The organism is Achromobacter dolens (genome assembly GCF_902859745.1).
Lineage (GTDB): Bacteria > Pseudomonadota > Gammaproteobacteria > Burkholderiales > Burkholderiaceae_B > Achromobacter > Achromobacter dolens.
This window is the reverse complement of the sequence record NZ_CADIJW010000027.1, coordinates 1-55,850: the sequence shown is the minus strand read 5'-3', so window position 1 is coordinate 55,850 and position 55,850 is coordinate 1. Positions and strand designations below refer to the sequence as shown.

At 68.4% G+C, this 55,850-nt stretch carries 54 protein-coding genes (1 of these 54 running past the window's edge); 22 read left to right on the top strand and 32 right to left on the bottom strand.

Translation table 11 applies throughout. The features are described from left to right. From HV783_RS18425 to HV783_RS18410, 4 genes are all read left to right on the top strand, one after another. A protein-coding gene (locus HV783_RS18425) for an HPP family protein (protein WP_437341323.1) crosses the window boundary here: on the top strand, positions 1-1,000 show its 3' portion. The gene continues 161 nt to the left of window position 1, outside the view; only the last 1,000 of its 1,161 coding nucleotides appear in the window; its start codon lies off the left edge, out of view; it ends in the stop codon at positions 998-1,000. Positions 1,001-1,063: 63 nt separating this feature from the next. Beyond that, positions 1,064-2,503: a sensor histidine kinase gene (locus HV783_RS18420; RefSeq protein ID WP_175189629.1), complete on the top strand. Its 1,440-nt coding sequence runs from the start codon at positions 1,064-1,066 to the stop codon at positions 2,501-2,503. Further along, complete coding sequence (locus HV783_RS18415; RefSeq protein ID WP_054504204.1) at positions 2,500-3,114, top strand: response regulator transcription factor; 615 nt, start codon at positions 2,500-2,502, stop codon at positions 3,112-3,114. The genes HV783_RS18420 and HV783_RS18415 overlap by 4 nt, the downstream gene beginning before the upstream one ends. 137 nt (positions 3,115-3,251) lie before the next feature. Beyond that, entirely contained in the window at positions 3,252-3,740 is a 489-nt protein-coding gene (locus HV783_RS18410) for a GlcG/HbpS family heme-binding protein (protein ID WP_064525291.1), read from the top strand. 81 nt (positions 3,741-3,821) lie between these two features. On the opposite strand, the gene HV783_RS18405 is transcribed toward HV783_RS18410, so the two are convergent. Together HV783_RS18405 and HV783_RS18400 are read right to left on the bottom strand one after the other, a co-directional pair. Further along, positions 3,822-5,327 (bottom strand): hypothetical protein, encoded by a 1,506-nt coding sequence (locus HV783_RS18405; RefSeq protein WP_175189628.1) that lies wholly within the window; start codon positions 5,325-5,327, stop codon positions 3,822-3,824. Positions 5,328-5,350: 23 nt separating this feature from the next. Next, entirely contained in the window at positions 5,351-6,547 is a 1,197-nt protein-coding gene (locus HV783_RS18400) for a TolB-like translocation protein (protein ID WP_254603947.1), read from the bottom strand. Positions 6,548-6,806: 259 nt separating this feature from the next. Between HV783_RS18400 and HV783_RS18395 the strand changes: the two genes are divergently transcribed. From HV783_RS18395 to HV783_RS18375, 5 genes are all read left to right on the top strand, one after another. After that, positions 6,807-7,322: a sigma-70 family RNA polymerase sigma factor gene (locus HV783_RS18395; RefSeq protein WP_049073943.1), complete on the top strand. Its 516-nt coding sequence runs from the start codon at positions 6,807-6,809 to the stop codon at positions 7,320-7,322. Then, positions 7,292-8,281: a FecR domain-containing protein gene (locus tag HV783_RS18390; protein ID WP_175189627.1), complete on the top strand. Its 990-nt coding sequence runs from the start codon at positions 7,292-7,294 to the stop codon at positions 8,279-8,281. The genes HV783_RS18395 and HV783_RS18390 overlap by 31 nt, the downstream gene beginning before the upstream one ends. A gap of 128 nt (positions 8,282-8,409) precedes the next feature. Continuing rightward, positions 8,410-10,815: a TonB-dependent siderophore receptor gene (locus HV783_RS18385; RefSeq protein WP_175189626.1), complete on the top strand. Its 2,406-nt coding sequence runs from the start codon at positions 8,410-8,412 to the stop codon at positions 10,813-10,815. A gap of 2 nt (positions 10,816-10,817) precedes the next feature. Beyond that, the gene (locus tag HV783_RS18380; RefSeq protein WP_054504210.1) at positions 10,818-11,210 is read left to right on the top strand and encodes a hypothetical protein; all 393 of its coding nucleotides are present in this window, start codon (positions 10,818-10,820) and stop codon (positions 11,208-11,210) included. Continuing rightward, a complete protein-coding gene (locus tag HV783_RS18375) occupies positions 11,207-11,878 on the top strand; it encodes a PepSY-associated TM helix domain-containing protein (protein WP_054504211.1) in 672 nt (223 codons plus the stop codon). Before HV783_RS18380 ends, HV783_RS18375 begins: the two co-directional genes overlap by 4 nt. Before the next feature lie 33 nt (positions 11,879-11,911). Here HV783_RS18375 and HV783_RS18370 read toward each other — a convergent pair whose 3' ends face one another. From HV783_RS18370 to pcp, 18 genes are all read right to left on the bottom strand, one after another. Further along, entirely contained in the window at positions 11,912-13,180 is a 1,269-nt protein-coding gene (locus tag HV783_RS18370; RefSeq protein ID WP_175189625.1) for a hypothetical protein, read from the bottom strand. Positions 13,181-13,317: 137 nt separating this feature from the next. After that, positions 13,318-14,520 (bottom strand): hypothetical protein, encoded by a 1,203-nt coding sequence (locus HV783_RS18365; protein WP_175143851.1) that lies wholly within the window; start codon positions 14,518-14,520, stop codon positions 13,318-13,320. Between the two features lie 274 nt (positions 14,521-14,794). Continuing rightward, entirely contained in the window at positions 14,795-16,018 is a 1,224-nt protein-coding gene (locus HV783_RS18360) for a YeeE/YedE family protein (RefSeq protein WP_175189641.1), read from the bottom strand. Between the two features lie 102 nt (positions 16,019-16,120). Beyond that, complete coding sequence (locus HV783_RS18355) at positions 16,121-17,050, bottom strand: sulfurtransferase (RefSeq protein ID WP_196767534.1); 930 nt, start codon at positions 17,048-17,050, stop codon at positions 16,121-16,123. A 244-nt stretch (positions 17,051-17,294) separates the two neighbouring features. After that, on the bottom strand, positions 17,295-19,502 hold the full coding sequence (locus HV783_RS18350) for a rhodanese-like domain-containing protein (protein WP_175189624.1): 2,208 nt from the start codon (positions 19,500-19,502) through the stop codon (positions 17,295-17,297). A gap of 178 nt (positions 19,503-19,680) precedes the next feature. Continuing rightward, on the bottom strand, positions 19,681-20,610 hold the full coding sequence (locus HV783_RS18345; RefSeq protein ID WP_054504216.1) for a CysB family HTH-type transcriptional regulator: 930 nt from the start codon (positions 20,608-20,610) through the stop codon (positions 19,681-19,683). 40 nt (positions 20,611-20,650) lie between these two features. Beyond that, positions 20,651-20,998, bottom strand: a complete 348-nt coding sequence (locus HV783_RS18340; protein WP_054417062.1) for a VOC family protein — start codon at positions 20,996-20,998, stop codon at positions 20,651-20,653. A gap of 122 nt (positions 20,999-21,120) precedes the next feature. After that, the gene (gene metC, locus HV783_RS18335; RefSeq protein WP_175189623.1) at positions 21,121-22,326 is read right to left on the bottom strand and encodes a cystathionine beta-lyase; all 1,206 of its coding nucleotides are present in this window, start codon (positions 22,324-22,326) and stop codon (positions 21,121-21,123) included. Then, a complete protein-coding gene (locus tag HV783_RS18330; protein WP_047990843.1) occupies positions 22,323-22,949 on the bottom strand; it encodes a cysteine dioxygenase family protein in 627 nt (208 codons plus the stop codon). Before HV783_RS18330 ends, metC begins: the two co-directional genes overlap by 4 nt. Before the next feature lie 25 nt (positions 22,950-22,974). Then, complete coding sequence (locus tag HV783_RS18325; protein WP_175189622.1) at positions 22,975-23,826, bottom strand: amino acid ABC transporter ATP-binding protein; 852 nt, start codon at positions 23,824-23,826, stop codon at positions 22,975-22,977. Beyond that, positions 23,813-24,631 carry an amino acid ABC transporter permease gene (locus HV783_RS18320; RefSeq protein WP_054504219.1) on the bottom strand — a complete coding sequence of 273 codons (819 nt, stop codon included), beginning with the start codon at positions 24,629-24,631 and terminating at the stop codon, positions 23,813-23,815. The genes HV783_RS18325 and HV783_RS18320 overlap by 14 nt, the downstream gene beginning before the upstream one ends. Beyond that, on the bottom strand, positions 24,621-25,358 hold the full coding sequence (locus HV783_RS18315; RefSeq protein ID WP_054416961.1) for an amino acid ABC transporter permease: 738 nt from the start codon (positions 25,356-25,358) through the stop codon (positions 24,621-24,623). Before HV783_RS18315 ends, HV783_RS18320 begins: the two co-directional genes overlap by 11 nt. Continuing rightward, positions 25,355-26,599: an aminotransferase class I/II-fold pyridoxal phosphate-dependent enzyme gene (locus tag HV783_RS18310; RefSeq protein ID WP_175189621.1), complete on the bottom strand. Its 1,245-nt coding sequence runs from the start codon at positions 26,597-26,599 to the stop codon at positions 25,355-25,357. Before HV783_RS18310 ends, HV783_RS18315 begins: the two co-directional genes overlap by 4 nt. 61 nt (positions 26,600-26,660) lie before the next feature. Next, positions 26,661-27,521 (bottom strand): transporter substrate-binding domain-containing protein, encoded by an 861-nt coding sequence (locus HV783_RS18305; RefSeq protein ID WP_054504221.1) that lies wholly within the window; start codon positions 27,519-27,521, stop codon positions 26,661-26,663. Between the two features lie 31 nt (positions 27,522-27,552). Then, entirely contained in the window at positions 27,553-28,392 is an 840-nt protein-coding gene (locus HV783_RS18300) for a transporter substrate-binding domain-containing protein (protein WP_054416957.1), read from the bottom strand. A gap of 105 nt (positions 28,393-28,497) precedes the next feature. Continuing rightward, positions 28,498-29,523: a Bug family tripartite tricarboxylate transporter substrate binding protein gene (locus tag HV783_RS18295; protein ID WP_081004540.1), complete on the bottom strand. Its 1,026-nt coding sequence runs from the start codon at positions 29,521-29,523 to the stop codon at positions 28,498-28,500. A gap of 149 nt (positions 29,524-29,672) precedes the next feature. After that, the gene (locus tag HV783_RS18290) at positions 29,673-30,560 is read right to left on the bottom strand and encodes an alpha/beta fold hydrolase (protein WP_175167969.1); all 888 of its coding nucleotides are present in this window, start codon (positions 30,558-30,560) and stop codon (positions 29,673-29,675) included. A 13-nt stretch (positions 30,561-30,573) separates the two neighbouring features. Further along, entirely contained in the window at positions 30,574-31,221 is a 648-nt protein-coding gene (pcp, locus tag HV783_RS18285) for a pyroglutamyl-peptidase I (protein WP_054430555.1), read from the bottom strand. Between the two features lie 93 nt (positions 31,222-31,314). Between pcp and HV783_RS18280 the strand changes: the two genes are divergently transcribed. Beyond that, positions 31,315-32,241, top strand: coding sequence for a LysR family transcriptional regulator (locus tag HV783_RS18280; RefSeq protein ID WP_054504223.1), 927 nt, complete (start codon positions 31,315-31,317; stop codon positions 32,239-32,241). Positions 32,242-32,324: 83 nt separating this feature from the next. Here HV783_RS18280 and HV783_RS18275 read toward each other — a convergent pair whose 3' ends face one another. Continuing rightward, the gene (locus HV783_RS18275; protein WP_064525336.1) at positions 32,325-33,158 is read right to left on the bottom strand and encodes a DUF4189 domain-containing protein; all 834 of its coding nucleotides are present in this window, start codon (positions 33,156-33,158) and stop codon (positions 32,325-32,327) included. A 305-nt stretch (positions 33,159-33,463) separates the two neighbouring features. Between HV783_RS18275 and HV783_RS18270 the strand changes: the two genes are divergently transcribed. Both HV783_RS18270 and HV783_RS18265 read left to right on the top strand, forming a co-directional pair. Beyond that, positions 33,464-34,030 carry a hypothetical protein gene (locus HV783_RS18270; RefSeq protein ID WP_054504225.1) on the top strand — a complete coding sequence of 189 codons (567 nt, stop codon included), beginning with the start codon at positions 33,464-33,466 and terminating at the stop codon, positions 34,028-34,030. Between the two features lie 248 nt (positions 34,031-34,278). Continuing rightward, positions 34,279-35,820: a hypothetical protein gene (locus tag HV783_RS18265; protein ID WP_175189620.1), complete on the top strand. Its 1,542-nt coding sequence runs from the start codon at positions 34,279-34,281 to the stop codon at positions 35,818-35,820. Positions 35,821-35,904: 84 nt separating this feature from the next. Here HV783_RS18265 and HV783_RS18260 read toward each other — a convergent pair whose 3' ends face one another. Further along, positions 35,905-36,303 carry a RidA family protein gene (locus HV783_RS18260; RefSeq protein WP_100504811.1) on the bottom strand — a complete coding sequence of 133 codons (399 nt, stop codon included), beginning with the start codon at positions 36,301-36,303 and terminating at the stop codon, positions 35,905-35,907. Positions 36,304-36,443: 140 nt separating this feature from the next. Between HV783_RS18260 and HV783_RS18255 the strand changes: the two genes are divergently transcribed. Both HV783_RS18255 and HV783_RS18250 read left to right on the top strand, forming a co-directional pair. Beyond that, positions 36,444-37,409: a LysR family transcriptional regulator gene (locus tag HV783_RS18255; protein WP_064525344.1), complete on the top strand. Its 966-nt coding sequence runs from the start codon at positions 36,444-36,446 to the stop codon at positions 37,407-37,409. Continuing rightward, positions 37,406-37,981 carry a hypothetical protein gene (locus tag HV783_RS18250; protein WP_064525347.1) on the top strand — a complete coding sequence of 192 codons (576 nt, stop codon included), beginning with the start codon at positions 37,406-37,408 and terminating at the stop codon, positions 37,979-37,981. Before HV783_RS18255 ends, HV783_RS18250 begins: the two co-directional genes overlap by 4 nt. 26 nt (positions 37,982-38,007) lie before the next feature. Here the strand turns inward: HV783_RS18250 and HV783_RS18245 are convergent, their stop codons facing one another. Then, entirely contained in the window at positions 38,008-38,616 is a 609-nt protein-coding gene (locus tag HV783_RS18245; RefSeq protein WP_054504229.1) for a class I SAM-dependent DNA methyltransferase, read from the bottom strand. A gap of 295 nt (positions 38,617-38,911) precedes the next feature. On the opposite strand from HV783_RS18245, the gene HV783_RS18240 reads away from it, so the two are divergent. Both HV783_RS18240 and HV783_RS18235 read left to right on the top strand, forming a co-directional pair. Next, on the top strand, positions 38,912-40,069 hold the full coding sequence (locus HV783_RS18240) for a TGL-type protein-glutamine gamma-glutamyltransferase (protein ID WP_175189619.1): 1,158 nt from the start codon (positions 38,912-38,914) through the stop codon (positions 40,067-40,069). Positions 40,070-40,239: 170 nt separating this feature from the next. After that, on the top strand, positions 40,240-40,908 hold the full coding sequence (locus HV783_RS18235; RefSeq protein ID WP_064525354.1) for a class I SAM-dependent methyltransferase: 669 nt from the start codon (positions 40,240-40,242) through the stop codon (positions 40,906-40,908). A 7-nt stretch (positions 40,909-40,915) separates the two neighbouring features. Here HV783_RS18235 and HV783_RS18230 read toward each other — a convergent pair whose 3' ends face one another. Both HV783_RS18230 and HV783_RS18225 read right to left on the bottom strand, forming a co-directional pair. After that, the gene (locus HV783_RS18230) at positions 40,916-41,413 is read right to left on the bottom strand and encodes a hypothetical protein (RefSeq protein WP_064525357.1); all 498 of its coding nucleotides are present in this window, start codon (positions 41,411-41,413) and stop codon (positions 40,916-40,918) included. A gap of 99 nt (positions 41,414-41,512) precedes the next feature. Further along, complete coding sequence (locus tag HV783_RS18225) at positions 41,513-42,397, bottom strand: LysR family transcriptional regulator (protein WP_175189618.1); 885 nt, start codon at positions 42,395-42,397, stop codon at positions 41,513-41,515. A 107-nt stretch (positions 42,398-42,504) separates the two neighbouring features. Between HV783_RS18225 and HV783_RS18220 the strand changes: the two genes are divergently transcribed. Together HV783_RS18220 and HV783_RS18215 are read left to right on the top strand one after the other, a co-directional pair. After that, on the top strand, positions 42,505-43,629 hold the full coding sequence (locus HV783_RS18220) for a muconate/chloromuconate family cycloisomerase (protein ID WP_020927815.1): 1,125 nt from the start codon (positions 42,505-42,507) through the stop codon (positions 43,627-43,629). Between the two features lie 82 nt (positions 43,630-43,711). Next, complete coding sequence (locus HV783_RS18215; RefSeq protein WP_175189617.1) at positions 43,712-44,698, top strand: Bug family tripartite tricarboxylate transporter substrate binding protein; 987 nt, start codon at positions 43,712-43,714, stop codon at positions 44,696-44,698. Between the two features lie 93 nt (positions 44,699-44,791). Here the strand turns inward: HV783_RS18215 and HV783_RS18210 are convergent, their stop codons facing one another. After that, positions 44,792-45,514 (bottom strand): GntR family transcriptional regulator, encoded by a 723-nt coding sequence (locus tag HV783_RS18210; protein ID WP_374700862.1) that lies wholly within the window; start codon positions 45,512-45,514, stop codon positions 44,792-44,794. Positions 45,515-45,792: 278 nt separating this feature from the next. Between HV783_RS18210 and HV783_RS18205 the strand changes: the two genes are divergently transcribed. Next, complete coding sequence (locus HV783_RS18205) at positions 45,793-46,695, top strand: dihydrodipicolinate synthase family protein (RefSeq protein ID WP_175189616.1); 903 nt, start codon at positions 45,793-45,795, stop codon at positions 46,693-46,695. Positions 46,696-46,708: 13 nt separating this feature from the next. Next, positions 46,709-47,683, top strand: a complete 975-nt coding sequence (locus tag HV783_RS18200) for a tripartite tricarboxylate transporter substrate binding protein (RefSeq protein ID WP_064525366.1) — start codon at positions 46,709-46,711, stop codon at positions 47,681-47,683. Between the two features lie 437 nt (positions 47,684-48,120). Here the strand turns inward: HV783_RS18200 and HV783_RS18195 are convergent, their stop codons facing one another. The 3 genes from HV783_RS18195 to araD all read right to left on the bottom strand — a co-directional run bounded on the left by HV783_RS18195 (position 48,121) and on the right by araD (position 51,663). Next, the gene (locus HV783_RS18195) at positions 48,121-49,110 is read right to left on the bottom strand and encodes a Bug family tripartite tricarboxylate transporter substrate binding protein (protein ID WP_144657497.1); all 990 of its coding nucleotides are present in this window, start codon (positions 49,108-49,110) and stop codon (positions 48,121-48,123) included. 64 nt (positions 49,111-49,174) lie between these two features. Beyond that, positions 49,175-49,885 (bottom strand): ribonuclease activity regulator RraA, encoded by a 711-nt coding sequence (locus tag HV783_RS18190; protein WP_049073996.1) that lies wholly within the window; start codon positions 49,883-49,885, stop codon positions 49,175-49,177. A 47-nt stretch (positions 49,886-49,932) separates the two neighbouring features. Continuing rightward, entirely contained in the window at positions 49,933-51,663 is a 1,731-nt protein-coding gene (araD, locus tag HV783_RS18185; protein ID WP_054504234.1) for an L-arabinonate dehydratase, read from the bottom strand. 154 nt (positions 51,664-51,817) lie between these two features. Between araD and HV783_RS18180 the strand changes: the two genes are divergently transcribed. Then, a complete protein-coding gene (locus tag HV783_RS18180) occupies positions 51,818-52,507 on the top strand; it encodes a GntR family transcriptional regulator (protein ID WP_054504235.1) in 690 nt (229 codons plus the stop codon). 11 nt (positions 52,508-52,518) lie between these two features. Here the strand turns inward: HV783_RS18180 and HV783_RS18175 are convergent, their stop codons facing one another. Then, positions 52,519-52,974: a GNAT family N-acetyltransferase gene (locus tag HV783_RS18175; protein ID WP_144657499.1), complete on the bottom strand. Its 456-nt coding sequence runs from the start codon at positions 52,972-52,974 to the stop codon at positions 52,519-52,521. 3 nt (positions 52,975-52,977) lie between these two features. Then, the gene (locus HV783_RS18170) at positions 52,978-54,336 is read right to left on the bottom strand and encodes a hypothetical protein (protein ID WP_116791137.1); all 1,359 of its coding nucleotides are present in this window, start codon (positions 54,334-54,336) and stop codon (positions 52,978-52,980) included. A 173-nt stretch (positions 54,337-54,509) separates the two neighbouring features. On the opposite strand from HV783_RS18170, the gene HV783_RS18165 reads away from it, so the two are divergent. Next, a complete protein-coding gene (locus tag HV783_RS18165) occupies positions 54,510-55,085 on the top strand; it encodes a surface-adhesin E family protein (protein WP_144657501.1) in 576 nt (191 codons plus the stop codon). A 12-nt stretch (positions 55,086-55,097) separates the two neighbouring features. Here the strand turns inward: HV783_RS18165 and HV783_RS18160 are convergent, their stop codons facing one another. Next, on the bottom strand, positions 55,098-55,841 hold the full coding sequence (locus tag HV783_RS18160; protein ID WP_175189640.1) for an ABC transporter permease: 744 nt from the start codon (positions 55,839-55,841) through the stop codon (positions 55,098-55,100). Positions 55,842-55,850 lie beyond the last annotated feature (9 nt).

The following is a 55,850-nucleotide window of genomic DNA, read 5'->3' as shown; positions in this document are numbered from 1 at the left end:
CGCGCCGATGGGCGCGTCGGCCGTGCTGCTGTTCGCCGCGCCGGCCAGCCCGCTGGCGCAACCCTGGTCGATCATGGCGGGCAACCTGGTGTCGGCGTTGATCGGCGTGTTCTGCGCGCAGGCGATAGCCGATCCCGGCGTGGCCGCGGCCACGGCGGCGGCGCTGGCCATCGCCGCCATGTTCTCGCTGCGCTGCCTGCATCCGCCCAGCGGCGCGGTGGCGCTGACCGCGGTGCTGGGCGGGCCGCAGGTGGCGGCGCTGGGCTATGGCTTCGCGCTGTGGCCGGTGGCCTTGAATTCCGCCATCCTGCTGGGCATCGCCGTGGTCTTCAACGGCCTGCTCAGGCGCAACTATCCCCGCCGCCACGTCGAGCCCGCGCCCGGCCACCAGACCCGCGACCCGGCGCCCAGCGCCCGCCTGGGCTTCTCGCGCGCCGACCTGGACGAGGCCCTGGCGCAGCGCGGCGAGCTGCTCGACATCAGCAAGGAAGATCTCGAGGACATCGTGCTGGCCGCCGAACTGCGCGCCAGCCGGCGGCGCTTCGGCGACGTACGCTGCGCCGACATCATGTCGCGCGACGTGGTCGTGGTGCGGCAGCAGGATCCGCTGGACTACGCCGTGCGCCTGTTCGACAAGCACCGCCTGCAATGGCTGCCGGTGCTCGATTCCGCCGGTCACTACGCCGGCATGCTGGCGCAGGCCGACGCGCTGGCCCGACGCGGCCGTCCAGCCCAGGTCGCGGCCGCGGGCGGCGCGCCGGCCGACCTGCTGGTGGCCGACTGCATGCGTTCCGAGGTGCCGTTCGCCACGCCCGACCTGCCCGCGATCGAACTGGCCCGCCCCATGTCCGACGCCCTGCACTGCGTGCCTGTGCTGGACGAGGGCCGCGTGCTGGCCGGCCTGGTGACCCAGTCGGACCTGGTGGCCGCCCTGCACCAGATGGCGCTGTCGGCCGCCGCCCAGGCCGCGCCCGGCCACGACGGCCGCCTGGCGGCGTGAGCCGCGACGCCTCCGTAGCCCTACGGATTCCGCGCCGCATTGGCCGCGGGGCATAATTCCAGCGTGAATCCCCCGCTGCGCCACCGCGCCCTCCTCGCCTGGCTGGTCCTGTTCTGCCTGGGCGCCCTCTGGATCGGGCGCCAGCACTACGTCGACCAATACGAACGCTTCTTCCAGGACACCAGCGTGGCGCAGCGCATGCTGAGCCAGAAGACCGTGCAGCACGAGGCCGTGCTGGCGACGCTGTCCGCGCTGTCGCACCCGCCCGCGCCCGAACGGCTGTTTCCCAGCCTGCGGCCGGCCATGCCGCAGTTGCAGGCGCTCGGCTACCTGCCCGACGGCGCCTGGGCTGGCAGCACGGCCGAACCGCCCGGCCTGCGCGCCGCGGTCGAGCAGGCCCGCACCCTGGGCCGCCCTGTCACGCTGCCGCTGGATGCCGCCCGCTACTGGCTGGTGGCGCCGTCCGGCTGGAGCCTGCTGGTGGACGCCCGCGAACTCGTGCCCGCCGCCGACTTCCCCTCTGGCCTGGCCAACCTGACGCTCGCCATCGGCGAACAGCCGCTGCCCCTGCTGCAACGCCAGCCGGCGCCGGCCGGCCCCGGCTGGCCACTGGCGCTCGCCAAGCCGCTGGGCGCGGCCAGCCAGCCGTTCGCGCTGCACAGCACGCGCACCCTCACGCCCGCCTCCTGGCCCTGGCTGCCCTGGATTCTGTGGGGCCTGACCAGCGCGCTGCTGGTGGCGGGCGTCACCGCCACGCGGCGCTCGCGCGCCGAGGCGCGGCGCCAGCAGGAACAGGCGCGGCTGGCATCCATGGCGCGGCTGAGCACGCTGGGCGAAATGGCCGCCGGCATCGCCCACGAACTGAACCAGCCTCTGACCGCGATCCTGGCGCAGACCCGCGCCGCGCAACGCCTGCTGGACGACGAGGAAGAACGCCCCAGCGTACGCCGCGCCCTGCTGGCCAGCGCGGAACAGGCCAAGCGCGCCGCCGATATCATCAGCCGCATGCGGGCGCTGGTGCAGCCCAGCGCGCCCGGCCGGCGCGAGGCGCTGGACCCGGACGCGCTGGCGGCCTCGCTGCGTTTCCTGCGCGAACCCGAACTGGCGCGCCAGGGCATCCGCCTGCACTGGCACAACGCCAGCCCGCAGGCGCGGCCCCTGGCCGAGCGGGTCGCGCTCGAACAGATCCTGCACAACCTGGTGCAGAATGCCGCCGACGCGCTGGCCGATGCCCCGGGGCCGCGCCAGATCACGCTCGAAGGCCGCGCCGACGGCGCCACCTACGTCTTCAGCGTCAGCGACAACGGACCGGGCATCGCAGCCGACGCGCTGCCGCGGCTGTTCACGCCGTTCTATACCACCCGCGCGCAGGGCATGGGCCTGGGGCTGGCGCTGTGCGAAACGCTGGCTGGCGCGATGGACGGCCGCCTGGCCGCGCGCAACCTGCAGCCCTCGGGTGCCTGCTTCAGCCTGACCCTGCCCCTGGCCGGAGGCCCCGCATGAACCTGCCCGACCAATCGCCGCTGGTCTACCTGGTGGACGACGACGACGCCGTACGCGACGCGCTGGCGCTGCTGCTGCGCAGCGTCGGCCTGCGCAGCGCCGGCTACGGCGATCCGCAGCAGTTCCTGGCGCAGTTGTCGCCGCGCACCATCGGCTGCGTGGTGCTCGACATCCGCATGCCCGGCATCAGCGGACTCGATGTGCTGGCGCGCCTGGCCGAAGCCTCCGACCTGCCGGTGGTGATGCTGACCGGCCACGCCAACGTCGACCTGTGCCGCCGCGCCTTCAAGGGTGGCGCCATGGAATTCCTGCAGAAGCCGGTGGACGACGACATCTTCCTGGACGCGGTGCAGACCGCCGTGCGCGGCCACATCGCCCGTCGCGAACGCCTGGCCGTGACCCAGGCCGCTGCCGACCGCCTGGCGCGCCTGTCCGCGCGCGAGCACGAGGTGCTGGAGCGCATCGTGCAAGGCCTGAGCAACAAGGAGATCGCGCGCGAATTCGACCTGTCACCGCGGACCGTCGAAACCTACCGCGCCAATGTGTTCGCCAAGCTCGAGGCCGACTCGCTGGCGCAGTTGATCCGCCAGTACGCCACGCTGCTGGAGTGACGCCACCGTCAGCCTCGTCGCGCACGCCGCCTCCGTAGCGCTACGGAGGCGCGTGGGTAATCGGGCGTATACCGCGCCGCGCGCCTTTTGGCCACACTGACTGCTCCTGATCCCCACACGAATAAAGGACGCAGACCATGACCCGCCACCCGCTCGCCGCCCTGGTTGCCACGCTCGCCGTCAGCGGCGCCGCCCACGCCGCCGTGCTCACCGAAAGCAATATCTCGACCGCCGACGCCCAGAAGCTGGCCACCGCCGCCGTCGCCGCCTGCCAGGCCAAGGGCTACAACGTCAGCGCCTCGGTGGTCGACCGCGCCGGCCTGCTCAAGGCCTTCGTGCGCGCCGACAACGCCGGCCCCCACACCATCGAGGCGAGCCGCGCCAAGGCCTTCACCTCGGCCTCCGCCAAGGCGCCGACGCTGGCCATCATGGAGAACGCGCAGAAGAACCCCGGCGCCGCCAACCTGACCGACATCCCCGGCTACCTGCTGCTGGGCGGCGGCGTGCCGATCAAGGCCGGCAACAACGTCATCGGCGCCATCGGCGTGGCCGGCGCGCCCGGCGGCAACCTGGACGCGCAATGCGCGGATGCGGTGCTGGAAGAGAACGCGGCGTTGTTCAAGTAAGGCGAGCGAATCTGACCCCGAACGCCGCCGGATGGTCGGCTGCATTCGGCATCATGCGCGCATTCGGCTTCGAGCGTTTCATCAAATAGCGAACTCTGTCCAGTGTCCATCGGGGTGCAGCAAAACGTCCTGCCCGGAACCAAGCTGCATCGCCATCGCATCCATGTCGTCAAAGCTCTGCCCTACGACATTGGCCTGCGGGAGGGTCGCCTCCGGAAGCCACTCGTCGAACACATTTCGCGCAGCAAGCGGCTCCGCTGTTCCCAAATAGTCAGAAATTCGCTCGTCCTCAAATGCCAGGAACGCGCCACCCCAACTCGGACTTTGCGCGTACGCCATGATGTTTTCACTCAGTGTGACGCACACAAAATCGGGATCCTCGTCACAATCATACAAACTCCAAAGGGCATCCAACGTGAGGGGGTTATTCAGAGGATCACCATACACCTTGATCGGTGGCGATGGCGGCCCCTTCGGACCGGTCCCATCAGGGGGAAATGGTGGGTCAACCAGCTCCGCATAGTAGGGACCATCGGAGGGCTCATCGGATGAGGCGCTAGACGGCGGGGAAGATTCGGGGCTGGAAGGCCAGGACGCTGCTGGCTGCGGAACTGATGGCAGAGGATAGGAGACAGCCGGTGTGCTGCCGATCATTGGCGGGATTGGCATATCGGCCAAATCCACCTCACCCGATCCGGGCGCCGGTATCCATCCCTTTGATGGACCTGGAATCGCGTCAGGAAAGACCTGAAGATCGTCGAGATACAGCCCGGGCCAAGCCATGGTCGAAGGCTCCGCCAGCACGACAGGGTCTTGCAGACCGGATTGCGAAGTGACAAAGCCCCCATCATAGAGGGTGATCGTTCGGGACGATCCTTCGACTATTTCGCCCGCGACCACGGCTGCGATGCCATGCGCTTCCCGATACGGATCCTCGTAATACGAAATTACCGCAGTGCCCCCCGCCGTATCGGTCGCGATGAGCGTGAATCGTGTGAACGGGATGTCCCAGAACTCAAGATCGCCGAATCCGCCATGGAGGTATCCTTTATTGACCGCTCCCCACATCATGGCGCCGAACTGATCCATATAGGACAGCCCATCAATCCCGTCGAGGAGGCCATGGAGCGATAGCATCAGATCCTTAATGGCCATCATGAGCTTTTCGTCAAAAATCGCGGGGAAATCAACGGTGAAGATCTTTGCGGCGAATGCGGCCGTCATCAGTTTGACGTAGCTTTTCTCATCTGTCGTAAGCAGATTCTCGTCGAGCGCGGCAATCTTTATCAGCAGATCCTTATCCGCTTTAAATTTCTGCATTGCTTCACTGCCTGGTTCCTTCTCCGCGTCGAGATAGGCCAAATCATGCTGTTTGCAAAGCCAATCCAATGGACTGTCTACCTCTAGCCCTCCTGCGGGACCTATACGCCGCAAAGCAGGTTCTTTATCAAGTTCGGCCACGCTCTTGGTTGTGCCCCGCTCCCCCGCGGACCAATCTGGCCCGCACCATCGTCCGTATACCGGAAGCCAGCTGGTCGGATACCAACCAGTATCTTGAAATCTAATGCCGCCCTCTTCGGATGCCATTTTGTTTCCTCTGCCTTAAAGGATCAATGTCCAACGCGACGCATCTCGTCGCGCGAGTCAATGACCGGGATTTCTTCCGCTTCCCGCGCTGAGGGAAGCGGAAGCGTAGACCATGTATCAGTTGCGATGTCGAGCATGGCCATACCTCCCGTTCCACCACCCAGACCCACAGAATGATCCCGATAGATCGACGCGATGTACTTTCCTGCCTGGTCGCAGACCATTTCCCGGGGTTCGAACGACGGGCCGAGCTGCGACGGCCCCTCTTGCCAGGCTTGGCGCCGCCCGTCCAGGGAAATCCGGATAACAGTGAGTCCGTAGCGCGGTGTCTGCCCCCAGAGGCAGAGATTTCCTGCGCGATCCATGGATGGCATGCGCACATGCTCGATTCCGTCGAAAACATCCGGAGTCGGCACGACCTCATTACCCCGACGCATCCGATAGATTTCACTGCCCGCGTATATCTCGTGATAGCGTGAAAACAGCCGGGATGGACCAAAGGATTCAAGCAGGATCTCATCGTCCGAGATGTATTGCGCCTGGCCACCGTCAACGAATTTGAAGATGCCCGCGAACGGCTGTTCATGCATGCCGCGCCGATCGAACTCCCAGATATCGAACTCCAGGAGCCGCACCCGCCGACCGGGGGGAACAAGGCGCTCACTGCGCCAGAATGCGATCCGCGACTCGTCGGGAGACATGAACGGCGACAACTTATTGCCCGGCGCAACCGGCACAACCTCCAAGGCGCTGCCGTCTTCATGCATCAGCACGATTTGCAGGTCATGAAGCGAACGGCGCAGGTCCTCTTCGGTGTCTCCATAGACAGGCCTGCGCGACATCACGATGAAATTGCCTTTGGGTGAATAGCGCGCGTAGGTATAGGAATAGGCCGGCGGCAACGCGTAGCGATACAGCCGGCCGGAATCGAGTCGGTAGCGCATGACGTCACAGCGGTTGTCGCCATCCTGGGCGCATTCGACAAACAGCCAATCCACGCCATTCGGATGCACGCTCAACGAGCGGATATCCCTGCCACCGTTCGGAGGAGAAAACGGCGTCCGCGTGGTCGGCGTTTCCACCACAGCGACGGGCGCCCTTTTCTCGTTCGCGACCGGGGAGGCCGAAGTCCAGAGCGACCACCACAACGGCAGCACGCAAATCAGCGCCACCGTTGCCACGAAGATCCACGCGCGATTTCGCTTCATCGTCGCTTCCATATACGTTCAGACGCCCGCCAAGGCAGCGGAGCAATGTTCGACAACGTATATGGATGATCCAGGCGGCGAAATGCGCTGCCCTGCGAAAGCAGACGAGTACTCAGGAAATGGCCAGGCGCGTCGACAGCCATCCGCTGCACGCGGAACAGCGGCGGTTCCTCGCCCAGCGCAACGACTAAGCACATCCCCCGCTGGAACTCCAGGCCCGAATAGCTATAATAGGAACCATTCCCATTATTCTTTCAGGTTTGGAGTCCCCGTGCCGCCCGGCGACCTCCCGGCTCCCCACGCCGTCGACACGCTCTATCGCTCGCACCACGCCTGGCTGACGGCGTGGCTGCGGCGTCGCCTGCGCGACGACCACGACGCCGCCGATCTGGCCCAGGACACCTTCGTGCGCCTGATCGCCGCCCGCGACACGCCCGGCCTGCGCGAACCGCGCGCCTTCCTCGCCCGCATCGCCCACGGCCTGATGGTCAACCTGTGGCGCCGCCGCGATCTCGAACACGCCTATCTGCAAGCCCTGGCCCAGCGCCCCGAGGCCTGCGCGCCCTCGCCCGAGCGGCGCGCGCTGGTGCTGGAGGCGCTGGTCGAGATCGACGCCATGCTGCAGCGCCTGCCGGCCCGCGCCCGCGAGGCTTTCCTGCTGGCGCAACTGGGCGGCTACACCTATGCCGAGATCGGCCAGCGCCTGGACGTGTCCGAGCGCATGGTGAAGAAATACATGGCGCAGGTGATGCTGCAATGCCTGTTGATCGCGGACGGCGTCTGGTGAGGCCCGCCACGCTGTCCGCCCCGCCCGACCGCCGCGTGCTCGAAGCCGCGGCCGACTGGTTCGCGCGCCTGGGCGACGAGCGCGCCAGCGCCGACGATACCCGCCAATGGCAGGCCTGGCTCGATGCCCGGCCGGAACACCGCCGCGCCTGGGATGCCGTGGCCGCGATCAGCGCGCGCTTCGAATCCGTGGCCGGCCAGCCGGCGCTGGAGGCCCTGACCGGCGCCGGACGCGGCCGCCGCCGCGCGCTGCGCACGCTGATGCTGCTGGCCGGTATCGGCGGCCTGGGCGCCGCCGCCTGGAACCAGCCGGCCACCCGCCGCCAGTTGGCCGACCTGCGCACCGATGTCGGCCAGACCCGCCAGGCCACGCTGGAGGACGGCTCGCGGCTGTGGCTGAACACCGCCAGCGCGGTCAACCTGCGCTTTGACGCGCGGGCGCGCCGCGTGGTGCTGGTGGACGGCGAAACCCTGATCGACACCCATCCCGATCCGCGCGCGCCGGCCCGGCCGTTCCTGTTGGACGTGGGCTATGCGCAACTGCGGGCGCTGGGCACCCGCTTTGCCGTGCTGCGCGACGGCGGCCGCGCCTGGCTCGATGTCTACGCCGGCGCGGTCGAGATCCGTCCCGACGATTCCCCCGTCCGCATCGCGCAGGCCGGCACCCGCACGGGGTTCAGCGGCCGCGTCATCGACGCGGCCGAACCGCTCGACCCCGCCCGCGACGCCTGGACCCGGGGCGAGCTGGTGGCCGACGGGCTGCCGCTGGCGCGCTTTGCCGCCGAGCTGGCGCGCTACCGGCGCGGCTTCGTCACCTGTACGCCGGAGGTCGCGCAACTGCCGCTGGTGGGCGTGTTCCCGCTGGCCGACACCGACCGCATCCTGCGCGCGCTGGAAGCCACCCTGCCCGTGCGCGCCCGGCGCGTGTTGCCCGGCTGGGTCCGGCTGGAGGCTGCCTAGCGCCGGCCGGCGCGGGCGGCTTGCCCAACTATTTTGTAACAGTCGCGCGTTTCCAGTTCCCCTTTCTTCTTTTCGCTTGGCACTGCAGAGGTACGACGCGTTTCGCGCGTCCGCCGCCAAGGAATCCCATGCACGTCCCTCCCTTCCGTTTTCCGCTCCTGGCCCGCGCGCTGGCCACCGCGCTGACCGCGCCAACGGTCCTGCTGGCCGTCACGCCCGCGCAGGCCCAGGCGCCGGCCGGCTTCCAGGTCGCGCCCGGCCCACTGTCGCAGGCGCTCAGCCAGTTCGCCAGCCAGGCCGGCGTGACGCTGTCGCTGGACGGCCGTCTCGTGGCCGGCAAGCAGAGCCCCGGCCTGTCGGGCGCCTACAGCGTGGACCAGGGCTTCGGCCGGCTGCTGGACGGCACCGGCCTGCGCGCCGAGCGGCGCCCGGACAACGTCTACACGGTGCGGCCGGTGGCCAGCGGCGACAATGCCGCCCAACTGGAGCCGGTGACTGTGCTGGGCGCGACCACCGCCGAAGGCGCCTACCAGCCGGAGCCGGTGGCCTCGGTGACACGTTCGCCGCTGGCTGTGCTGGACCAGCCGCAGGCGGTCAACGTGGTGCCGGCCCAAGTGCTGCGCGACCAGCGCCCGCGCAACCTGGACGACGCGCTGGCCAACGTCAGCGGCATCACCCAGGGCAACACGCTCGCCGGCACCCAGGACACGCTGATGAAGCGCGGCTTCGGCGCCAACCGCGACGGCTCGATCATGCACAACGGCATGCCGCTGGTACAGGGCCGCGGCCTCAACGCCGCCGCCGACAGCGTCGAAGTCCTGAAGGGTCCGGCGTCGCTGCTTTACGGCATCATGGACCCGGGCGGCGTCATCAACATCGTCAGCAAGCGGCCGCAGCTCACGCCGTACCACGCCATCACGCTGACGGGTTCGACCTATGCCCAGGGCCGCGACGGCGTCGGCGCCACGCTCGACAGCACCGGACCGATCGGCGACTCGCGGCTGGCCTACCGTCTGGTGGTCGACACCATGAACGAAGACTACTGGCGCGATTTCGGCCGCCGCCGCGACACGCTGGTGGCGCCGTCGCTGGCCTGGTATGGACAGGACACGCAGATCGTGGCCTCCTATGAGCACCGCGACTACCTGTACCCGTTCGACCGCGGCACCGCGCTCGATCCCACCACCGGCAAGCCGCTCGACATCCCCTCGCGCCGCCGCCTGGACGAACCCTACAACAACATGTGGGGCAGCACCGAGCTGGCCCAGGTCACCATCGACCAGCGCGTCACCGACAACTGGAAGGCGCACCTGGGCTTTAGCTGGAACCAGGAACGCTACGATGCCAACCAGGTGCGCGTGACCGCCATCGATCCGGTGGCCGGCACCATCAAGCGCAGCAACGACGGCACCCGCGGCGCGCTGTCCACGGACCACTACGTGATCGGCTACGTCGACGGCCGCGTCGATATCGGCGGGCTGCGCAACGACCTGCAGGTCGGCGCCGACTACGAGCGCCGCAAGATCTTCCGTTCCGACCTGATCCGGCAGAACCTGTCCAAGCCCTTCAGCTACGTCAACCCGGTCTACGACCAGCAGGATCCCGGCAACACCGTGGTCGCCAGCGACAGCGACCAGACCGACAAGCTGCGCGCCACCTCGTTCTTCCTGCAGGACTCGCTGCACCTGGGCGAGCGCTGGATCCTGGTGGGCGGGCTGCGCTACCAGCACTATGAGCAATTGGCGGGTCGCGGCCGGCCGTTCAAGACCAACACCGACATCGAGGGCGGCAAGTGGCTGCCGCGCGCCGGCCTGGTCTACAAATGGACGCCCGAGGTGTCGCTGTATGGCAGCTATACCGAATCGCTCAAGCCCACCTCGACCATCGCCCCGCTGACCAGCGGCACGGTGATCGACTCCGGCGTGGCGCCGGAGCAGGCCAAGTCGTGGGAGCTGGGACTGAAATGGGACATGCCGGGCCAGACCACCGGCACGCTGGCGCTGTTCGACATCCGCAAGCGTAACGTGCTGGTGTCGCAATACAACGACGTCACCAAGCTGACCGACTGGCGCACCAGCGGCGCGGCGCGCTCGCGCGGCGTCGAGCTGGACGTGAGCGGCTCGCTGTCGGCGCGCTGGGACTTCATGGCCAGCTACGCCTATCTGGACGCGCGCACCACCGATGATCCGCAGTACCAGGGCAACCGGCTGTGGAACGTGGCGCAGCACACCGGTTCGCTGGCGCTGGTCTACAACGCCGGCCAGATCGGCGAAGGCCGCCTGCGGCTGGGGACCGCCGCGCGCTACGTCGGCACCCGCCCGGGCGATTCGGCCAACTCATTCGTGCTGCCGGCCTATACCGTGGTCAACGCCTTCGCCACCTACGACACCCGCGTCGCCGGCCGCAAGGTGCAGTTCCAGTTGAACGTCAACAATCTGTTCGACCGCACCTACTACACCTCGAGCGCCAACCAGTACTTCATCTCCATGGGCGACGCGCGCCAGTTCGTGCTGTCGACGCGGGTGGAATTCTGAGCATGCAACCGTCCATCCCTGCCCCCGCGCCGGCCGCGTTCCCGCTTCGAGCCGCGCCGCGCCTGCGCGCCGCCTTGTCCGCCGCCTGCGCCGCCGCGGCCCTGATCGCCCTGGCCTATGACGCGCGCCGCGGCTGGCTGCTGGGGCCCAGCGGCACCGATGCCCGCCTGTCGATCCATGACGCGGGCCGCACCGGCCAACTGCGCCGGCTGGCCTCCATCGGCACCCGGCCCTGGGCCCACAACATGGCCTACGACGCCGACCGCGGCATCGCCTATCTACCCAGCATGGACGACACCGAGGTCTATCCGGCGGACAGCGGCGAGTCGCAACGGCATTTCACCGCGGACAGCTTCACCGTCACCGCGTTGCGTCTGCGCGAGGCGCGGCCATGAGCCTCACCTCCGTCAACTCCGCCACCGCCCGGCCGCCGCGTCCGCCCGCGCGCCGCGGCCAGTACCTGAAGGCGCTGCGCAAGGCCCACGGCTGGCTCGGTTTGTGGGGCGCGCTGCTGGGCCTGCTGTTCGGCGCCAGCGGCATCCTGCAGAACCATCGGGCCGTGCTCAAGATCGACATGCCCGGGCCCGTGGTCGAGACCCTGCAATTGCAGGCGCCCGCCGATCTGCCCCGAACCGACGCCGCGGTGGGCCGCTGGTTGCAGCAGGCCCTGAAGCTGGACAAGCCGGTCGAACGCATCCGCAAGGAAGCGGCGCAGGATGTGCGCTGGGGCGATGTCTCCGCGCGCCAGCCCGAGCGCTGGCAGGCGCTGTTCCGCGCGCCGGGCTATCAGGTGCAGGTGGAATTCTGGCCGCAAAGCGGCGCCGCCAGCGCCCGCCGCAGCAGCGCCAGTTGGTGGGGCGTGGTCCAGAATTTTCATCGCGCCAACGGCACTGGCGTGGCCTGGGTGCTGCTATCGGACACCATCGGCGGCGCGCTGATCGCGCTGTGCCTGACCGGCGTGCTGCTCTGGACCGAGCTGGAAAAGCGCAAGCTGATCGGGCTGGCCATTGCGTTCGCTTCGGTGATCGCGTGCCTGGCGGCCGTGGCGCAATCGTGGGCCTGATCGGTCCTCAGACGGGCTGCAGTGCGGATAAGTTCAATATATGTCTTGTCCAACTGCTAGGTCGGGGGGGTGGGGCGATGAAAACAATCCCAAGACCGGCGCATAGACAAGATCGTCCGCCTCTTGCTCATTGTGGAGATCGTGGCGATATATAGAGTCCGCGATACTTCCGCGCTCGCCGCTTTGAGCCTCGACAAACTCTAACTCGGTTGTTGGGCCCGGCTCAGACACCGAAAAGAAGCTTAAGGAATACAACCCCCAGCAATCATCAAACTCGGGCGACCCTTCCCATGAAAAGCACCCAAAGGGGTCCGGATCCCAAGGAGATGGCATCCAAGCATCCATGGGGGCATCGCCTACCACCTGAATCGGCGGAGATGGCTGGCCCATCAGATCCCCGGGGCCCGGCGTATCGACGACCTCGGCGAAATACCTTGTCCCGGAACCAGCTGGCGTGGATAACGCTGGGCTCTCGGTAAGCACCGGAGCATCCGCATCCTGCCCTCCCGGCGGCACAGTCGTCGAGAAGGGCAAATAGGGATCGTATGCTCCCCCACCCAAACCAGCTTGTGGCGTCCCGAGTCCCCACCCCGAGAAAAGTTGCCCGGATTCGTACGACGCCAACGGGTTATTTGACGCCGCGCCCAACTCCGGGGCAGGATGGTAGCCAGGCGTAATCAGGGTAATGGGCTCCGAGTCCCCCACCTGTTCCGAGACCGAACCATCGCGCATGACAATGATCTCTTTTAGAGATTCTCCGATGATCTCTTCATTTATGATAGAACTAACGCCGTGGGCCTCTTCGAATGCATCCTTGTAATAGCTCCACATACGGCTCGATCCGTCCGCCTGCCTGTCCGTCACCCAGTACATTTGATAGGCGAGGCCTCCAACTTTGCCATCTAGGGCCACGCCCGTCATCTTGGTACCGAACTGGTCGATGTAGGTCAGGCCATCGATTTTCTGGAAGAGTCTTTCGAAGGACTTGGCGAGTTCGAGAATGCGGCTCCCCATCCACTCGCTCGAAGCGTTGGGCAGATCAACGCATATAATTTTCTCGAAGAATACAAACGACATCAGGCGGGCATATAAGCGCTCAACCGCCGGAAGTTGGTCGAAATCAAGCTGGTCGAGCCTAGCCATCAAGACGAGATCTGCTTCCAGCTTTTTCATGGCTTCATCCGGCTGCCCCTGCGCGTCGAAATAGGCGATGTCATGGTCCTTGCAGAACGAATCGACGGGGCTGATTCCAGGCGTCACCCCGTCAATACCGATACGCGTCAATACCGGGCTCTCGATCAACTGCGCCCTGCTCTTCTCCCCCCCTCTCTCCCCTGCGGACCAATTTGGCCCGCACCAAAACCCGTACACGGGGATGTAGCTTGTTGGACTCCAAGGATCCAGATCCGCCAATCTTATTGCGTCACGCTCCATAGCCATCAGTAGCTCCTCGAATTGATCGAACCGCCCCGTGCGCCGTTATCCGCGCCGCTCGCACTTGTGTTCACCGGAATGATTTCCGCATCCCGCCACGACGGCAGGGAAATCGCAGTCCAGGTATCCGTCGCGATATCCAGCATGGCCAAGCCGCCCGGACGGTTCGTGACATCCATCGGCTGGTCCCAATAGATCACCGCGAGATAGGTGCCAGCCGGATCGCAGATCAACTCCTGCGGAATGAATCCCAGGCCCGGCTGCCAGGCCCTGCGCTGGCCTCCCGGTTCAATACGGATCACGGTCAGGCCGTAGCGCGGCGTCTGCCCCCAGAGATACAGGTTCCCTGCGCGATCCATCGTCGGCATCTCGGCGTACTTGATGCCGCTGAAGACCTGTGGCTCGGGCAGCCGCGTATCCCCGCGCCGCATGCGATAGACGCTGCTTCTGCCATACAGGGACTCGTAGCTCGAGAGATGCCCCGCCGGCCCGAAGGTTCGGAACAGGATCTCGTCATCCGAGAGATACTGCGCCTGGCCGCCGGAAACGAATTTGAAGATGCCGGCAAAAGGCCGTTCCGTCGCGTCGGCCCGATCAAACTCCCAGATGTCGAAATCGAGCAGGCCCAGGCGTTGTCCGGGCGGCAGGATGCGTCCCGTACTCCAGAATGCGATCCGGCTTTCATCCAGCGACATGAAAGGCGAGAGCTTGTTGCCCCGCGCCAAGGGAAGGATCTGGAGGCCCTCGCCATCGCTGCGCATCAGCAGGATCTGCATGGCGTCGAGCGAACGGCGCTGTTCATCGTCGGAATCGCCGGCGATCCGCCGCCGCGACATCACGATGTAGTTGCCCTGCGGTGAATAGTGGGCGTACGGATAGGTGTAGCCAGCGGGCAGACCGTAGCGGTACAGCTTTCCCGTCTTCCATTGATAGCGCATGACGTCGCACCGGTTGTTGCCGGTGCGGACGCATTCCACGAACAGCCAGTCATTGCCATCGGGATGCACGCTGAGCGAACGGATCTCCCGGCCGCCGTTGGGCGGGGAGAACGGTGTCTGCATCGTTGGCGTCTCTTGCACCCACTCATCCGACTTGAGGGGAGCTTTGGTGAACCCGTGCGGGAACGGCAGCAACCATGACAACGGCACCAGCACAAGCATCGCCAGTACCGACGCGATCACGAGCAGGTACGCGTGATGTCGTTTCATCGCCGTCGCCTCAGCTGGGCGCCGAACCTGATCTGCCGATGCAATAACCGGGTTTCAGCGGCAACGCCGCACACCCCCGCCCCATACTTCCGACACCACGCCACCGCCGCCTCCACGCCGCTACCCGACAACCGGACCTCCGTGGCGCCTGCTAAGGCGCGCGGGCCGCCTCGACCAGCCCGCCCATGGAGCCGTTATTGCCGATCCTTCCGCAATAAGGTATCGGCGGGAACGGTCGAGCGGAAGCGGTTGCCGGTGGAAAGCGGACGGATGCTCAGCGCGTCGGGCGCAGCTTCAGCGCCACCCAGATCCCCGCCACGCAAGCCAGTCCGAAGATCCAGCCCGAGGCGGCGCCCGCCATCACGCCGGACAACAAGGTGCCGACGGTGCAGCCCAGCGCGGTCATGCCGCCCCACCCCATCAGGACGCCGCCGGTGAAGTTGCGCAGGATCTCACGCGCCGTCGGCAAACGCGGCCGGAACGCGCCGGCGGCCAGCGCGGCGGCCCAGGCGCCCGCCACCAGCGCCAGCACGAAGGCGCCGTTGTTGGACAGCAGCGCGTTCTTGACCGCGGTGGCGCAGCCGGCGAAGGTGTCCAGCCCCTCCAGCCGGGCCGGCAGCGCACCGGCCGCGGACGCGGCGGTGCGGGCCACGCTGCCCAGTTCGGCGGTCACGCCCAGCGGCGCGATGCGCAAGTAGGCGATGACGCCGATGAAGGCCACCAGCAGGCCGCCGACCGCGGGCGGCCAGCGGTCCCGCAGCACGGCTTGCCATGGCGAGGGCGGCGGCGTGGCCGGGTCGTTCGCCGCGTCCTGGAAGGCATTCGCTGGCCGGATGGCGGCGCCGTCAGGCGCGCCATCGGCCTGGCGCGCGGCCGGAACGCGCCGGCCGAGCCGGCTCAGGCCCAGCGCCAGCAACGCCAGCAACGCGACTTGCAGCAGCACGGTGCCGCCGTAGCCGAGGTGGTGCGGCAGCCACACCACCGGCGCCTGCTGGATCATGGCCAGGTACAAGGTGTTCCACGACGCGAAACCCAGCACGAAGCCGACGCCCGCGCCCAGCAAGGCGAATGGCGAGGCCAGCGCGCCTTCGCCGAGGCGGTAGAAATGCGCGCTGATGCAGGAACCCGAGATGCGCATGCCGACCCCGAACACGAACGCCCCGGCCACCAGGGCCAGGCTGACCGGCCCGATGTGCGCGCCGGGCGGCAGGCGCTCGGCCCCGGGAATGGGCAGGAACGCGCCGAACACCGCGTGGTAGCCGAGCGTGCCGACCCCCAGCGCCACCAGCACGGCATAGGCGCCGGCGGGGTCGCGCCGTTCGATCGCGTCACGCGCGATGCAGTAGAAGCAGAATCGTGAACGCTGCAGCACGATGCCGAAGGCGGCGCCGAGCAGCAGCGACAAGGACAGGCCGCGGCCGCCCTCGGGCTGCGACGCCAGCCACCAGGCGGCCGCGCCGATGGCGGCCAGCAACGCCACGGCCGCCGCATTGGCGATCGCCGGGACGTCCGGCGGGACCGCGGCCGCCGCGCCCGCCGTCAACGCCGTCAACGCCGTCGGCGGCGGAGCCGGCGACGCGGGAGTTGCCTGGGCGCTCACTCAGGTCTTGCCCCACACGGTGCCGGACGGATTGCTGATCGGCGAACCGACGCTGTTGCCGTACTCGGTCCACGAACCGTCGTAATTGCGCACGTCGTAGCCCAGCAGCTTACGCAGCGCGAACCACGAGTGGCTGGAGCGCTCGCCGATGCGGCAATAGGTGATGATGGGCTTGCTGCCGTCCACGCCCACCGCCTGGTAGATGGCGCGCAGTTCGTCGGCCGACTTGAAGGTGCCGTCTTCCGCCACCAGCTTGCTCCAGGTGACGTTGACCGCGCCCGGCACGTGGCCGGCGCGCACCGCCAGTTCCGGCACGCCGTTGGGCGCGAAGATCTTGCCGTTGTATTCGTCGGCCGAACGGATGTCGACCAGCACGCCCTGCTTGTCCTTGCGCGCCACCGCCAGCACGTCCTGCAGGTGGGCGCGCAGCGCCGGGTTGGCGTCCTTGGGACGCGCGTTGCCGGCGGCCAGCACCTTGACGCTATTGGACTGCGGGCGACCCTCGGCTTCCCATTTCTTGCGGCCGCCGTCCAGGATCTTCACATTGTCGATGCCGTAGATGTCGAAGATCCACGCGCCCCAGGCGGCGAACCAGTTGTTGTTGTCGCCGTACAGCACCACGGTGCTGTCGGTGTTGACGCCGGCGCGCTCCAGCAGCGCCTGGAACTGCTTGGGCGGCGCGATGTCGCGGTTGACGGTGTCGACCAGGTCGGTGTGCCAGTTGACGTTGCTGGCGCCGGGAATGTGACCGCGCTCGAACAGGCCGGGATTGACGCTCACCTCGATGACACGCACCTTGGGGTCGTTCAGGTTCTTCTCCAGCCACTCGGTGGTGACCAGGTACTTGGCGTGCTGTGCCGTGGCGGGAAAGGCCATCAGGCTGGCCAGCGTGGCGAACGCGCCCGCCAGCAGTTTCGATAGGGACATCATGATCTCCGGAAGCAGGCGCAATGCGGCCTGGGAATCCGGAGCATATTTGTTCAGCTTACAGTCAGGAACAATTTACTGGTCATATCCTGATTACCGGAATGCGCAGGTCGCGGTCGATCGCGACCCGCGCCCGCGAATCCTGGCGCGTGGCCAGCGCGCGCCTGCCTTCACGACAGGCCGGCGCCGTAGCGCCGCGCGGCGGATGCCCTGGCCGGGCATCGCCCGCGGCACCCAGGCGCTCCGCCTATGCCGCCGCGATCAGCCGGATATCCGCGCTGCCGTCGCGCTCCAGTTGCGCCACCAACCCCAGTTCCCAATCGAGGTAGTCACGAAAACCCTGGTCGCGCGCCGAGAGATCGTCGAACAGGTACGGACTGATACTCTGGTCGTCGTCGCCCGTCAGCACGCCGTCGGCGCCCTGCGCCAGCGGCAGGCCCTGCGCCTGCCAGGCGCGGGTGCCGCCCAGCAGGTAGCGCACCGGGCGGCCGGTGCGCCAGGCCAGCTCGGCCGCCGCCACGGCGGCCAGCACGCCGTCGGGCGACGTCAACACGATCGTCCGCTGCGTGTCGGCCGGCAGGAACTCCTGGAGGCGATCCGGCGCGGCATAGCGCGCGCCGGGCACGTGGCCGCGCTCGTAAGCCAACCGCGATTCAATGTCGAAGACCTCCGCCGAACCGGCGTCGATAGCCGCCTGCAAGGCCTGCGGCCGCAGCGCCGGCACGTCGGGCCGGTGCCGCAGCACGCGGCGCGGCTCGGCGCCGCGTTCGAGCGCCGCCAGCGCCGGCGGCTGGTACAGGTAGACCTCGACCGCGCCCAGTTGCGCCAGCCAGGCGCCGGTGGTCTGGGCGCGCACGCCGTCCCAGTCGGCCAGCACCACGCGCGCGCGCCGGGTGGCCAGGTACTCGTCGGTGGCCTGCACCAGTTGGCCGCCGGGCGCCCAGCGCCAGCCCGGCAGGTGGCCGGTTTCGTATTCCTCGCGGGTGCGCACGTCGAACTTGTACAGCGTGCGCGTGCCCTGCTCGGCCTCGAAGGCGCGCAACGTGGCCGCGTCGATATGGCCGATGCCGGCCCGCTGCGCCACGCCGCGCGCCTGCTCGCGCGCGGCGGCGGCGCTGTCGGCCGACGGTTCGGGCAGCGCCGCCTGACGGCCATAGGCCAGCTCGCGGCCGGACAGCAGCCATTCCATGGTGCCGTTGCGCAGCGACGCGACGCGGTTCGGGATGCCGGCGTCGATCAGCGTCTGCGCGCCGACAATGCTGCGCGTGCGGCCGGCGCAGTTCACCACCACGAAGGTCTTGGGATCCGGCGCCAGCTCGCGGATGCGGTACACCAGCTCGGCGCCCGGCAGGCTGTGCGAGAACGGCAGCGTAAAGTTGTGGAATTCCTCCGGCGTGCGACTGTCGACCACCACGATGTCGTCGCCGCGCGCGACCCGCTCGTGCAGTTCGTCGACGTCGATCCACGGCGTGTGCTTTTCGTGTTCGATGACTTCGCCGAAGGCCTTGCTGGGCACGTTGGTGCCCGAAAACAGTTCGCGCCCTTCTCGCTCCCAGCCGTCGGTGCCGCCGGCCAGCACCGAGATGTCGGTCCAGCCCAGGCGCGTCAGCTTGGCGGCGGCCTGATGCGCCAGGGTCTCGTCGTCGTCCACCAGCACGATGCGCGTGTCGCGGCGCGGCACCAGGCGGTCGGCCAGCACTTCCAGGCGCCACAGCGGCGCCGGCACTGCGTACAGCAGGTGGCGGCGGGCGTAGCGGCCGGCTTCGCGCACGTCGAGCACGGCGATCTCCGCCTCGCCGCGCAGCGCTTCCTGCAACCCGGCGGGCGACAGGCGCGCATGGTAAATCGCGGCCGGCGGCGAAAAGGTGCGGTAGGCGCCGCCGGCGGTGCTCTCGAACACCACGCGGCCGTGCAGGCGGTCAAGCGCCAGGCCGTAGAAATGCAGGTGCGCGCCGGGCGCGTCGCCCACCAGTTCGATGGTGTGCACGTCGGCCGGTCCCAGCACGATGGAATTGCCCGCCGCCACGTCCACTCGTCGCACGTGGGTCAGCACGTCGCGCCCGGGCTCATTGCCGGCGCTGCGTGCATAGACCTCGTTGCGCTCGTTGCCGGAGACGCCAGCGATGATGGCCCAGGTGGTGTGGTCGTGCGGCGGCTGCGCCTTGCCGGGCTCGCCCAGCGACAGGTACAACGCGTAGCCGCCGTCGGCGTCTTCGGCCAGGCGGTAGATCGAGGTGGGCCGTCCGGGCACCACGGCGAAGGCCTCGGCCGGAAACAATTCCGCGCGGCGTCCGAGCGCTTCGAGCAGACGGGCCACCGGGGCCAGTTGTTCGGGCGTGGCGCGCGCGGGGTCCGGCGCCAGCGCCTTGACCTGCGCGATGAAGTCGCGCACGGCGCGGGCGCGTTCGGTATCGTGGCGGAAAGCGGCGGCGGCCGCGTCGGGATGGGTGCTCATGGGATCCGGAATTCCTGGGGTTGAAGAACCGGATCAGCCTACGTCCGCGACCGGGCGCGGACAACGTAGAAATGCGTCTATGGTTATGCGGCCGGCGATGCGCGCCCGCCGGCCGGACGGCACGGCGCGGCACCGCGCCACGCGCGCAGGCCACGCAGCCGCGCGCCCTCGCCCGGTCTCAGGCTTCGCCCTTGAGCGCCTGGTCCACCACCGCGCGCGTCAACGTCGGCACGAACATCTCGATGAAGTGGAAGGCATAGCCGCGCAGCCACGCCCCGCGGCGGATCGCCAGGCGCGTCAGGTTGATCTCGAACAGGTGGCGGGCGTCAATGGCGCAAAGCCGCGTGTCGCGCTCGGCGTCCCAGGCGACGGCGGCCACGATGCCTACCCCCAGTTCGAGCTCGACATAGGTCTTGATGACGTCGGCGTCCATCGCCGTCATGACGATGTCCGGCGTAATGCCGGCGCGGGCGAAGGCCTCGTCGATATGGGCCCGGCCGGTGTAGCCGCGCCCGTAGGTGATGATGGGATAGCGCGACAGCTGCGACAGGCTGATGCCGCCGTCCACCGCGGCGAGCGGATGCCCCTTGGGCACGATGACGCTGTGGCTCCAGCGGTAGCACGGCAGGTTCAGCAGGCCGGGATAGTCGGCCACCGCCTCGGTCGCCACGCCGATGTCGGCCTCGCCCTCCAGCAGCATCTCCGAGACCTGCTTGGGCGATCCCTGGTGCAGGTGCAGCACAACCTCGGGATAGCGCTGGCGGAATTCCTTGACCACCGGCGGCAAGGCGTAGCGCGCCTGCGAATGCGTGGCCGCGATCGACAGCACGCCCTTGCGGCTGTCGGCGTATTCGGCGCCAGCGTGGCGGATGTTGTCGGCGCATTGCAGGATCTGCTCGACCAGCGGCAGGATCTGCTCGCCCGGCGGCGTCAGGCCGATCAGCCGCTTGCCCGAGCGCACGAAGATGTCGACGCCGACCTCTTCCTCCAGTTCGCGGATCTGGCGGCTGACGCCAGGCTGCGAAGTGTGCAGGCTTTCGGATACGTCAGTCAGGTTGAAATCGCGGCGCACGGTCTCGCGCACGGAACGCAGTTGCTGGAAGTTCATGGAATCGCCGAGGCCTGTGTGAGGGAGCCGAGCACGAGGCCTAGCCGAGAAATGCCAGTTGATTGCCGCTGGGATCTTTGACGTACATGACGCGCGGCGAGGCGTCGGGCAGCGAACAGACCGGATGAAAGCCGGCGTCGCGCAGGCGCAGCAGAATGTCGTCGTAGGCGTGGGTGCGGATCGCCAGATAGTCGGCCCGCACCTCGCGGTTGACCTCGGCCACTGGCGACAGCGACAGGGTCGCGTCGCCCAGGGCGAACAACAGGCGTCCGTCCGGGACCGGCATTTCATCCAGCCCGAGGGTGCCGCGGTAGAACTCGCGCACGGCGTCCAGTTGCCGCGCCGCGAAGGAAAGCTGTACCGATCCGATCGAAGAAATAGAAGACATGCCCTGCCGCCAACCGTGGAACAAGGCAAATTCTAGACCCCGAGGGTACAACCGGACAAAGAGGTTGTAATTGCTTCTACATAATCAGAATCCCTAAGGAAACGCAGTCATTTGCATATGCGTCAGGCGCTGCGGCGCAGGCCGTCGCGGACCGCGCCGAAGGCCCGGTCGAGGTCCTCGACCAGGTCCAGCGGATGCTCCAGGCCGATGTGCAGGCGCACCACTTCATGGCCGCCCTGCCACACGCTGTGCTCGGCCAGCCGTTCCGGCGCCGCCTCCAGCGCCAGGCTTTCGTAGCCGCCCCAGGACGCGCCAATGGAGAAATAGCGCAGCGCGTCGATGAAGCGCGCCGCCGCGCCCGGCTGGCCGGCCTTGAACGCGAACGACACCAGGCCGCTGGCGCCGCCGAAATCGCGCCGCCACAGCGCGTGGCCCGGATCCTGCGGCAACGCCGGGTAAAAGACCCGTTCCACATCGCCATGGCGCGACAGGTATTCGGCCACGCTCAGCGCGTTCTGGTGGTGGCGCGCCAGCCGCACGTCCAGCGTGCGCAGGCCGCGCAGCGTCAGGTAGGCATCGTCCGCGCCCACCGCCAGGCCGAGCGCGTCGTAGGTGGCGCCGACCTGCCGCGCCAGCTCGGGGCTGTCGACCGTGACCACGCCCATCATCACGTCGGAATGGCCGGCCAGGTACTTGGTGGCGGCCTGGATCGAGATGTTGGCGCCCAGCGCCAACGGCTGGTAGTAGAGGCCGCCGCTCCAGGTGTTGTCGGTAGCCACCAGCACGCCGCGGCTGCGCGCCTGGGCCGCCAGCGCCGGCAGGTCCAGCACCTCGAACAGCAGCGAGCTGGGCGACTCCAGGTACAGCAGCCGCGTGTTGGGGCGGAAGCGTTCGGCCAGATCGTCGCGGCCGGGCGAGAAGTATTCGACCTCGATGCCGTAGCGCTGCAGCAGCGCCTTGTCGACGCGCCGCACCGGCGAATAGACGCTGTCCGACACCAGCGCGTGCTCGCCCGGCGCCAGCGTGGCCAGCAGCACCAGCACGATGGCCGACAGGCCGGATGGCGCCAGGATGCTGCGATGGCCGCCTTCCAGCGACGCGACCGCCGCTTCCAGCGCCTGGTGCGTGTCCAGGCCGTGGCGGCCGTAGGTGGCGACGCGCTCGCCGGCGGCGCGCTGCGCGTTCAGCGCGGCATGGGTGGCGGTATCGGCGAAGCGCACGGTGCTGGTGCGCACCACCGGCACGTTGACCGGGCCGGCGCCCTGCTTCAAGTCGGGACTGCCGGCATGCACCAGCCGGGTCTGCACGTGGGCGTGATCGAGGCTCATGCGCGCTGCTCCTGGCCCGGCTTCATCTGGGTGGCGTTGTAGTTGACGATCTCGCCGGTGGCCAGGTCGATGCCGATGCGGCCCGACAGCGTCTCCAGCGGCTGCCCATATAGGTGGAAATGCAGGGTCGGCGCATCGCCGGTGACGTGGATGCTGTGGATGTCGTCCGGCAGGAACGACACCGACTGCCCCGGCTGCACCACCACTTCGCGCACCTGTTCCAGCGTGGCGCGGCCGGCCTGCGAGCCGTCGTCGCTGCGGCGGTAGACGCGGTTCAGCTCCTGGCCCGACAGCGCCACGATCACCGCCCAGGTGGTGTGGTTGTGCGGCAAGGTGGTCTTGCCCGGGTTGATCGAGTTCAGGTAGAGCGCCGGTTCGCCGGCGGCGTCGTCGGGATTGAGGCGGTAGCGGGTCGAGGCCCCCACGCCCTGCCCCGGCGCCGGCGGCGCGAATTCGGTGGCGGGAAACAGCGCGCGCTGTTGCGCCAATTGCTCCAGGCGCGTGGTGATCCGCGCCAGCAGGTCGCGCGTCAGCGGCGCGGCGGCCAGCAGGCCGCGGATGTCGGCCAGGGCGTCCTGCACCTGCTGGCGGCGTTCGAGAGTAACGGAAGATTCGGTGGTCATGTCGGCTCCGGGTTGCGGAAAGGCATCACACTGCGAGGCGCAGCGGATCAAAGGTCAGGTAGGCGTCGATCGGATCGGCCTGGGCGCGCCGCGCGGGCGGCTCGGCCGAGGCGCGTTGCAGGAAGGCGCGGGTGCGCTCGCTGTCCGGCCGGCCGAAGATGCGCGCCGGCGGACCGTGCTCGACGATGCGGCCGGCTTCGGTGAAGTACACCGTGTCGCTCACCTCCTGGGCGAAGCGCATTTCGTGCGTCACCAGCACGCAGGTCAGGCCGTCCTGCACCAGGTCGCGTATTGCCGTCAGCACTTCGCCCACCATTTCCGGATCCAGCGCCGAGGTCACTTCGTCGAACAGGATCAGTTCGGGCCGCAGGGCCAGCGCGCGAGCGATGGCCACGCGCTGCTGCTGGCCGCCCGACAGCTCGCCCGGATAGGCGTTTTCCTTGTGGTCCATGCGCACCTTGGCCAGCAGTTCGCGCGCCAGCGCCTGGGCCTGGGCCCGCGGCTGGCCGTTGACCTTGATGGGCGAAATCACCAGGTTCTCCAGCACGCTCAGGTGCGGGAACAGGTTGTATTGCTGGAACACGAAGCCAACCCGCTTGCGCAGGGCGATCAGTTCGGATTCGGTCTTGAGCGCGTCGACCCGCACGCCGCCGACCTCGATCTCGCCGCGCTGCGGCCGCAGCAGGCCGGTGATGCAGCGCAGGATGGTGGACTTGCCCGAGCCCGACGGGCCGATGATGGACACCGCGTTGCCAGGCCGGACCTCGACGTCGATGCCCTTGAGCACCTCGGTCTGGCCGAATGCCAGGTGCACGTCCCGCAGGCTCACCAGCGGGGTGTCGGTCGCGGCGTGGCCGCCGCTGTCAGTGATGCGCATAACGTCGTTCCAGATGGCGCGTCCAGCGCGCGATGGGATAGCAATAGGCGAAGAACAGCGCCAATAGCGTGAAATAGACCAGGATGGTGAAGTCGCTGCGCGCCACCGTGTTACTGGCCACCGTGGCGGTGTCGACCAGGTCGTGCACGCCGACCAGCGAGGCCAGCGAGGTGCTCATGGTGATGCTGGCGTACAGATTCATCCACGACGGCAGCATGCGCCGCACGCACTGCGGCAGCACGATCATGCGGAAGATCTGCGCGCGCCGGAACGCCAGCGACTGCGCCGCCTCCCACTGCGCCTCGGGGATCGACTGGATCGCGCCGCGGAAGATCTCGGCGACGTTGGCGCTGGCCGGCAGGCCCAGCCCGATCACCACCTTGATCCAGTCCGGGAACGGCAGGTTCCAGCCGCCCAGGTTCAGTTCGAACGGGAACACGTAGGTGGTGAAGTACACCAGCACCAGGATCGGCGCGTTGCGGAATGCCAGCACGTAGATCCGCGTCAGGCGCCGCAGCAGGGCCGACGGCGACAGTGACAGCGCGCCCACCACCAGCCCGGCAGCCGTGCCCAGCGCCATGGCCAGCACGCTGATCTGCACGTTCATGCCCAGGCCGCGCAGCAGCGCCGGCGACCAGTGCCACAGGTGCCGCACCGCGGCCGGCGCGCTGTCGGTCAGCGCCCAGGCGACGCCCAGCGCGACCAGCGCCAGCAGCAGCACCACCCACGGATCGCGCAGCAGCGCCCGCCAGCCGCCGCCCGCGCGATGCGCGGCAGCGCCATTCAATACCAGTTCATTGGCCATAGCCGGGCATCCTCAAGCGCGCTTCCAGCCAGCGTCCGCCCACGCTCACCAGCCAGGTCAGCAGGCCGAAATACAGCAGGATCAGCAGCAGCAGTTCCAGCACGTTGTCGCGGTGCGACCAGATCATGATGGACTCGTAGGTCACATCCCCCACCGCGATGGCCGAGGCGATCGCGGTCATCTTCACCAGGTCCACCAGGTTGTTGACCAGCGCCGGCAGCGCGAAGCGCAGCGCCAGCGGCAGCTGCACCTGCGTCAGGATCTGGCGGCGCGAGAAGGCCAGCGAGCGCGCCGCCTCCAGCGTCACCGACGGCACCGCCTCGATGCCGGCGCGCAGCGCCTCGGCATGGAACACGCCCTTGTGCAGCGCCACCACGATCACCACCCACATGAACGGCGTGATCGGGCTGCCGCCGCCCAGCTTCTGGGTGATCAGCATGTTCAGCACCAGGAAGGCGCAATAGAGCTGCACCAGCGTCGGCGTGTTGCGGGTCAGCTCGACGAAGGCCTGCAGCGGCCGCGCCAGCCAGGGCCGGCCGCTGGTGAGGCCGGCCGCGATCAGCACGCCGAACAGCAGGCTGACGGGAATGGTCCAGGCGCACAGTTGCAGCGTCACCAGCAGGCCGTGGCCGAAGGCGGACAGCTCGCCCGGATCCAGCACGAAGCCGTAGTTCAGGCCCAGGGGCTTGAAGAAATGCACCCAGGCCTGCAATGCCTGTTCGATCATGCGGCCGCCTCCAGCGCCGCCGGCCGCAGCGCCGCGACCGCGCGGGCGATGCGCGCGACGGCCTCCGCCACCTTGGCGTCCGAGGCGGCGAACGACAGCCGCAGGTACGGCGACAAGCCATAGGCCGCGCCCCGCACCAACGCCACGCCTTCGGCCTCCAGCAGCCAGTCGGCCACGTCTCCATCGTTGGCGATCACGGCGCCATCGGGCTTGACCTGGCCGATCAGGCCGGCCACGCCGATCCAGGCGAAGAACGAGCCGCGCGGCGCCGTCACGCTCAGGCCCGGCACCGCGCCCAGGCCGTCGACGATCACTCGCGCCCGGCGCGCATAGGCCAGCCGCGCGTTCTCGACGAAGTCGTCGGCCACGCCCTGCAACGCCACCAGCGCGGCGGCCTGGCCCAGCGAACTGGGGCCCGACGACACCTGCGACTGCACCGCCTCCAGCACGCCGATCAGCGCCGCCGGCCCGACGCCCCAGCCGATGCGCCAGCCGGTCATGGCGTAGGCCTTGGACACGCCGTTGACCGCCAGCGTGCGCCCCGCCAGGTCCGGCGCGGCGCGCAGCAAGTGCGTGGGCGCCTCGTCGAACCAGATCTGTTCGTACATCTCGTCCCACAGCACCAGCACCGACGGATGTTCGCGCAGCACCGCGGCCAAGGCCGCCAGCTCGGCTTCGCTGTAGACCGCGCCTGACGGATTGCCGGGGGAATTCAGGATCAGCCACTTGGTGCGCGGCGTCAGCGCCTGGCGCAGGCCCTGCGGCGTGAGCTTGAAGCCATCGGCCTGGGCGGTCGGCGCCAGCACCGGCGTGCCGCCGTTGACCCGCACCGAATCCAGGAAGGTGGGCCAGTACGGCGTCGGCACGATCACCTCGTCGCCCTCGTCGAGCGTGGCGGCCAGGGCCAGGTAGATCACCTGCTTGCCGCCGTTGGAAATGATGACGTTGGCCGACTCGGTCGGCAGGCCGTGGCGCTGGCGGTAGCCATCGGCCACGGCGCGTCGCAGCGCGGCGGTGCCGGCCGTCGGCGTGTACTTGGTCTGGCCTTGCGCCAGCGCCAGCGCGGCGGCGTCCTTGATGGCCTGGGGCGTGTCGAAGTCGGGCTCGCCCGAGGTCAGCACCACGATCGAGCGGCCCTCGGCCGCCAGCCGCGCGGCGCGCGCGCCGGCCGCGGCAATCGGCGACAGTTCCACGCCGCGGACGCGGCGCGCGCACACGCCGGGAAACAGGGATTCAGTCATGACAGGACCTTTCCGGGATTCATCAGGTTCAGGGGATCGAGCGTGTCCCTGGCGGCCGTCGTCATGGCTTGGCCTGGGCCTCGGGGGGAGCGCTGTCGAACTTGCCGGCCTGCGCGTCGGCGTTGGCCTGCTTTAGGTAATCTGCCGGCACGCCGAACCTGTCGGCCTCTTTCACCAGCAGGCCGGACTTGTGCCAGTCGCGGATCACGCCATCGACGAAGGCGCGGGTATCGGCCTCGTTGCGGCGGGTCCAGATCACCGTGGGCGACGGGATCAACTGGTCCGGCGTGGCCAGCTCGAAGCCGTCCCATTCCTTGCCGTTGGGGCCGTGCAGCGTCTCGTACAGCGCCGGCTGGATGTGCACCGACGCATCGCAACTGCCGCCCTTGAGCGCCAGCAGCGATTCAGGGATGTTGCGCAGGCCCTTGACCACCGCGCCGTAAGTCTCCTGCAAGGGCTTGGCGAAATTGCTGCCTTGCGACACGCAGGCCACCTTGCCCTTCAGGTCTTCCCAGCGCTTGATGCCGCTGCGCTTGGACACCATGGCGGCGCCGCCCACGAGGTTGTACGGGGTTGGCGCATAGCTCAGGATCTCGCTGCGTTCCTGGGTCCACTGGATGTTGGCGATCAGCAGATCGACCTTGCCAGCCTGCAGGAACTGCACCCGGGTCGCGGCCGTCACCGGCACCGTCTCCAGCGTGACGCCGAGCCGGGTGGCGATGTCGCGGCCCAGCTCGGTCTGGAAGCCGCCGACCTTGCCGGTGGCCGGATCGAGCAGGCCGAACGGCGGGCTGGCTCCGTCCACGCCCACCACCAGTTTGCCGCGCTGCTTGACGCGGTCCAGGGTGGCGTCGGCGTGCGCCGCCGTCGCCAGGGCCGCCAGCGCCAGCGCGGCGGCCCACTTGATTGCTTGTCTATTCATCGGTCTTTTCCAACACGGGCGGGCGCGAGGCTCAACTGCCCTGCTTGTACTTGTCGTGCAGTTCCTGCAGCAACGGCTGCGGCGGCTGGATGTCCAGGCGTTTCTCGGTGGCGATCAGCCAGCCGCTGCGGTGCCAGCCCTGGATCACCTTGTCGACGGCGGCGATGGTGTCGGCCTCGCCCTTGCGGGTCCACACCACCGAATTGGCCGGCAGCACTTCCGTGGCGATGGGCGCGTGGTAGTCGGCCCATTCGGGATTGGTGCGCAACAGCGGGTGGATCAGGGTCGAATCGTGCACCGCCGCCACGCACTGGCCGCCGCGCAGCGCCAGCAGCGAGTCCGAAGAACTCTTGTAGCCCTTGACCACCGCGCCGTAGTCGGCCTGCAGGGGCCGCGCGAAACTGCTGCCCTGCGACACGCAGACCGGCTTGCCGCGCAGGTCTTCCCACTTGGCGATGCCGCTGTCCTTGCGGGTGGCGGCCGCGCCGCCCACGCGGAAGAACGGCGTCGGCGCGTAGCCCAGGATCTCGGCGCGCTCCGGATTCAGCTCCATCGACGCGATCAGCAGATCGACCTTGCCCGAGATCAGAAACTGGGTGCGGGTGGCGGTCTGCACCTGCACCAGCTCGGCCTTCACGCCCAGGCCCTTGGCCAGTTCACGCGCCAGGTCGGGGTTCCAGCCGACGAGCTGCTGCGTGGCCGGGTCGATCGAGCCGAACACGCCGCCGTTGGCCAATACGCCGATGGTGACGGTGCCGCGTTCCTTGATCTTGTCCAGCGTGGCGTCGGCGTGGGCGCCGGTGGCGCCGGCCGCCAGGGCCAGCGCGACGGCCGCCTGCAGGATACGGCCGGAGATATTGCGAGTCTTCATGTTGTTGTGTCGTAGGCATTGAACGAAGTTCTATGCTGCGGTCCGGCGCCGCACAACACAAAGAAGACTTTCAGATATGAATATGAAACCGCTGTTGCGGCGCGTCTACTGGAGCTTGACGTCGGCCGTGGCGATCACGCGGCGATAGGTGGCGATGTCGTCGCGCACGGTCTGGTCGACCGATTCGGGCGTCGAGGCGGCGATGGCGAAGCCCAGGTTCTCCAGCAGCGTGGCGGTCTCCGGTTCGCGCAGCACGGCCACCACGTCGCGATGGATGCGCTCGACCAGCGCGCTCGGCGTCGAAGCCGGCACCACGAAGCCCTGCCAGCTCTCGACCGCGTAGTCGGCCAGCCCCGCCTCCTGCATGGTCGGCACCTCGGGCAGCGCCTTGGAGCGGTACGGCGTGGTCACCGCCAGCGCCACCAGCTTGCCCGAGCGCACGTTCTCGGTGGCGGCGGCCAGCGTGATCAGCATGGCGTCCACATGGCCGCCCAGCACATCCAGCGTGGCCGGCCCGCCGCCCGGATAGGGAATCTGGTTGGTCTTGGCGCCGATGCGTTCGTTGAGCAGTTCCACCGCCAGGTGCTGCAGGCTGCCATTGCCGCCAGGCAGCGCCAGCGAGATCTCGCCGGGCCGGCTGCGCACCAGCGCCACGAATTCCTGGAAGGTCTTCACGCCCAGGCCCGGGCGCACGACCAGCAACTGCGGATTGACCACCGCCTTGGTCACGCCGCGCAGATCGCGCAACGGGTCGTACAGCGGCTTGCCGGGTTGCAGCGCGTTCAGCGACAAGGCGTCGCCGCCCAGCAGTAGCGTGTAGCCGTCGCCGCGCGCATGCGCCACCGCGGCATTGCCGATAGCGCTGCTGGCGCCGGGCTGGTTCTCCACCACCACGCTCTGCCCCCACTTCTCGCTCAGCTTCTGCGCCACGGTGCGCGCCAGCTTGTCGGCGCTGCCGCCGGCCGCGATCGGCACGATCAGCTTGACCGGCCGGCTCGGATAGCGCGTGGCGTCGTCGGTGGCGGCCGGCGCGGCGCCGGTCATGTTGCTCAACAAACCCGCGCCCACCACCACGCCGCCGGCCAGGCCGAGCGCGGCCTTCAGTACGGATCTGCGTCGATTGCCCATCATCCTGCTCCCTGCGGAAATTCCAAGCAGGCCAGGATAGGAGCGCGCCGCGCGCCGGACAAATACCGATGCGCAATGTGGAAATGCCGGGGCGGCCCTTTGCCGGGGCGGCCCTTGCCGGGGCGGCCGTCTGCCGCGGCGGTCGCGCCCGGCTACGCCAGGAACGCCAGCATGCGCCGCGCCAGTTCGCGCGGCTGCTCCTCCGGCAGATAGTGGCCGCAATCGGCCAGCACCCCGCCGCGCAGGTCGCGCGCCAGCGGCCCCAGCGCCTCGTACAGATCGGGCGCGCTGCCGTGTTCGCCGCCCAGCGCCAGCACCGGCTGCGTCAACGGCGTCTCGCGCAGCGCCTGGTTCTGCTCGGCCGACTGGTGCGCCGCGCGGTAATAGCCCAGCATGCCGCGCAAGCCGCCCAGCGTCTGGTAGACGCGCTCGTACTCATCCAGGTCGGCGCGGCTGAACACGCCCGGCTTGTTGGCGGTCTTGCGGCTGAAGAACCACTCGATCAGCACCCGCTCGCGTCCCTGCAACAGCGCTTCGGGCAGGTCCGGCACGGTGTTGAAGAGGAAATGCCAGCGCTTCCAGTTGTCCGGTCCCAGCTCGAAGCTGGCGGGCAGCGTCACGCCGGGGATGTTCGCGTCCAGCAGCACCAGGCGCTCGACCTCGTCGGCGTGGCGCGCCGCGTAGGGATAGGCGATCCAGGCGCCGATGTCGTGCCCGGCCAGCGCGTAGCGCGTCAGCCCCAGCGTGTGGAACAGCGCCCGCAGGCGCTCGCCCGCCGCGCGAGTGTCGTAGCCGTCCAGCGGCTTGTCCGAGTCGCCCTGCCCGGGCAGGTCCACCGCATAGAGGCGGAAGTGCGGCGCCAGCAGGGGCATGACCCGGCGCCACGCGTACCAGCTCTGCGGAAACCCCGCCAGCAGGACCAGCGCCGGCCCGGCGCCGCCTTCCACCACGTGATAGCCCAGGCCGTCCACCCGCACCTGCCGGTGGCGGAACGGCACGCCGTCCAGCGCGAAGGCGTCGGCGTCGTTGAAGGTATCCATCGTCCGTCTCCTTTCAATGCAGCGCGCCGCCGCCTTCCTTGACATCCGCCGTGACGGCCAGCGAAGTCGCCACCATCACCTTCACGCCTTCGATCAGCGTCTCCAGCGCCAGGCTGGGCTGGCCGGGATGATGGGCCGCCATCTCCGGCAGGTACGGCACGTGCACGAAGCCGCCGCGCAACGCCGGACGCTCGGTGGCGATGTAGTGCGACAGGCCGTAGAAGATGGTGTTGCAGTTGTAGGTGCCCGCCGTCGACGACACCGACGCCGGCACGCCCGCGCGCCGCAGGTCGCGCACGATGGCCTTGATCGGCAGGGTCGAGAAATAGGCCGCCGGGCCGCCCGCCACCACCGGTTCGTCGATCGGCTGGCGGCCTTCGTTGTCGGGGATGCGCGCGTCCACCACGTTGATCGCGACGCGTTCGATCGACACGTCGCCGCGGCCGCCCGCCTGGCCCAGGCAGATCACCAGGTCCGGTTGCGTGTCCTCGATGGCCTGGCGCAGCACGCCCACCACCTTACCGATCACGCACGGCAGTTGGCGCGCCACCAGGGTGGCGCCGGCCACTTGCGCGCCATCGAGCCGCCGCGCGGCTTCCCAGGAGGGATTCAGGGTTTCGCCATCGAACGGTTCGATGCCGGTAATCAGTACGGTCGTCATTGCGCAGTCCTTCGATTCCATTGCTGCCAGCCATGGTAGGACCGCGCCATGGAATTGTTGAAATCCATAATCGCTATTCGTATTATTGATGGCATGAATCTTTCCGCCGTCGACCTGAACCTGCTGGTCGCCTTCGAGGCGCTCTACGACACCCGCAACGTGACCCTGGCCGGCCAGCGCATCAACCGCGCCCAGCCCTCGGTCAGCAGCGCGCTGGGCCGCCTGCGCCTGCTGTTCCAGGACGAGCTGTTCCTGCGCACCGCCGACGGCATGCAGCCCACGCCCAAGGCCGTCGCGCTGATGCCGGCCGTGAGCGCGGCGCTGGACCAGATCCGCCAGGCGCTGGCGCAAGGCGCCGGCTTCGATCCCCAGGCCGCCGCCGGCCGCCGCTTCACCGTGGCGGCCAGCGACTACGCCGACGTGGTGATCGTGCCGCACATCGTCGCGGCGCTGCGGCGCGACGCGCCCGGCATCGACCTGCGCATCGCGCGGCTCGACCGCGCCGCCCTCTACGAGCAACTGGACAACGGTAGCGTCGACCTGGCCATCGGCGGCCACCTGGCGCCGCCCAAGCGCATGCTGCGCGAACGGCTGTACCAGGAACACTTCGTCTGCATCGCCGACAGGCAGCATCCAGCGCTGCGCGGCCGCAAGCTGGACCTGGCGCGCTACGTGGCGCTGCCGCACGCGCTGTTCACGCCCAGCGACGACGGCTCGGCGCGCGGCGTGGTGGACGCCAGCCTGGCGCGGCTGGGCCAGCGGCGCCGGGTGGCCTGCACCTTCGCCCACATCGTCGCGCTGCCGCACGCGGTGCAAGGCACCGACCTGGTGGCCACGCTGGCGCGGCGCGCCGCCTTGCGGCTGGCCGGCCCCGGCCTGACCCTGCGGCCGCTGCCGCCCGAGGTCGACCCGGGCCCTTTCGATATCGACATGGTGTGCAGCCGGCGTGCGCCCGGCGACGCGGCGCTGGCGTGGCTGCAACAGGTGGTCCGCGACGCCGCCGCGCGGCTGGCGGATTGACCGGGCGCCCATGAAAAAAGCCGGCCCCCTGTACGGGAGCCGGCTTGGCGTGCCGGGCGGCGCGCTGCCGCCTCACGGCGATCTCAATTGGCTTTTTCGTCCTCGCCGGCATAACCGCTGATGTAGGGACGGCCCGAGCAGCGCACCATCGCCACGCAATTGGGCAGGCCGCTCTTGGCGCTGCAGGTGTTGCGCGCCGCATCGCGCGCCGCCTTCGGATCCGGATCGAGCGCGGTGTAGCTGGTGCCGCGCCCCTTCACGCCCTTGGCCCAGGCCATGCCGACGCAGGTGTCGCGGTAGGTCAGCACCTTGGTGCAGCCCGTGCATTCATCCCATTCCAGCAGTTGGTTGAGGGCGTCCTTCTCATTGGGGTAGCCGTCCGAGTACGTCAGGTCGCCCGAGTCCTTCTCGGCGACGGCGCCCCAGTATTCGCGGTCGTTGAGCTTGGCGGACAGAGCTTCCAGCTCGGCGGGCGTGGCCCTTCTGGCCGCTTCCATGTCCTGCGCGCTGTAGCCCGGCCCGACGCACAGCGGCATCGTGGTCAACCAGCATTTGCCGTTGGGGCTGCCGGCGGTGCAGCGTCGGATCGCCTTCTTGGCCGCCATTTCCGGCGACACGCTGTTGCCGGGGAACAGGTCGTTCGAGGTATTGCGGGCATAGGTCATGCAACTGTCCGAAAACCAGCTCAGCGATTTGCAGTCCTTGCCGCCGCCCTTGCGGCAGGCCGCCAACGCCGCCGCTTCGGCCGCCTTTTCCGAATCCTCGGGCAGCGCCCAATAGATCTTGGCGTGCTTGCCATCCGTCGCAATGCCGCCATACAGTTTGTCGGCGTGCGCCTGCGGCGCGAACAGGCCGGCCATCAACGCCAGCGCGCCGAGCGCCGCGCGGATGGTCGGGGAAAATCGGGCAAATAGCATGGTCAGTGTCCGGATCGGGTGGATTCAGCGGCCACGATCTTAGCAAAGCGGATCGGTCGGTCCGTCCCCTTTGCCAATACGACGCGGGCATATTGAGTAACAAATTTCACCATTGGCGCAAGGAAGCTGGCCCCGTTTATCGGTAAAAATGGCGGACATTTCGTAAGCAGGCTGTCAGTCTGCAATCATTCTCCCGTCGCAGGGCTGGCCACCCCGGCCTGTCACGAAGAGAAACAAAACGCCTGGCGCCCGGCCCGCAATCGCAGCCGCCGCGCCCGACCGACACGGAGCGCCGACCACAAGCCATGATCTTCCCCTCGCCCCTTTCCGCCCGCCGTCCGACGCTGCGCCTGGCCGCCAGCCTGATCGCCGCCGCCAGCCTGGCCGGATGCGCCCCGATGCCCTCCGGCGGCAGCTCCTCGTTGCCCTCGCTCAGCCGGGTCTTCTCGGAAGGCCTGTCGTTCTCGCCCAGCGTCAACGTCGCCCGCAACATGCAGGGCCGCTCGATCAACGACGCCATCGCGGCGCTGGGCGAGCCGTCCCGGAAACGCGCCGTCGGCAACACCATGGAACTGGAGTGGTCCGACTACCAGGCCGCGCCTTACCAGGAATGGGTGACGACCGGCACCAGCCAGCAGGTCGTCGGCATGATCCCGGCCACCAACACGACCGCCGCGACGCCGGTATTCCAGCAAAGCACCAGCGGTTATTACCAGGGCCGCACCCGCATTTATGAATGCAAGGTGCTGATGCGCATGAAAGACAGCGTGATTGTCGATTCCACGGTCGACGGCAACGTCTGCCCGGAATTCATCGCCGCGCTGCGTAAATGGGCCGGTGAAAATGAAGCGAAGAATTATGTCGTGAAATAAGGCCCGCGGCGGCGCATGACAGGCGTCGCCCGCGCGCATCGATTATCTCGCGATGCCTGGCATCTGTTTTGTCGACATTATTTTGGGAATCCCCCAAAGCTGTCACTTAACTGAATATAAATGCCTTCAAAAAAGCAAAAATAAATATCACCGGCAGATTAATTTTTCGCCGCGCCCGCCGTTAGTCATGGTGATACTCCCCGGCAAGCCTCATTGGGCAGTTGTTGCCCGCCAGGACTACCACTGACATGACCACGATCTCCAGCTACACCCCGCCGCTCGTCATCGCCCCGCAGGCGCCGGCGACCGGGGTGTCCCGCGTCACCACCGTCAACCGCAGCCCCGACATCCCCGCGTCCACCTCGGTGACGCTGGGCCAGCCGACCAACGTGCTGACCTATTCTCCCGAGTCGGTCGCTGCCGGGCAGGTGCAGGAACCCGACGCGCTCTCCTCGCTGATGTCCGACAACGTCCGCGCCTCCTCGCTGACCGGCCAGTTCAAGGGCCTGGCCGCGGCCCTGCTGGGCCGCATGCAGAACGATGGCGGCAACTACGCGCTGACGATCCCCTCGGCCCGCGCCGCCGCCCCGGTGGACGGCATCGCCGCGCCCCAGGGCGCGGCCGTGGCCGACAACTCGGTCTCGCTGCGCATCACCACCGCCAGCGGCGCCAAGGTCACGGTGACCCTGGAAAGCAATGAAAAGGGCCTGGGCGTGCAGATCGACGTGGGCGATGCCAAGCTCACCGAAGAAGAACGCAGCGCCATCGCCGGCCTGTCCAAATCGTTCCAGGACGCCGTCGATGGCCTGGCCTCGGTGCCGCCCAAGCTGGCGCTGGGCGCGCTGGCCAAGTTCAACACCAGCGTGCTGTCGTCGGTGTCGCTGGAAGCCACGGTCGGCGCCGAGGGCCCCGACCGCGTCAGCTTCAATTTCCAGGCCGACGCGGGTCAACGCTCGCTGACGGTCAAGACCGTGGCCGGCTCGGCCCAGATCAACGTCGACGCCAGCCAGCCCAGCCAGTTCGGCAGCGCCCAGCAGCAGACGACCGCCATCAACAACTACCTGAGCAAGTTCGACAGCGCCCAGAAGCGCGGCGAAGGCGATGCCACGCTGATGGCCCTGTTCAAGTCGGGTTTCGCGGACCTGCACAAGAGCTACGGCGACTGGGCGCCGGAAGGCAAGACCACGACGCGCCTGGGCATGCCGGCCGAAGTGCATCGCACCATGCTGTCCGGCCTGGCCGACTTCTCCGCCTCGATCAACCAGGCGCCGGTCGCGTCCAATCCGTTGCAGCCGCGCGAATTCGACACCTTCTCCTACGAGACCTCGCAGAACACCACCTCCAGCGGCCGGCCCCAGCTCGACCTGGCGATCACGCAACAGCAGCAATCGTCGCTGAACGCCAGCTTCCACCGCGCGCTCTCGCCCGATCAGAAGCTGAACCTGACCAAGGACCCCGAGTCGCAGAACTACGCGTTCCACCAGATCCGCGACGATTACAGCAACCGCACCGACATCGCCTACGAAGACGGCGAACTGGCCAAGGCCTCGTTCACCGAGTCCAGCACCATGTCGACCCTGGTGAGCAAGTTCATCAAGGGCAAGCTGGTCGACCAGAGCCGCATCACGCCCACCACCCAGACCCGCACCCAGGACCTGATGGGCCTGCTGCGCGCGGCCGACCTGACCAGCCACCGCGACGACACCCGCACCCCGCGCGACCAGGTCGAGGCCGACCTGATCCGCAAGCAGGAAGACCTGGCGCAAGCCGTGGCGCGTCTGCGCGGCTGATACGACGAGGCACGCAAAACGGGGCAGGCCCGGCGATCCCGCCGGCCTGCCCCGTCGCTTTTCTTGCCCCGCCGCCAGGGCCGGCTAGGCGTCCCGCGGCAGTTTCGCGATCACCTTGATCTCGAAATCGAAGCCGTACAGCCAGGTCACGCCAACCGCCGTCAGCGTCGGATGCGGCGCCTGGCCCCAGTATTCCGGCACCACCTGCCAGATGGTCTCGAAGCGGGACGCCGGATCCACCATGAACACCGTCACGTCAATCACGTCCTCGAAGCTGGCGCCCGCCGCCTTCAGGATCGCGTTCAGGTTGTCGAACGCCTGCCGCACCTGCGCCTGCAGATCGGGTTCGGGCGAGCCGTCCTCGCGGCTGCCCACCTGGCCCGACACGAACAGAAAGCCATTCGACCGCACCGCCGGCGAATAGCGGTTGCGTTCATACAGCGCCTGGCGCCCGGCCGGAAAAACCACATCACGCGTTGCCATACTCATTCTCCTGTCCCGGGCCTTGAAGCCCGTATTGATGATGCAGGCACTGTACGGACGGCGCCGCCGCCGATAAACGGGCAAGCCTGTCCATCACTGTTTGTAAAATGCAAACAATCCCCTGATCCCATGGAGTGGCGATGGACCGTTTCGACGCAATGCAGGCCTTCGCCCGCGTGGTGGAAACCGGCAGCTTCACCAAAGCGGCCGAGACGCTGCACATGAGCAAGACCAGCGTCACGCAACTGGTGCAGCAGCTCGAGGCGCGATTGCGCGTGCGCCTGCTCAACCGCACCACCCGCAAGGTCAACGTCACCGCCGACGGCGCGGTCTACTACGAGCGCGTGCTGCGGCTGCTGGCCGACATGGACGACGCCGAAACCAGCCTGTCCGTGGCCGCGTCCGTGCCGCGCGGCCGCCTGCGGGTCGACGTGCCCAGCCCGCTGGCGCGCATGATCCTGGTGCCCGCCCTGCCCGCCTTCCACGCGCGCTACCCGGATATTCAGCTCGACATGGGCGTGAGCGACCGCATCGTCGACGTGATCGGCGAAAACGTCGACTGCGTGGTGCGCGGCGGCGAACTGACCGACCAGTCACTGATGGCGCGGCGCGTCGGCGACCTGCAATTGCGCGTCTATGCCGCGCCCGCCTACCTGCAACGGGCCGGCGCGCCCGCGCATCCGCGCGACCTCGAGGACAGCCACCACCGCATCGTCGGCTTCCTCTGGTCGCGCAGCGGCAAGCCCCTGCCCTACGCCATGCGGCGCGGCGACGAACGCGTCCACGCACACGGCCGCTACGTGGTCGCGGTGGACGACGGCAACGCCTATCTGGCGGCGGGCCTGGCGGGCATGGGCGTGCTGTGGCTGCCCGACTACATGGCGCGCGAACATGCCGCGCGCGGCGAGCTCATGCCGCTATTCGAGGACTGGCAACTGGACCCGATGCCGCTCTACATCGCCTTCCCGCCCAACCGCCACGTCAGCGCCAAGCTGCGGGTGTTCATCGACTGGGTGGCGGAACTGATGACCGAGTATGCGCCGCTCGAATTCGCGCGCCTCCCCCCGCCCACCACAATACGGCAATCGAAGAGGCCAGGCCAATGAGCGAATGGAGCGAGATCAAGGCGCGCTTCAAGCGCCCGCTAAGTGCACTGTTCCTCTGCCTGATGCTACTGATTTTGTCCCGCGATCTCTTCGACGCCGCGAACAAGGCGTACCTGCCGCCCGATCCCGCCACGCTGCACGCCGTCGTCGTGCGCGTGGACAAGTTGGCCGGATGCCCCTACACGCGGACCGCCAGCTCCCGGCAGAACAGCGGCTACAGGCCTCTTTGCTATTTCTCGAACGACTATCCCGACGTGGCGTTCGAGGCGGGCGCCGTTGTGACCGGCCTCGTCCTGCCACGGACCTTGGAACTGCTGACCGACCGCGAGCCGAACGACCTGAAGAACGTCTACGAGGGCCAGATGTTCAGCGTGCACGTGCCCATCAGGGTTCATGGGGTGCGCCAGATGGACGGCAAGGTGTTGTGGGATCCGGTGGCCACCTACGATAGCGCCTGGTCCAACAAGCAGCGCAAGAAGGCGTATGCCTGGCTCGTGGTGCTGATCGCGCTGGGCTGCGCCGCCTACGCCTTCCTCAGGATCCGGGCGATCCTGCGCGATCCGCATCTATGACCTGACGGCCCGTCGCCCCGCCTGGCTCAGGTCCGCCTGGCCAGCCACACCGTCGCGTTGCCGCAAGCGGCGTCCCATTCGACGTGGCGCAATACCTCGAAGCCGTTGGCCGCGAGCAGCTCGCGGTATTCGGCGCTGTCCAGGCTGCCGTGATAAAGCGGCTGGCCGTCGAGCTGGCCGATGGCCTCGCCCAGCGTCGTGCCGCTGGTGAACATCAGCGCCGCGCCCGGCGCCGCCAGGCGCCGGAACTGCGCGAACATGGGCCGCTGGTCCTCGGGCGACAGATGGAAAAAACTGTGCCACGCGATCAGGCCGTCGAACGGCCCGGCGCAAGGCAGTTGGCGCATGTCCGCGGCGATCCACGCCTGTTCGGGAAAGCGCGCGGCGGCGCGCGCCAGCAATGCGGTCGAACTATCGACACCGGTAATCCGGCAGCCGTGCTCGATCAGGTGGCCGGCGATCGGCACGCCGGTGCCGCAGCCGATGTCCAGCACCCGCGGCGTGGCCGTCGGCAACGCCGCCAGGAAGTCGGCCAGCCAGGCGCGCTCGATCAACGCGGCGCCGCGGTCGCGCTCGAACGCCGCCGCATGCGCCTGATACAAGGCCATCACGCCGGCGGACAAGGGATGGATCATCTGCGCGTCGCCTCCCGACGTCAATCCAGTCTCGGACCGGCACCGTGCCGGCCTGTCATGCCAGGCGCCGGATGCCCTAGCGCGTGACAGCGCCATGACAATCTTGCGGCTGGCGAGCCGTATTCATACAGCTGATATTAAGGCATCACCCCTACAATCGATCAGACCCCACGGGATGGCTTCCACGAGCCGGCACGGCCTGAAACAGATATTCACGCGCCTTTGCAGCTTGACGGGAACTCTGCCCCGTGTGCGCTTATCCATAATCTGTCCGTTGTCTTCCGGTTCGTATTCCATGCCGTCATCCCCGCAGCAGCCTTCTCCCGATCAGGGCGGAATTGTCATCCACGCCGCCGAGGCGTTGGAAACGACGCAACGCTTCCTGTCCGACCTTGGGCTGCGCGCCGCCACCAATTGCCAGGCGCGAACCGGCGCCACCGGCGTGCATGCCGCGCTCACCCCTGGCTTCGCCGCCAGCTACCTGCCCGACCACGACACCACCGGCGTGGCGCGGGCGCTGAGCCTGCGCACCGACGCCAACGAAGCCGACCTGGACCGCGAGATCGTGCTGGCGATGCTGGCCAGCCCGGTCGCCTTCGACTTCCCCAGCGTGGCGGAACTGGCCTCGGCCGTGCGCATCCGTCGCTACATCGTGCAGGCCGCCGGCAAGACCGCGCTGGCCTTCGACACCGAACACGCCGAGCGGCCCGAGGACTACTGGACCTACGACGAGGTGCGCGGCTTCACAGTGTTGCCGGGCCGCTCGCTGATCGACGGGCTGCGCAAGGCCACCCAGCCCGAGGCCTCGGGCCAGTTGTATTCGTTCTCGTGCTACCGCGCCACCGAATACGTCACCGTGCTCGGCATCGCGCAGGAACTGCAGACCGCCAACCCCGAGCTCGGCCGCCGGCTGCAGCGCCAATGGGAAACGCGCGCGGTCATGTCCGGCAGTTTCCACGACACCTTCCTGCACGAATACGGCGCGCTCGACGCGCCCTTGCCGCAGCGTTTCTACGTACCGGGAGACAGGCTCTGGTTCCGCAACCCCGACGCCGAATCGTCGGACGTCGAAGGCTACGAAGGGTCCTGGGTGTTCTACCTGGGCGGCGGCCTGTTCAACAATTTCTGGGAACGCGGCGCGCCGTACACGCTGACGTCCAAGTGCGTCGAGATCTACCACTGGCGCCACGGCCTGCGCACCGACGCCGCGGGCAAGCGCCATATCGATGAACAGATCGTCAAGGAACGCGTGCACGAGACCCTGGCCGACCCCGAGGCCACCGCCATCATCCTTGAACGCATGATGCGGATCCGCGACCCGCAGGGCGTGTACGCCGAAGGCGGCTGCATCGACGCCACCCGCGAGCGGGTGCGCTGGGTCCGCCCCGGCCATTGCGATATCGTGCTGCCGGACTTTCCCGGCGCGGCGCGGGCGCTCTCCATCGCGGCCTGAATTCCCCAAGCCGCTCGGCTTGAATCTCCCTGCGGGCGGCGGTCCCCGAGTCACCCCCAAGGCCGGTCGCGGTCGTCGCCACGCCGCTTGACGCCGGGGCCATCATGCAACATCATATGTTTCATGATAACGGCGCGCCGCCCTGGCCGCCGTCCCGCCCGGAGTCATCGATGTCCTTTACCAATACGCCCGGCGCCTCCGACGACTACGCCGAACGGGTCGCGCGCCACGTCCCCGGCCTGCGCGACCTGCACCGCATGATCGGCCTGCTGATGACCGAGCAGGCGCCGGACGACGGCCGCCTCCTGGTACTCGGCGCCGGCGGCGGGCTGGAGCTGCGGACGCTGGCCGAGACGCGGCCAGGCTGGCGCCTGGACGGCGTCGATCCGTCGGCCGACATGCTGCGCCAGGCCACCGCCACATTGGGCGACCTGGCCCCGCGCGCCGCGCTGCACCAGGGCTATATCGACGACGCGCCCGAAGGCCCTTTCGACGGCGCCACCTGCCTGCTGACGCTGCATTTCCTGCCCGCCGCCGAACGCCTCAGGACCGTCCGTGAGGTCGCGCGCCGCCTCAGGCCCGGCGCGCCGTTCATCGTCGCCCACCACAGCTTTCCGCTCGAACGACGCGACGCCTGGCTGGCGCGCAACGCCGCCTTCGTGGTGGCGGCCGGCGTGCCCGCCGAACAGGCGCGCAGCGGCATGCAGGCAATGCGGGAAAAGCTGCCCGTGCTGGCGCCCGAAGCCGATGAAGCCTTGCTGCGCGAGGCCGGTTTCACCGACGTCGAATTGTTCTACGCGGCGCTGACGTTCAAGGGCTGGGTCTGCCGCAAGGCATGACGCGCGGCTAGCGTTTGCCGAAGTCCTTCTGCTTGAAATCGGTCTCGCCGCGATACCCGTACAGACGCGAAACCGCCTGGAAATCCTCGGGCGAGAAGCCGGCCCAGGAATAGTTGCGCACGTTCTTCTTGCTCTGCGCATCGCGCACGTAGAAAGACAGCGACGCTTTCTGCTCGGGCACGTTCACCGCCTTGTGCAGCGACGGCACGAATTCATATTGCGACGTGGGGTAGGTTTTCTTCACGCCCAGCAGCGTGCCGACCTGGATTTCGCTGTCGCTGAAGGCGTATCGGTTCACGAACACATAGTCCTTGCGGACCGCCAGGAACACGACCAGCGCCAGCGCCACGGTGGCCAGATAGAAGCCCGGCGTATTGATGTCGCGGTCGACCGTGTAGCGGTAGGCATAGTTGAATACCAGCGACAGCAGGCCCACGGCGATGACCAGTTGCCCCAATTGGGAAAACAGCCATTTGGCCTTGTGCTGGATGTTGACGGTCAGCATTGCGAGAGTCCCTATGACGGTTGTTATTGGAAGCACGGGAATGGCAAGCGCGTAGTGTGCCGCAAGCGGCCGGGCTGTAACCGTTCCGTCTACGCTTTGTTACCCCTTGGCCAATCGCGCCGCCAGGGCCAGCGCCTGCGCCAGGAACGGCGAGGCGTCGTCCTTGCGGTAGCTGGCGATCACCGGCGACACGAAGGCCTCGGCGTCGATGCGCACGTGAGCCACGTCGCGCCGCTGCAGGCGCTGCACCGAGGCCGGCACCACCGTCACGCCCAGTCCGGCCGCCACCAGGCCGATGGCGGTCTGCAGCTCGTTGGCCTCCTGCGCCACCTGCGGCGCGTGGCCGGCGGCGCGGAACAGGTCCAGCACATGGTCGGCGAAGTTGGGCCGCGGCCGCGCCGGATACAGCAGGAACGGCTCCTGCGCCAGCCGGTCGACCGACACGCTGTCGCAGCCGGCCAGCGGATGCCGCAGCGGCACGGCGGCCATCAGCGGCTCGGTCATCAGGACACGGCGCTCGATCGCCGGATCGTCCAGCAAAATGCGGCCGATACCCAGGTCGATGCGGCCGGCCTTGAGCGCCTCCAGTTGCGGCAGCGTGGTCATTTCCATCAGCCCGACCTCCACCTGCGCGTCGGCGCCGCGCAATTGGCGGATCAGCTCGGGCACGAAGCCGTATAGCGTCGAGGGCACGAAGCCGATGCCGAACCAGCGCCGCCGCGCCTGGCCCAGCCGGCGCGTGCCCTCCAGCACTTCGTCCAGCCTTGCGGTCAGCAGCCGCGACTGCTCCAGCAGAAAGCGCCCGGCCTCGGTCAGGCGCAGGGCGCGGGTGGTGCGTTCGAACAGCGCGACGCCCAGTTCCTCTTCCATCTGGCGGATCTGGCGGCTGAGCGGTGGCTGCGCCATGTGCAGCGCTTCGGCGGCGCGGGTGAAGCTGCCCTCGCGCGCCACCGCCTGGAAGTAGCGCAGGTGCCTGAGTTCCATGGTTTATCCAAACCCTGAAGGTATAAATGGAGACCCATATAGTCTTGGACTTGGCGATCTAACGCAAGCGATACTGCACGTCACCTGAAGAACCTGCTCTGGAAAGTATGAATCCGGTAACGATAAACTCGGTCGAGGCGATCCTGGTGGATCTGCCGACCATCCGCGCCCACCAGCTCGCCATGGCCGTGATGCAGCGCCAGACGCTGGTGATCGTGCGCCTGCGCTGCAGCGACGGCATCGAGGGCATCGGCGAGGCCACCACCATCGGCGGCCTGTCGTATGGCGAGGAAAGCCCGGAAGGCATCAAGCTGGCCATCGACACCTACCTGGCGCCGGCGCTGGCCGGGCTGGACGCGGCCAACATCCACGCCGCCATGCGGCGCCTGGAAACCGTGGCGCGCGGCAACCGCTTCGCCAAGTCGGCGCTGGAAAGCGCGCTGCTCGATGCCCAGGGCAAGCGCCTGGGCGTGTCGGTCTCGACCCTGCTGGGCGGCGCCGTGCGCGCCAGCCTGCCGGTGCTGTGGACCCTGGCCAGCGGCGACACCGCGCGCGACATCGAGGAAGCCGAATCGCTGCTCGCCAGCCGCCGCCACAACACCTTCAAGCTCAAGGTCGGCCGCCGCGCCGTGGCCGACGACGTGGCCCACGTGTCGCGCATCAAGCAGGCGCTGGGCGAGCGCGCCCGCGTCACGGTGGACGTGAACCAGGCCTGGAACGAGGCCGACGCGGCCGGCGCCATCGCGCGCCTGGAAGCGGCCGGCGTCGACCTGATCGAACAACCCATCCCGCGCGCCAACCTGGCCGGCATGGCGCGGCTGGCGGCGCGCTTCGTGGTGCCCATCATGGCCGACGAAGCCGTCAACGGCCCCGAGGACGCGCTGGCTATCGCCCGCCTGGGCGCGGCCGACGTGCTGGCGCTGAAGATCGCCAAGTCGGGCGGCATCCACGAAATGCTGCGCACCGCCGCCGTCGGCGACGCCGCCGGCATGTCGCTGTACGGCGGCACCATGCTGGAAGGCTCGGTCGGCTCGATCGCATCGGCCCACGGCTTTGCCTGCCTGCCGCGGCTGTCGTGGGGCACCGAACTGTTCGGCCCGCTGCTGCTCAAGGACGACATCGTCGCCAACCCGCCGCGCTACGCCGATTTCGAGATGGAGATCCCCACCGGCCCGGGCCTGGGCCTGGAACTGGACGAAGACAAACTGGCTTTCTATCGCAGGGACCGCTGACGCGCCCTGCCCCACGGTTGTTCCCGCGCGCCGGCCACGCATCGGCGCGCGGAAAAATAATTCAAGCACACGGAGACACGACATGGTTTTGCGCCACGCTTTTAAACACCTCGCCCGGGCCTGCATGGGCCTGGCCCTGCTCGGCGCCGCCGGCACCGCCCTAGCCGACAACTACCCCGACCGGCCGGTCAAGTGGATCGTGCCGTTCCCGCCGGGCGGCGCGATGGACAGCATCGCCCGCACCCTGGGCGAATCGATGGGCAAGCAACTGAACACCTCGTTCATCGTCGAGAACCGTGCCGGCGCCGGCGGCAACATCGGCGCGGCCAGCGTGGCGCGTTCCAAGCCGGACGGCTACACCATCCTGATCGTGGCCAACGGCATGGCCGTGAACCCGGCGCTGTACGCCGACCTGAACTACGACCCGATCAAGGACTTCGCGCCGATCTCGCTGCTGGCGGTGGTACCGAACGTGCTGGTCACCAACCCCGCGCGCAACGACGTCAAGAGTGTGGACGAAGTGATATCCAAGGCCAAGGCGCAGCCCAACCACTACACCTACGCCTCGGCCGGCGTCGGCACCTCGATCCACCTGGCGGGCGAGCTGTTCGTGTCCATGGCCAAGATCGACATGCTGCACGTGCCCTACAAGGGCAGCGGCCCGGCCATCGCCGACCTGCTGGGTGGCCAGGTGGACTACATGTTCGACAGCGTGACGTCGGCCAAGCCGCACATCGAGGCCGGCAAGCTGCGCGCATTGGCGGTGACCACCGCCAAGCGCTCGGCGGCGCTGCCCAACGTGCCCACCGTGGCCGAAAGCGGCCTGCCCGGCTACGAGCTGATGCCCTGGTTCGCCGCCTTCGCGCCGCCCGGCACGCCGCCCGAGGTCGTGGCCAAGCTCAACGCCGCCATGCGCCAGGCCCTGAACGAGCCCAAGGTCAAGGCGACGCTGGATTCGATCGGCGCCGAATCCATCGGCGGTACGCCCGACGAACTGCGTGACTACCTGGCCAAGGAAACCGCGCAGTGGAAGGTGCTGGTGAAGGAACGCAATATCAAGATCAACTAAGTCCCGCGCGGACTCGGCGCGGGCGCGACACGCGCCCGCTGTGCGCCGGCCGAGGGAGTTTCCCCGGCCGGCGTTGTTGCGTCGGCTGTGCCGCTACGCCGGCGCCGCGGTCGTATCGAGCAGGTGATCGACAATCGCCAGGATCTGCTCGGCGGCTTCGGCGATGTGGTGTTCCAGCGCCGCCTCGGCCTCGCCGGCGCGGCCCTGGCGACAGAACGCGATCAGGGCGCTGTGCTCGTCGTGGGCCTGCTGGCGGATCGGCGCGTTGACGATCTGGAAGCGGAAGTAGCGTTCGGATTTTTCATGCAGCGCGCGCACCATGGCCAGCGCCGCCGGCCGCTGCGCGGCGCGGTACAGCAGTTCGTGCAGTTGCCAATTGAGCCGGCCCCACTGCTGCGGTTCGGCGCTGTCCATCCGCGCCACGATGCGCGCCGCCTCGTCCAGTTCCTCGGGCGTGTGCTGCGACACCGCCAGCCGCAGCAGCCAGGGCTCCAGCCGCAAGCGGATGTCGAAGAACTCCTGCACTTCGGCCCGCGAGAGCATCGAGACGTACGCGCCGCGGTGCGCGATCATGTCCACCAGGCCTTCGGCGCTGAGCTGGCGGATCGCCTCGCGCACCGGCAGCCGGCTCACCCCCAGTTCCTCGGCCAGCAGTTCCTGGCGCAGGGCGGAGCCCGGCGCGATCGCGCCGGACAGGATGCGGTCGCGCAGTTCGTCGACCACCAGGTCGACGGCGGTCTTGCGCACCAGGCGGCCGGCGGATCCGGCGGCGGCGCGGGGTTGGGTGGCGCTGGCGGGAGAGGAATTCTGGGACACGTCACATCCGGTGGAGGATTCCGCCCGGCGGACGCCGGGCGGCGGCGGATCCGTTCCACCTGCCCCCACGCCCAGGAAAACCCCGAGAGACAGCCGGTGTCCGGAACCCGTTTAATGTGAGTATATTGGATCCATGATCCAACAGAAATCTGCGCCCTCGCCGGGGCGATGGTTCGAGGCCGCGCGCCTCGTTTTTCTGGCCCTTTTATTTTGGATCCAATATCCAATCAATAGCCCGACAATACAAACCGGGCGGATCACGCAACAGGAGCGGCAGCATGAGCATTCAATGGCAAGGCGTATTTCCCGCGGTCACCACCAAACTGAAACCCGATTTCTCGCTGGACGCGGACGCCATCCGCCAGGGCCTGGAGCGCCTGATCGTCAACGGCGTGGGCGGCGTGGTGATGATGGGCATGGTGGGCGAGAACGCCCAGCTTTCGCCCGAGGAAAAGCTGGAGGTGCTGCGCATCGCGGTCGAGACCGTGCGCGGCCGCGTGCCGGTGGTGTCCGGCGTGGCCGAGACCGGCACCGCGCGCGCCGCGGCCTTCGCGCGCCAGGCAGCGCAGATCGGCGTCGATGGGCTGATGGTGTTCCCCGGCCTGACGTACAAGTCGGACGAGCGCGAAACGGTGGCGTTCTATCGCAGCGTGGCACAGGCCAGCCCCCTGCCCATCCTGCTGTACAACAACCCGCGCGGCTACGGCGTCGACCTGACGCCGGACCTGGTGGCGCAGTTGCTGGAGGAGCCGACCATCGTCGCCATCAAGGAGGAATCCTACGACACCACTCGCGTGACCGACCTGATCACGCGCTTCGGCGACCGCCTGGCGGTGGTCTGCGGCGTCGACGACCTGGTGCTGGAGAGCGCCGCGCTGGGCGTGACTGCCTGGGTCTCGGGCATGGCCAATGCCGTGCCGAAAGCGTCGGTGGAGCTGCTGCGGCTGGCGGTCGAAGGCGACTTCAAGCGCGCCCGCAAGCTGTACGCGGCGCTGACGCCGCTGTTCCACCTGGACACGGTGGTCAAGCTGGTGCAGCACATCAAGCTGGCCGAGCACCTGATCACCGGCAGCGCCGAAACCGTCAAGCCGCCGCGCCTGGACCTGGCCAGCGACGAACGCGAACGCACCCTTGCCATCACCCGCCAGACACTGGCGGATCTTTCAGCCCTGGGCTACTGATACCGGAGCCACCATGACCCGCACCCGCCTGCCCGCGCTGGCCTTCAGCGCCCTCTCCTTCCTGGCCTGCGTCGCGGCCGCCCCCGCCGCGATGGCGGCCGACTATCCCAGCCGCTCGATGGAGCTGGTGGTCGCCTACCAGCCCGGCGGCGGCAGCGACAACACCGCCCGCGCCATCGCCGAGGCGGTGCGCCCGCCGCTGCTGGCGCAACCGACCGTGGTGATCAACAAGCCCGGCGCCAGCGGCTCGATCGGCTGGTCGTACGTGGCCAACGCCCAGCCCGACGGCTACAAGCTGGTGCTGATGACGCCGGAAATGCTGGTGGTGCCGCTGATGGGCATCGGCAAGACCACCGTCAAGGACTTCCAGCCGATCGCCCGCTTCACCGACGATCCGTCGTCGGTCACCGTGCGCGCCGACGCGCCGTGGAAGACGGTGGAGGAATTCCTCGACTACGCGCGGAAGAATCCGGAGCGGGTGGCGGTATCCAACGCCGGCATCGGCACCGTGCCGCACATGGCGGCCGCGGCGCTGGGCGAGCAGACCGGCGTGAAGTTCGTGCACGTGCCGTACCAGGGATCCGCTCCGGCCATCATGGGCCTGCTGTCCGGCGACGTGCAGGCCACCACCGTGGCCTATGCTGAACTGCAGCAACACGTGGACACCGGCAAGCTGCGCACCCTGGCCGTGATGGCGCCCAAGCGGCTCGATACCCTGCCGGATGTGCCGACCATGAAGGAACGCGGCGCCGACCTGCAGTTCAGCGTCTGGCGCGGCATCGGCCTGCCGAAGTCGGCCCCGGCCGACGCCATCGAGAAATGGCGCGTCGCCGCGCGCCAGGTGGCGCAGTCGCAGGACTTCCAGGCCCTGATGCGCAAGCAGAACCTGACGCCGTCATATGCCGACCAACCGCAATTCGCGGCCGACGTGGCGCGGCAGGAACAGGCCTTCAACGCGCTGGTGCCGAAGCTGAACCTGAAACCCTGACGCGGCGAATCCGGACGCGGAAAACAAAAACCCCGGCTCCAGGCCGGGGTGGGAATCAGGTCTTACATGATGGGGCGTAGGCTTGCGCCCATTGGCAGCCATCACCAACCTAGTCGCTATTCTAGACTCTTGGAACCAGCGCGGTCAAAGGACGATCGGTCCGTCTTTTGCGCGCTTCTGCGACATGCCCCACACGCTGCCGTACCGGCCCATTCTGATTGATACGCTCATCAGCAACAGGCGCATACGCATCCGATCCATTCGCTGGACAAACTGGCAACGCTGGTGGACCGATCCGCCCGCGAGAATGTCACGCTGCCTGCGATCATGCGTTCGGGGCGCCGACGGCGGCGGTTCCTGATTCTGCCCCACTGAAACCAACCCCGGAGGACTCGCATCCTACGTCCCCCGGGGGACTATCCACCATTGCGACGACGCTACTCCACCGTCGCCCCCGACTTCTTCACCACCTCCGCCCAGCGCGGAATCTCCGTGGCCATCAGGGCGCGCAGTTCGTCGGGCGTGCTGCCGACCAGTTCCATGCCCATGGTCTTGCCGAGCTTTTCCTGCACGTCGGGTTCCTTCACGATCACGGCGATCTCGGCGGCCAGCTTGTCGAGAATGGGCTTGGGCGTGCCCTTGGGCGCATACACCGCCTGCCACGAGGCCATCTGGAAGCCGGGCACGCCGGCCTCCTGCATGGTGGGCACGTCGGGGGCCAGCGAGATGCGGTCCTTGGTGGTGACGGCCAGCAGCTTGAGCTTGCCGGTCTGCAAGAGCGGCAAGGCGGCGGTCATCTGGTCGAACATGAACGTCACCGCGCCCGAGGACACGTCGACCATGGCCGGCGGCGTGCCCTTGTAGGGTACGTGCGTCAGCGGCACGCCGATCATGCTGGAGAACAATTCGCCGGCCAGGTGGGTGGAGGTGCCGGCGCCGGACGAGGCGAAGGTGCGCTTGGACGGGTCTTTCTTGAGCAGCGCGATCAGGTCGGCCACCGAGTTCACGCCCAGGTTCGGATCGACCAGCAGCACGTTGGGCAGGTAGGCGATCAGCGAGACCGGCTCGAAGTCCTTGACCGGGTCGTACTTCAGGTTCTTGTAGAGGCTGGCGTTGATGGCGTGGGTGCTGATGGTGCCGCCGAACAGCGTGTAGCCGTCGGGCGCGGCCTTGGCCACGTAGGTGGCGCCGATGCCGCCGGCCGCGCCGGGCTTGTTCTCGACGATGACGTTCTGGTGCAGCCGGTCGCCCAGCTTCTGCGCCAGCACGCGGCCGACCACGTCGGTGGAGCCGCCCACGGTAAACGGCACCACGTAGGAAATCGGCTTCTGCGCCGGCCACTCGGCGGCCGTGGCCGGCAGCGCCCACGCGCCCAGCAGCGGTCCTGCCAGCAGCGCGGCCAGCGCGCTGCGACGTTGCTTGTTCATGCTTGTCTCCTGCCCTCTGTGTTTTATAGGCATGGGTCGCCGGCCGGACGGCCGGCGCCAGGGCTCAACGGCCCTGTTCTTTGCGCCAGGCGGCGAACTTGTCCTTGGTGGCCGGGTCGGTGGGCGGATACAGGCCCAGGATCGACGCGCCGGCCTGCACCTGGCTGGTAACGAAGTCCTCGAACGCGGTCATCTCCACCGCTTCGTCCGCGATCTCGTCGGCCAGGTGCGCGGGGATCACCACCACGCCCTCGCGGTCCCCCACCACGATGTCGCCGGGGAACACGGCCACGTCGCCGCAGCCGATGGGCGCGTTGATGTCCAGCGCCTGGTGCAGCGTCAGGTTGGTCGGCGCGGACGGCCGGTTGTGGTACGCGGGATAGCCGAGTTCGGCGATCTCGGGCGAGTCACGAAAACCGCCGTCGGTGACCACGCCGGCCACGCCGCGCTTCATCAGGCGGGTCACCAGGATCGAGCCGGCCGAGGCCGCGCGCGGGTCCTTGCGGCTGTCCATCACCAGCACCGCGCCGGGCGGGCAGGTCTCGACCGCGGCGCGCTGCGGATGGGCGCGATCCTCGAACACCTTGATGGTGTTCAGGTCCTCGCGCGCCGGGATGTAGCGCAGCGTGAAGGCCGGGCCGACCATGTTGGGCAGCGTCGCGTTCAGCGGCCGCACGTCCTGGATGAACTGGTTGCGCAGGCCGCGCTTGAACAAGGCGGTGCACAGCGTGGCGGTGCTGATGCCGGCCAGCTTGGCGCGGGTGGCGGGATTCATGTCTGACACGGAAAACTCCAGGGAAAGCGATTCAGGGGATGGCGGGTTCAGAAGATTTCCGGTTCCGGCACGGGCGCGCCGAAGCTGGTTTCGAGGAAGTCGAAGTCGCAGCCCTCGTCGGCCTGCAGGATGTGTTGCGAGTACATCCAGCCGTAGCCGCGCTCGTAGCGCTTGGGCGGCGGCGTCCAGGCGGCGCGGCGCGCGGCCAGCTCCTCGTCGCTGACGTTCAGGTGGATGCTGCGGGCCGGCACGTCGACGGTGATCAGGTCGCCGGTCTTGACCAGCGCCAGCGGGCCGCCGATGTAGGCTTCGGGCGCGGCGTGCAGGATGCAGGCGCCATAGCTGGTGCCGCTCATGCGGGCGTCGGACAGGCGCAGCATATCGCGCACGCCCTGCTTGACCAGCTTGGTGGGGATCGGCAGCATGCCCCATTCCGGCATGCCGGGGCCGCCTTGCGGGCCGGCGTTGCGCAGGATCATGATGTGATCGGCGGTGACGTCCAGGTTCTCGTCGTCGACCGCGGCCTTCATGCTGGGATAGTCGTCGAACACCAGCGCCGGGCCGGTGTGTTGCAGGTATTGCGGCGCGCAGGCGCTGGGCTTGATGACGCAGCCGTCCGGCGCGATGTTGCCGCGCAGGACCGCCAGCGCGCCCTCGTCGTAGATGGCGGTGTCGAGCTTGCGGATGACATCGTCGTTGTAGACCTCGGCGCCGGCGATGTTCTCGCCCAGCGTCTTGCCGGTGACGGTCATGGCGGACAGGTCCAGGTGCCCTTCCAGGCGCGACATCAGCGCCGGCAGGCCGCCGGCGTAGAAGAAGTCTTCCATCAGGTACTTGTCGCCGCTGGGCCGGATGTTGGCGATGACCGGCACCTTGCGGCTGGCGGCGTCGAAGTCGTCCAGGCCCACCGGATGGCCGGCGCGGCGCGACATGGCCACCAGGTGGATGATGGCGTTGGTGGAGCAGCCCATGGCCATGGCCACGTTGATGGCGTTCTTGAACGAGGCCAGCGACAGGATGCGCTGCGGCGTCAGGTCGTCCCACACCATCTCGACCACGCGGCGGCCGCATTCGGCCGACATGCGCATGTGGTTGACGTCGGCCGCCGGGATCGACGAGGCGCCCGGCAGGGTCATGCCGATGGCTTCGGCGATGGCGGTCATGGTGCTGGCCGTGCCCATGGTCATGCAGGTGCCGTAGCTGCGGGCGATGCCGCCTTCGACCTCGGTCCATTGTTCCTGCGTGATCTTGCCGGCGCGGCGCTCGTCCCACAGCTTCCAGGCATCCGAGCCGGAGCCGAGGATCTTGCCCTTCCAGTTGCCGCGCAGCATCGGGCCGGCGGGCACGTAGACACAGGGCAGCCCGGCGCTGATGGCGCCCATCAAGAGGCCCGGCGTGGTCTTGTCGCAGCCGCCCAGCAGCACGGCGCCGTCCACCGGGTGGCTGCGCAGCAGTTCCTCGGCCTCCATCGCCAGCATGTTCCGGTACAGCATGGTGGTGGGCTTGACGAACGATTCCGACACCGAGATCGCCGGCAGTTCCACCGGGAAGCCGCCGGCCTGGAACACGCCGCGCTTGACGTCCTCGACGCGCTGCTTGAAGTGGCTGTGGCAGGGGTTCAGGTCAGACCAGGTGTTGATGATGGCGATGATCGGGCGACCGGCCCAGTCGTCGGGGCCGTAGCCCATCTGCATCATGCGGGAACGATGGCCGAACGAGCGCAGGTCGTCCTTGGCCATCCAGGCGGCGCTGCGCAGGCTTTCGTAGGTGCGTTTCATGAGGGAAGCGGATCCTGGGATGCGGTGAAAGGAAGAAGGCGAAATCATTGACCGAACCATTTAAACACTAATACATTAGTGCGTCAGCTAGGTGAAAACCCGCTACACTGCGGCTGCATTCCCCCGTCCCGCCCCTTTACCGAACTTCGCTCCGATGCCCAGCCCCAAGCTCAGACTGGACCGCTCGCGACACGCCGCGCCGCAAGTCTTTGAACATCTGCGCGAACAGATCATGTCCCTCGAACTGGCGCCCGGCGCGCCGCTGTCGCGCGTGACGCTGGCCGAGGCCTACGGCCTGAGCCAGACGCCGATCCGCGACGCGCTCATGAAACTGGCCGAGGAAGCCCTGGTCGAGATCTATCCGCAGCACACCACGGTGGTCAGCCGCATCGACATCGCCGCGGCGCGCCAGGCGCATTTCCTGCGCCGGTCGATCGAGCTGGAAATCGTGCACGTGCTGGCGCAGCAACCCGACCCCCTGCTGGTCCAGCGGCTGCAGGCCAGCATCGACCGGCAGCGCGTCTGCCACGCCGCCGGCCAGTACCAGGAATTCATGGCGGCCGATCAGGCCTTCCACCGCGACATGCACGCGGCCGCCGGCGTCGCCGCGCTGTGGGACATGGAGCAACGCTACAGCGGCCACGTCGACCGACTGCGCCGCCTGCACCTGCCCGAGGCCGGCAAGGCCGAGCGCATCATGGACGACCACCAGCGGGTGCTGGACGCGATCGCGGCGGGCGATGCGGCGCGCGCGCAGCAGGCGCTGCGCGAGCACCTGTCGGGCACGCTCAGCCAGGTGGCCGAGATCTGCAAGCGCTATCCGGACTACGTGCAGGCCGATTGAGGCCGCGAGGCTCAGGCCTCGGCGCGCGGCGGCTGGTCGCCGCGCGATTCCAGCAGCAGGTAGTCGCCGTCCTCGCCCGTGCCCGCGCCGATTTCCACAAAACCGCAGGCCTGGTAGAAGGCCAGCGCCGCGGCGTTGCGCCGCAGGCACTTGAGTCGGTAGCGCGTCAACGGCCAGCCGGGCAGGGCGCGCAGCAACGCCCGCGCCACGCCCCGCCGCCGCCAGGCGCAGCCCACATACAGGTGGTGGATGAAGTCGTCCGGCTCCCACAGCGACACGAAGCCGGCCAGGGCGTCGTCCGCGGCCAGCGCGACCCAGAGCCGTTCGCCCTCGGTCTGCGCGTCCAGGTCGGCTGCGCGCAGGCTGGCCGGCGCCAGCCAGGGATAGGCCTCGCGGCGCGTCGCCAGGAACAGCGCGCGCAACCCCGGCAGGTCGGCGGCCCGCGCCTCGCGCACGGTCAGCGTCATGTCTCACTCCAGCGCATAGCGCACGATGATGGTCTTGCCCCCGCGCTCGACGTGCACCAGCACGCCCTCGCCCGCGGCGTCCAGGCCGAGCAGGCCGCGCTCCTGGTCCGGCGATAGCTGGAACGGCCGCCAGGTGCGGCCCTGGTCGCGCGTGTGGAAATAGGTGCGGGTGTAGTCATTGAACGAGAACAGGTGGTCGGCATAAGTCTGCACCACCCAGCCGTTGCGGCCGAACCAGGCCTGGCCGATCCAGGTACGCTGGCCACGCACCGCGGGCATGGCCGCCAGCTCGTGCCAGTTGCTGTCGGCCGGATCGAGCCGGTAGATGCGGTTGTCGGCGGTGGCGTATTCGGCTTGCCCTACCCGCGGTTGCGAGCGCGGATCCTGTGGCGGCACGGCCGCCACGTCGTGGGCGATGCGGAACGCTGGCGAGGCGCCGTCCTGGAACCGTATCTCGAAGCGCCGGGTCTCGATACGGCGCGCCACGCCGGCCGTGACGCGGTCGCGCCAGCTCCAGCCGACCGCGCGGTCGGCGGCCAGCGGGTACAGCGACCAGCCGTACGCCAGTTGATCCGTGGCGGCGCGGCCCGGGCCCAGGTGTTCCTGGAACGCCCGGCCGTAGCTGTCGGCGTCGGGCCAGACCTGCTCGCGCAAGGACAGCGCCGACCAGTGGCGCGCGCCGTCCTCGCTGACCAGCAGGCGCTCGTCGCCGGCGCCGTCCGCCAGCGCCATGACCCGGTCGCCCGTCAGGAACACGGTGAACCGACGCGGCCCGCCCAGTTGCACGTCGGGCTCGTAGCGCCAGTGCGCGCCCTGGTCGTCGGAACGCCAGACATCGCTGCCGGCGGACCGGTCGCCGCCACGCGCGTTGCCGCCCAGCAGGTACACGGTCTGCCCCTGCGGCCCGCCGATGAGCGTGACGCCGGTGTCGCCGCCGATCGAGCCAAGCAGCGCATAGCGGCCATTGTCACGGCCGCCGTAGACCAGGTTGCGCACGTCGCGGGCTGTCGCCGCCGCCTGCAGCATGCCCTGGGCCGGATCGGCCGAGGCGGCCTCGGCGCGGGCGGCGCCCTCCGGCTGGCAGCAGTCCGAGGCAATCGGCAGCAACGCGTCCAGCACCGGCGCCTTGGCCAGGCCGGTGACATCCTTGTCGCCCGCGATCAGTTGCCCCACCAGGAACTGATGTTCGCCGTAGCGGTACAGCCGCGTGCGCGAATAGCCGGCCAGCGGCGGGCCGTCGAGCTCGCCGATGACTTCGCTGCGCGCCAGCGGCTCGCCTTCCGGCATGAGTTGGTAGAACCCGTAAGCCAGCACCCCGGTCACGGCGATGGCCGCCGCACCGGCGAGCACCCTGATATTCATCGTCGTCGCCTCTCCTCCGACCCCGGCCGGCGCCCCGTGGCACGGCGTCGGCATCGCTTGTCGAACGGACGAGACTATACCCCCGCGACGCGCTCCCCGCCGGGTCCCGGCCGTCATGGTTTCTTTCTCTATACTGGGGAAACCCCACACCGATGTGCCACAGGAAAGACCCCATGACAGCAAGGCAAGCGCAACTCACCCTGGTCCTGGCTGTACTGGCGGGACCTGCCTGGGCGCAGGCAGGGGACGCGGCGCCGGCCACGCCGGCCGATGCCTGCGCCGTGGTGACGGCGCGCGAAGGCGATCCGGTCCCCTCCGACGCCTGCGCGGCGAGCGCCGTGCAGGCCACGCCGGATGCCCGCGGCATCGTCTTTGGCGGCGCGCCGGCCTGGCAGCCGCTGGCGCCGCAGTCCATGCCCGGCGTGTTCTACGACCGCGATTCGATCGTGCAACTGACCGAGCGGCCGCTGGTGATGCTGGCGACGGTGGCATGGTTCTACGCGCAGCCGCGGGTCTCCGAGGCCAATGGCCAGCCCTACGGCTCGGTGACGCAGCCCGTCACCATCAACTGCACCAACAACACCTACACGATCACCGCGACCCAGCACTATGCCGGCCCGGACGCCACCGGGGAGCTGGTGGAATCGCTGCCGGTGGCCGGCATTTCGAACGCGCCGGTCGCGCGCGACCCGGTCCAGCGCAAGCTGCGCGCCCTGATCTGCCCGCCGGGCAGGAGTTCGCGCAAGTAGCTCCGCCGGCCTCTACCCGCGCCAGTAGCGGTACAAGCCCCGCGCCGCGGCGTCCAGCAGGAAGCCCAGCGCGCCGATCAACAACACCATGGCCATCAATTCCGAATAGGCCAGGCGGTCGCGGGTGTCCAGGATGAAGTACCCCATGCCGGCCGACACGCCGAGCATTTCGCACGGCACCAGCACGATCCAGAGAATCCCGATCGCCAGCCGCACGCCTGTCAGGATATGCCCGAGCACGCCCGGCAGGATCACGTGGCGCAGGGTCTCCCAGCGGGTCGCGGCCACGCTTTGCGCCAGCAGCATCCAGCGCGCGTCCAACTGCTGGACGCCGGCCGCCGTGTTCAGCACGATTGGCCAGACCGCGGCAAAGGTCAGCAGGAAATACACCGGATCGTCGCCTACCCCGAACACCATCACCGCGATCGGCATCCACGACAACGGCGAGATCATGCGCAGGAACTGCATCGCGGGCGACAGCGCCGCCTCCAGACGGCGGTAGCTGCCGATGGCCAGGCCAAGCGGCACGCCGATCGCCAACGCCAGCCCCAGGCCCACCGCCACGCGGCGCAGGCTCACCAGCACATGCAACGGCAGGTCCGAACCGGTCAGCAATGCCCACAGGCTGGCGAAGGTGGCGCCCGGCGCGAAACGCCGCGCCATGCCGCCGGCCGGCGCCAGCGCGTCGGTGCCCAGCCACCAAAGCGCCATCAGCGCCGTCAGGCCGGCCAGCCCCAGCGCGCAGCGCGCGAGCAGCCCCTGGCG

Bases quoted from the DNA above. Each gene is read 5' to 3' on its own strand.
- HV783_RS18405 (WP_175189628.1), bottom strand. From the start codon at position 5,327: ATGGCATCCGAAGAGGGCGGCATTAGATTTCAAGATACTGGTTGGTAT.
- HV783_RS18220 (WP_020927815.1), top strand. From the start codon at position 42,505: ATGAATCCGGTAACGATAAACTCGGTCGAGGCGATCCTGGTGGATCTG.
- HV783_RS18250 (WP_064525347.1), top strand. From the start codon at position 37,406: ATGAGCGAATGGAGCGAGATCAAGGCGCGCTTCAAGCGCCCGCTAAGT.
- HV783_RS18280 (WP_054504223.1), top strand. From the start codon at position 31,315: ATGAATCTTTCCGCCGTCGACCTGAACCTGCTGGTCGCCTTCGAGGCG.
- HV783_RS18170 (WP_116791137.1), bottom strand. From the start codon at position 54,336: ATGAATATCAGGGTGCTCGCCGGTGCGGCGGCCATCGCCGTGACCGGG.
- HV783_RS18290 (WP_175167969.1), bottom strand. From the start codon at position 30,560: ATGGATACCTTCAACGACGCCGACGCCTTCGCGCTGGACGGCGTGCCG.
- HV783_RS18320 (WP_054504219.1), bottom strand. From the start codon at position 24,631: ATGGCCAATGAACTGGTATTGAATGGCGCTGCCGCGCATCGCGCGGGC.
- HV783_RS18195 (WP_144657497.1), bottom strand. From the start codon at position 49,110: ATGAACAAGCAACGTCGCAGCGCGCTGGCCGCGCTGCTGGCAGGACCG.
- HV783_RS18300 (WP_054416957.1), bottom strand. From the start codon at position 28,392: ATGAAGACTCGCAATATCTCCGGCCGTATCCTGCAGGCGGCCGTCGCG.
- HV783_RS18310 (WP_175189621.1), bottom strand. From the start codon at position 26,599: ATGACTGAATCCCTGTTTCCCGGCGTGTGCGCGCGCCGCGTCCGCGGC.
- HV783_RS18270 (WP_054504225.1), top strand. From the start codon at position 33,464: ATGATCTTCCCCTCGCCCCTTTCCGCCCGCCGTCCGACGCTGCGCCTG.
- HV783_RS18245 (WP_054504229.1), bottom strand. From the start codon at position 38,616: ATGATCCATCCCTTGTCCGCCGGCGTGATGGCCTTGTATCAGGCGCAT.
- HV783_RS18180 (WP_054504235.1), top strand. From the start codon at position 51,818: ATGCCCAGCCCCAAGCTCAGACTGGACCGCTCGCGACACGCCGCGCCG.
- HV783_RS18355 (WP_196767534.1), bottom strand. From the start codon at position 17,050: ATGATGTCCCTATCGAAACTGCTGGCGGGCGCGTTCGCCACGCTGGCC.
- HV783_RS18330 (WP_047990843.1), bottom strand. From the start codon at position 22,949: ATGACCACCGAATCTTCCGTTACTCTCGAACGCCGCCAGCAGGTGCAG.
- HV783_RS18375 (WP_054504211.1), top strand. From the start codon at position 11,207: ATGAGCCTCACCTCCGTCAACTCCGCCACCGCCCGGCCGCCGCGTCCG.
- HV783_RS18260 (WP_100504811.1), bottom strand. From the start codon at position 36,303: ATGGCAACGCGTGATGTGGTTTTTCCGGCCGGGCGCCAGGCGCTGTAT.
- HV783_RS18390 (WP_175189627.1), top strand. From the start codon at position 7,292: ATGCCTGTTGATCGCGGACGGCGTCTGGTGAGGCCCGCCACGCTGTCC.
- HV783_RS18410 (WP_064525291.1), top strand. From the start codon at position 3,252: ATGACCCGCCACCCGCTCGCCGCCCTGGTTGCCACGCTCGCCGTCAGC.
- HV783_RS18380 (WP_054504210.1), top strand. From the start codon at position 10,818: ATGCAACCGTCCATCCCTGCCCCCGCGCCGGCCGCGTTCCCGCTTCGA.
- HV783_RS18385 (WP_175189626.1), top strand. From the start codon at position 8,410: ATGCACGTCCCTCCCTTCCGTTTTCCGCTCCTGGCCCGCGCGCTGGCC.
- HV783_RS18350 (WP_175189624.1), bottom strand. From the start codon at position 19,502: ATGAGCACCCATCCCGACGCGGCCGCCGCCGCTTTCCGCCACGATACC.
- HV783_RS18255 (WP_064525344.1), top strand. From the start codon at position 36,444: ATGGACCGTTTCGACGCAATGCAGGCCTTCGCCCGCGTGGTGGAAACC.
- HV783_RS18400 (WP_254603947.1), bottom strand. From the start codon at position 6,547: ATGGAAGCGACGATGAAGCGAAATCGCGCGTGGATCTTCGTGGCAACG.
- HV783_RS18175 (WP_144657499.1), bottom strand. From the start codon at position 52,974: ATGACGCTGACCGTGCGCGAGGCGCGGGCCGCCGACCTGCCGGGGTTG.
- HV783_RS18295 (WP_081004540.1), bottom strand. From the start codon at position 29,523: ATGATGGGCAATCGACGCAGATCCGTACTGAAGGCCGCGCTCGGCCTG.
- HV783_RS18205 (WP_175189616.1), top strand. From the start codon at position 45,793: ATGAGCATTCAATGGCAAGGCGTATTTCCCGCGGTCACCACCAAACTG.
- HV783_RS18165 (WP_144657501.1), top strand. From the start codon at position 54,510: ATGACAGCAAGGCAAGCGCAACTCACCCTGGTCCTGGCTGTACTGGCG.
- HV783_RS18275 (WP_064525336.1), bottom strand. From the start codon at position 33,158: ATGCTATTTGCCCGATTTTCCCCGACCATCCGCGCGGCGCTCGGCGCG.
- HV783_RS18200 (WP_064525366.1), top strand. From the start codon at position 46,709: ATGACCCGCACCCGCCTGCCCGCGCTGGCCTTCAGCGCCCTCTCCTTC.
- HV783_RS18225 (WP_175189618.1), bottom strand. From the start codon at position 42,397: ATGGAACTCAGGCACCTGCGCTACTTCCAGGCGGTGGCGCGCGAGGGC.
- HV783_RS18215 (WP_175189617.1), top strand. From the start codon at position 43,712: ATGGTTTTGCGCCACGCTTTTAAACACCTCGCCCGGGCCTGCATGGGC.
- HV783_RS18340 (WP_054417062.1), bottom strand. From the start codon at position 20,998: ATGTCTTCTATTTCTTCGATCGGATCGGTACAGCTTTCCTTCGCGGCG.
- HV783_RS18240 (WP_175189619.1), top strand. From the start codon at position 38,912: ATGCCGTCATCCCCGCAGCAGCCTTCTCCCGATCAGGGCGGAATTGTC.
- HV783_RS18230 (WP_064525357.1), bottom strand. From the start codon at position 41,413: ATGCTGACCGTCAACATCCAGCACAAGGCCAAATGGCTGTTTTCCCAA.
- HV783_RS18235 (WP_064525354.1), top strand. From the start codon at position 40,240: ATGTCCTTTACCAATACGCCCGGCGCCTCCGACGACTACGCCGAACGG.
- metC (WP_175189623.1), bottom strand. From the start codon at position 22,326: ATGAGCCTCGATCACGCCCACGTGCAGACCCGGCTGGTGCATGCCGGC.
- HV783_RS18345 (WP_054504216.1), bottom strand. From the start codon at position 20,610: ATGAACTTCCAGCAACTGCGTTCCGTGCGCGAGACCGTGCGCCGCGAT.
- HV783_RS18325 (WP_175189622.1), bottom strand. From the start codon at position 23,826: ATGCGCATCACTGACAGCGGCGGCCACGCCGCGACCGACACCCCGCTG.
- HV783_RS18365 (WP_175143851.1), bottom strand. From the start codon at position 14,520: ATGAAACGACATCACGCGTACCTGCTCGTGATCGCGTCGGTACTGGCG.
- HV783_RS18265 (WP_175189620.1), top strand. From the start codon at position 34,279: ATGACCACGATCTCCAGCTACACCCCGCCGCTCGTCATCGCCCCGCAG.
- HV783_RS18305 (WP_054504221.1), bottom strand. From the start codon at position 27,521: ATGAATAGACAAGCAATCAAGTGGGCCGCCGCGCTGGCGCTGGCGGCC.
- HV783_RS18415 (WP_054504204.1), top strand. From the start codon at position 2,500: ATGAACCTGCCCGACCAATCGCCGCTGGTCTACCTGGTGGACGACGAC.
- pcp (WP_054430555.1), bottom strand. From the start codon at position 31,221: ATGACGACCGTACTGATTACCGGCATCGAACCGTTCGATGGCGAAACC.
- HV783_RS18315 (WP_054416961.1), bottom strand. From the start codon at position 25,358: ATGATCGAACAGGCATTGCAGGCCTGGGTGCATTTCTTCAAGCCCCTG.
- HV783_RS18190 (WP_049073996.1), bottom strand. From the start codon at position 49,885: ATGAATCCCGCCACCCGCGCCAAGCTGGCCGGCATCAGCACCGCCACG.
- araD (WP_054504234.1), bottom strand. From the start codon at position 51,663: ATGAAACGCACCTACGAAAGCCTGCGCAGCGCCGCCTGGATGGCCAAG.